Annotated in this window: 51 protein-coding genes (1 of these 51 cut by a window edge); 26 read left to right on the forward strand and 25 right to left on the reverse strand. The window is 73.8% G+C overall.

The genetic code is table 11. The features are described from left to right. From Q6347_RS08720 to secA, 7 genes are all read left to right on the forward strand, one after another. On the forward strand, positions 1-685 hold a 685-nt coding region (locus tag Q6347_RS08720; protein ID WP_304607164.1), incomplete at its 5' end, for a HAMP domain-containing sensor histidine kinase. After that, complete coding sequence (locus Q6347_RS08725) at positions 682-2418, forward strand: LpqB family beta-propeller domain-containing protein (protein WP_304607165.1); 1737 nt, start codon at positions 682-684, stop codon at positions 2416-2418. The genes Q6347_RS08720 and Q6347_RS08725, both read left to right, overlap by 4 nt. A gap of 81 nt (positions 2419-2499) precedes the next feature. Beyond that, positions 2500-3282: a ComF family protein gene (locus Q6347_RS08730; protein ID WP_304607166.1), complete on the forward strand. Its 783-nt coding sequence runs from the start codon at positions 2500-2502 to the stop codon at positions 3280-3282. A 182-nt stretch (positions 3283-3464) separates the two neighbouring features. Next, complete coding sequence (hpf, locus tag Q6347_RS08735; RefSeq protein WP_171247416.1) at positions 3465-4124, forward strand: ribosome hibernation-promoting factor, HPF/YfiA family; 660 nt, start codon at positions 3465-3467, stop codon at positions 4122-4124. A 240-nt stretch (positions 4125-4364) separates the two neighbouring features. Continuing rightward, complete coding sequence (locus Q6347_RS08740) at positions 4365-5591, forward strand: winged helix-turn-helix domain-containing protein (protein ID WP_304603349.1); 1227 nt, start codon at positions 4365-4367, stop codon at positions 5589-5591. A gap of 57 nt (positions 5592-5648) precedes the next feature. Next, complete coding sequence (locus Q6347_RS08745; protein WP_304603350.1) at positions 5649-7232, forward strand: cation:proton antiporter family protein; 1584 nt, start codon at positions 5649-5651, stop codon at positions 7230-7232. Between the two features lie 175 nt (positions 7233-7407). Continuing rightward, the gene (gene secA, locus Q6347_RS08750; RefSeq protein ID WP_304603351.1) at positions 7408-10356 is read left to right on the forward strand and encodes a preprotein translocase subunit SecA; all 2949 of its coding nucleotides are present in this window, start codon (positions 7408-7410) and stop codon (positions 10354-10356) included. A gap of 24 nt (positions 10357-10380) precedes the next feature. On the opposite strand, the gene Q6347_RS08755 is transcribed toward secA, so the two are convergent. Next, positions 10381-10938 (reverse strand): Rv3235 family protein, encoded by a 558-nt coding sequence (locus tag Q6347_RS08755; RefSeq protein ID WP_304603352.1) that lies wholly within the window; start codon positions 10936-10938, stop codon positions 10381-10383. A 50-nt stretch (positions 10939-10988) separates the two neighbouring features. After that, positions 10989-11789, reverse strand: coding sequence for a LysM peptidoglycan-binding domain-containing protein (locus Q6347_RS08760; protein WP_304603353.1), 801 nt, complete (start codon positions 11787-11789; stop codon positions 10989-10991). 132 nt (positions 11790-11921) lie between these two features. On the opposite strand from Q6347_RS08760, the gene Q6347_RS08765 reads away from it, so the two are divergent. Beyond that, a complete protein-coding gene (locus Q6347_RS08765) occupies positions 11922-12467 on the forward strand; it encodes a hypothetical protein (protein ID WP_304603354.1) in 546 nt (181 codons plus the stop codon). Here Q6347_RS08765 and Q6347_RS08770 read toward each other — a convergent pair whose 3' ends face one another. Then, the gene (locus Q6347_RS08770; protein ID WP_171247363.1) at positions 12468-12677 is read right to left on the reverse strand and encodes a helix-turn-helix domain-containing protein; all 210 of its coding nucleotides are present in this window, start codon (positions 12675-12677) and stop codon (positions 12468-12470) included. Between the two features lie 196 nt (positions 12678-12873). On the opposite strand from Q6347_RS08770, the gene Q6347_RS08775 reads away from it, so the two are divergent. The 3 genes from Q6347_RS08775 to Q6347_RS08785 are packed head-to-tail and all read left to right on the forward strand — an operon-like array spanning position 12874 to position 15340. Further along, positions 12874-13524: a hypothetical protein gene (locus Q6347_RS08775; RefSeq protein WP_304603355.1), complete on the forward strand. Its 651-nt coding sequence runs from the start codon at positions 12874-12876 to the stop codon at positions 13522-13524. Further along, on the forward strand, positions 13524-14819 hold the full coding sequence (locus tag Q6347_RS08780) for a hypothetical protein (RefSeq protein WP_304607167.1): 1296 nt from the start codon (positions 13524-13526) through the stop codon (positions 14817-14819). The genes Q6347_RS08775 and Q6347_RS08780 overlap by 1 nt, the downstream gene beginning before the upstream one ends. A gap of 23 nt (positions 14820-14842) precedes the next feature. Beyond that, positions 14843-15340, forward strand: coding sequence for a hypothetical protein (locus Q6347_RS08785; RefSeq protein WP_304607168.1), 498 nt, complete (start codon positions 14843-14845; stop codon positions 15338-15340). An 83-nt stretch (positions 15341-15423) separates the two neighbouring features. Here Q6347_RS08785 and hisN read toward each other — a convergent pair whose 3' ends face one another. The 4 genes from hisN to Q6347_RS08805 form a co-directional block, all read right to left on the reverse strand. Continuing rightward, on the reverse strand, positions 15424-16245 hold the full coding sequence (hisN, locus tag Q6347_RS08790; protein ID WP_304603358.1) for a histidinol-phosphatase: 822 nt from the start codon (positions 16243-16245) through the stop codon (positions 15424-15426). A 181-nt stretch (positions 16246-16426) separates the two neighbouring features. Then, entirely contained in the window at positions 16427-17479 is a 1053-nt protein-coding gene (gene rsgA / locus Q6347_RS08795; protein WP_304603360.1) for a ribosome small subunit-dependent GTPase A, read from the reverse strand. Further along, complete coding sequence (gene aroA, locus Q6347_RS08800) at positions 17479-18816, reverse strand: 3-phosphoshikimate 1-carboxyvinyltransferase (RefSeq protein WP_304603361.1); 1338 nt, start codon at positions 18814-18816, stop codon at positions 17479-17481. Before aroA ends, rsgA begins: the two co-directional genes overlap by 1 nt. A 49-nt stretch (positions 18817-18865) precedes the next feature. Next, complete coding sequence (locus Q6347_RS08805; RefSeq protein ID WP_304603362.1) at positions 18866-19564, reverse strand: DoxX family membrane protein; 699 nt, start codon at positions 19562-19564, stop codon at positions 18866-18868. 80 nt (positions 19565-19644) lie between these two features. On the opposite strand from Q6347_RS08805, the gene Q6347_RS08810 reads away from it, so the two are divergent. Beyond that, positions 19645-20025, forward strand: a complete 381-nt coding sequence (locus Q6347_RS08810) for a hypothetical protein (protein WP_304607169.1) — start codon at positions 19645-19647, stop codon at positions 20023-20025. Positions 20026-20042: 17 nt separating this feature from the next. Here the strand turns inward: Q6347_RS08810 and Q6347_RS08815 are convergent, their stop codons facing one another. After that, entirely contained in the window at positions 20043-20189 is a 147-nt protein-coding gene (locus tag Q6347_RS08815; protein WP_171247355.1) for a hypothetical protein, read from the reverse strand. A gap of 93 nt (positions 20190-20282) precedes the next feature. Here Q6347_RS08815 and Q6347_RS08820 point away from each other — a divergent pair, with 93 nt between their 5' ends. Genes Q6347_RS08820 through rsrA form a run of 3 tightly spaced genes read left to right on the forward strand, consistent with a single transcriptional unit; the run spans position 20283 to position 22418 of the window. Next, complete coding sequence (locus tag Q6347_RS08820) at positions 20283-21248, forward strand: helix-turn-helix domain-containing protein (RefSeq protein ID WP_304607170.1); 966 nt, start codon at positions 20283-20285, stop codon at positions 21246-21248. Positions 21249-21291: 43 nt separating this feature from the next. After that, positions 21292-22137: a sigma-70 family RNA polymerase sigma factor gene (locus Q6347_RS08825; protein ID WP_369810840.1), complete on the forward strand. Its 846-nt coding sequence runs from the start codon at positions 21292-21294 to the stop codon at positions 22135-22137. After that, on the forward strand, positions 22137-22418 hold the full coding sequence (rsrA, locus tag Q6347_RS08830; RefSeq protein ID WP_171247352.1) for a mycothiol system anti-sigma-R factor: 282 nt from the start codon (positions 22137-22139) through the stop codon (positions 22416-22418). Before Q6347_RS08825 ends, rsrA begins: the two co-directional genes overlap by 1 nt. 99 nt (positions 22419-22517) lie before the next feature. Here rsrA and Q6347_RS15065 read toward each other — a convergent pair whose 3' ends face one another. Next, positions 22518-22592 (reverse strand): 50S ribosomal protein bL37, encoded by a 75-nt coding sequence (locus Q6347_RS15065; RefSeq protein ID WP_369810841.1) that lies wholly within the window; start codon positions 22590-22592, stop codon positions 22518-22520. 87 nt (positions 22593-22679) lie between these two features. Here Q6347_RS15065 and Q6347_RS08835 point away from each other — a divergent pair, with 87 nt between their 5' ends. After that, positions 22680-23480: a DUF4097 family beta strand repeat-containing protein gene (locus Q6347_RS08835; protein WP_304603366.1), complete on the forward strand. Its 801-nt coding sequence runs from the start codon at positions 22680-22682 to the stop codon at positions 23478-23480. Between the two features lie 15 nt (positions 23481-23495). On the opposite strand, the gene Q6347_RS08840 is transcribed toward Q6347_RS08835, so the two are convergent. Together Q6347_RS08840 and Q6347_RS08845 are read right to left on the reverse strand one after the other, a co-directional pair. After that, the gene (locus Q6347_RS08840; protein ID WP_304603367.1) at positions 23496-24101 is read right to left on the reverse strand and encodes a GDSL-type esterase/lipase family protein; all 606 of its coding nucleotides are present in this window, start codon (positions 24099-24101) and stop codon (positions 23496-23498) included. Positions 24102-24270: 169 nt separating this feature from the next. After that, positions 24271-25206 (reverse strand): aldose 1-epimerase family protein, encoded by a 936-nt coding sequence (locus Q6347_RS08845; RefSeq protein WP_304607171.1) that lies wholly within the window; start codon positions 25204-25206, stop codon positions 24271-24273. Positions 25207-25286: 80 nt separating this feature from the next. Between Q6347_RS08845 and Q6347_RS08850 the strand changes: the two genes are divergently transcribed. Next, positions 25287-26279, forward strand: coding sequence for an aldo/keto reductase (locus Q6347_RS08850; protein WP_171247349.1), 993 nt, complete (start codon positions 25287-25289; stop codon positions 26277-26279). 83 nt (positions 26280-26362) lie between these two features. Here the strand turns inward: Q6347_RS08850 and Q6347_RS08855 are convergent, their stop codons facing one another. The 3 genes from Q6347_RS08855 to Q6347_RS08865 form a co-directional block, all read right to left on the reverse strand. After that, on the reverse strand, positions 26363-30202 hold the full coding sequence (locus tag Q6347_RS08855) for a multifunctional oxoglutarate decarboxylase/oxoglutarate dehydrogenase thiamine pyrophosphate-binding subunit/dihydrolipoyllysine-residue succinyltransferase subunit (protein ID WP_304603369.1): 3840 nt from the start codon (positions 30200-30202) through the stop codon (positions 26363-26365). Between the two features lie 267 nt (positions 30203-30469). Next, positions 30470-31564 carry a cell wall metabolism sensor histidine kinase WalK gene (locus tag Q6347_RS08860; protein ID WP_304603370.1) on the reverse strand — a complete coding sequence of 365 codons (1095 nt, stop codon included), beginning with the start codon at positions 31562-31564 and terminating at the stop codon, positions 30470-30472. Between the two features lie 2 nt (positions 31565-31566). Continuing rightward, positions 31567-32295: a response regulator transcription factor gene (locus Q6347_RS08865; protein ID WP_171247347.1), complete on the reverse strand. Its 729-nt coding sequence runs from the start codon at positions 32293-32295 to the stop codon at positions 31567-31569. Positions 32296-32432: 137 nt separating this feature from the next. Here Q6347_RS08865 and Q6347_RS08870 point away from each other — a divergent pair, with 137 nt between their 5' ends. From Q6347_RS08870 to Q6347_RS08885, 4 genes are all read left to right on the forward strand, one after another. Next, the gene (locus Q6347_RS08870; RefSeq protein WP_304603371.1) at positions 32433-33773 is read left to right on the forward strand and encodes a hemolysin family protein; all 1341 of its coding nucleotides are present in this window, start codon (positions 32433-32435) and stop codon (positions 33771-33773) included. Then, positions 33770-34822: a hemolysin family protein gene (locus Q6347_RS08875; protein WP_304603372.1), complete on the forward strand. Its 1053-nt coding sequence runs from the start codon at positions 33770-33772 to the stop codon at positions 34820-34822. The genes Q6347_RS08870 and Q6347_RS08875 overlap by 4 nt, the downstream gene beginning before the upstream one ends. Before the next feature lie 165 nt (positions 34823-34987). Beyond that, positions 34988-35845 carry a D-alanyl-D-alanine carboxypeptidase family protein gene (locus tag Q6347_RS08880; protein ID WP_304603373.1) on the forward strand — a complete coding sequence of 286 codons (858 nt, stop codon included), beginning with the start codon at positions 34988-34990 and terminating at the stop codon, positions 35843-35845. A gap of 28 nt (positions 35846-35873) precedes the next feature. Continuing rightward, on the forward strand, positions 35874-36503 hold the full coding sequence (locus Q6347_RS08885; RefSeq protein ID WP_304603374.1) for a CYTH domain-containing protein: 630 nt from the start codon (positions 35874-35876) through the stop codon (positions 36501-36503). 17 nt (positions 36504-36520) lie between these two features. Here Q6347_RS08885 and Q6347_RS08890 read toward each other — a convergent pair whose 3' ends face one another. Together Q6347_RS08890 and Q6347_RS08895 are read right to left on the reverse strand one after the other, a co-directional pair. After that, the gene (locus Q6347_RS08890) at positions 36521-38050 is read right to left on the reverse strand and encodes an aminopeptidase P family protein (protein ID WP_304603375.1); all 1530 of its coding nucleotides are present in this window, start codon (positions 38048-38050) and stop codon (positions 36521-36523) included. A 55-nt stretch (positions 38051-38105) separates the two neighbouring features. After that, complete coding sequence (locus tag Q6347_RS08895; RefSeq protein WP_304603376.1) at positions 38106-38864, reverse strand: alpha/beta fold hydrolase; 759 nt, start codon at positions 38862-38864, stop codon at positions 38106-38108. 82 nt (positions 38865-38946) lie between these two features. Between Q6347_RS08895 and Q6347_RS08900 the strand changes: the two genes are divergently transcribed. Further along, the gene (locus Q6347_RS08900) at positions 38947-39807 is read left to right on the forward strand and encodes a PHP domain-containing protein (RefSeq protein ID WP_304603377.1); all 861 of its coding nucleotides are present in this window, start codon (positions 38947-38949) and stop codon (positions 39805-39807) included. Continuing rightward, positions 39795-40430, forward strand: a complete 636-nt coding sequence (locus Q6347_RS08905; protein ID WP_369810827.1) for a MarC family protein — start codon at positions 39795-39797, stop codon at positions 40428-40430. Before Q6347_RS08900 ends, Q6347_RS08905 begins: the two co-directional genes overlap by 13 nt. Positions 40431-40441: 11 nt before the next feature. On the opposite strand, the gene Q6347_RS08910 is transcribed toward Q6347_RS08905, so the two are convergent. From Q6347_RS08910 to Q6347_RS08945, 8 genes are all read right to left on the reverse strand, one after another. After that, a complete protein-coding gene (locus Q6347_RS08910; RefSeq protein WP_304607172.1) occupies positions 40442-40741 on the reverse strand; it encodes a DUF1905 domain-containing protein in 300 nt (99 codons plus the stop codon). A gap of 33 nt (positions 40742-40774) precedes the next feature. Continuing rightward, positions 40775-41647, reverse strand: a complete 873-nt coding sequence (locus Q6347_RS08915) for a MurR/RpiR family transcriptional regulator (RefSeq protein WP_171247338.1) — start codon at positions 41645-41647, stop codon at positions 40775-40777. Positions 41648-41733: 86 nt separating this feature from the next. Continuing rightward, positions 41734-43008 (reverse strand): cyanophycinase, encoded by a 1275-nt coding sequence (locus Q6347_RS08920; protein ID WP_304607173.1) that lies wholly within the window; start codon positions 43006-43008, stop codon positions 41734-41736. Then, positions 43005-44252, reverse strand: a complete 1248-nt coding sequence (locus Q6347_RS08925) for a M20/M25/M40 family metallo-hydrolase (RefSeq protein ID WP_304607174.1) — start codon at positions 44250-44252, stop codon at positions 43005-43007. Before Q6347_RS08925 ends, Q6347_RS08920 begins: the two co-directional genes overlap by 4 nt. Beyond that, on the reverse strand, positions 44249-45055 hold the full coding sequence (locus Q6347_RS08930; protein WP_304603381.1) for an amino acid ABC transporter ATP-binding protein: 807 nt from the start codon (positions 45053-45055) through the stop codon (positions 44249-44251). The genes Q6347_RS08925 and Q6347_RS08930 overlap by 4 nt, the downstream gene beginning before the upstream one ends. Then, positions 45052-45978, reverse strand: coding sequence for an amino acid ABC transporter permease (locus tag Q6347_RS08935; RefSeq protein ID WP_304607175.1), 927 nt, complete (start codon positions 45976-45978; stop codon positions 45052-45054). Before Q6347_RS08935 ends, Q6347_RS08930 begins: the two co-directional genes overlap by 4 nt. A 1-nt stretch (position 45979) precedes the next feature. Continuing rightward, complete coding sequence (locus tag Q6347_RS08940; protein WP_304607176.1) at positions 45980-46945, reverse strand: ABC transporter substrate-binding protein; 966 nt, start codon at positions 46943-46945, stop codon at positions 45980-45982. Positions 46946-47128: 183 nt separating this feature from the next. Beyond that, entirely contained in the window at positions 47129-48769 is a 1641-nt protein-coding gene (locus tag Q6347_RS08945; RefSeq protein ID WP_369810828.1) for a DEAD/DEAH box helicase, read from the reverse strand. 217 nt (positions 48770-48986) lie between these two features. Between Q6347_RS08945 and Q6347_RS08950 the strand changes: the two genes are divergently transcribed. Further along, the gene (locus tag Q6347_RS08950) at positions 48987-49691 is read left to right on the forward strand and encodes a ferritin-like fold-containing protein (protein ID WP_304603383.1); all 705 of its coding nucleotides are present in this window, start codon (positions 48987-48989) and stop codon (positions 49689-49691) included. Positions 49692-49789: 98 nt separating this feature from the next. On the opposite strand, the gene Q6347_RS08955 is transcribed toward Q6347_RS08950, so the two are convergent. Continuing rightward, positions 49790-50014, reverse strand: coding sequence for a DUF3107 domain-containing protein (locus Q6347_RS08955; RefSeq protein WP_304603384.1), 225 nt, complete (start codon positions 50012-50014; stop codon positions 49790-49792). 148 nt (positions 50015-50162) lie between these two features. Between Q6347_RS08955 and Q6347_RS08960 the strand changes: the two genes are divergently transcribed. Both Q6347_RS08960 and Q6347_RS08965 read left to right on the forward strand, forming a co-directional pair. Further along, entirely contained in the window at positions 50163-53456 is a 3294-nt protein-coding gene (locus Q6347_RS08960; RefSeq protein ID WP_304607177.1) for an ATP-dependent DNA helicase, read from the forward strand. Beyond that, a protein-coding gene (locus Q6347_RS08965) for an ATP-dependent helicase (RefSeq protein WP_369810829.1) crosses the window boundary here: on the forward strand, positions 53453-56408 show its 5' portion. The gene runs 578 nt beyond the window's last position; the window shows 2956 of its 3534 coding nt (coding positions 1-2956); it begins with the start codon at positions 53453-53455; its stop codon lies beyond the right edge, outside the window. The genes Q6347_RS08960 and Q6347_RS08965 overlap by 4 nt, the downstream gene beginning before the upstream one ends.

The raw sequence follows: 56408 nt of genomic DNA on the forward strand, positions 1-56408 counted from the left end.
CCGGTTCGAGGAGTTGCTCACCGACCTGCTGGAGATCAGCCGGTTCGACGCCGGCGCGGCGGTGCTGGACGTCGAGCACCGGGACCTGCGCGACGTCGTGACCGCCGTCGTCGACACCGCGGCCCCGCTGGCCGAGAGCAAGGGTGTGTTCCTGTCGGTGGACATGCCGGGGGAGCCGGTCCGCGCCGACATCGACCCGCGCCGCGTCGAGCGCATCCTGCGCAACCTGGTGGTGAACGCCGTCGAGCACGCCGAGGGCAACCCCGTCGAGGTCACGGTGGGCGGCGACGACGAGGCGGTCGCCGTGGTGGTCCGCGACCACGGGATCGGACTGACCCCCGACGAGCTCAACCGGGTCTTCGACCGGTTCTGGCGCGCGGACCCCGCCCGCGCGCGCACCACGGGCGGGACGGGGCTGGGCCTGGCCATCTCGCAGGAGGACGCCCGGCTGCACGCCGGCCGGTTGCAGGCCTGGGGCAGCCCCGGCGCGGGGGCCAGCTTCCGCCTCACGCTGCCGCGCCGGGCCGGCATCCGGCTGACCGGGTCGCCGCTGCCCCTCGAGGGACCCGACCGCTCGGGCGAGCGGCCGCTGGAGACGGGGCAGGTCCCGGTGGTCAACCCGCCGACCGGACCGACGCCGACGGCGATCCCCGACCTCTCGGCGAGCCACGAGGAGACCCCATGACCGTGCACCGGACACCACGAAGGGCCGCGGCCGCACTGGCGGGCCTCGTCGCGACGGCGCTCGCCCTCGTCGGCTGCGCGTCGATGCCGACCTCGGGCGACGTCATGCAGGGCGAGGTCCGGGTCGACACCCCGGTCGACGTCGGTTTCAACGTGCAGGGGCCGTCACCGGGCGCGGACCCGCAGCAGATCGTCCAGGACTTCGTCTCCGTGGCGCAGTTCGGCCCGGCCTCGGCCAACACGTTCGCCGTCGCGCGGGAGTACCTGACGCCCGTCGCCTGGTCGCAGTGGAACCACAGCGCACCGGTGCTGGTGCTCACGGAGTACCCCGACTGGACCGTCGAGGAGTACGACGACGCCTCGGCGACGACCTCGGTCCACGGCGAGGCGCTGGTCGCCGCCAGCATCGACGAGACCGGCGCGTACACCGAGCTGCCCGAACCGAGCGCTGTCGACCTCTCCTACGACCTGTCCCGCGGCACCGACGGCGAGTGGCGCATCACCGGGCTCGAGGACGGCCTGCTGGTGCTGGCCAACTTCCTCGCGGAGGCGTTCCACCGCACGACCCTGTACTACCCGACGCCGGACCGCCGCTGGTGGGTGCCGGACGTGCGCTGGTACCCCGAGCAGTCCTGGCGCACGGCCGCGACCCAGGAGATCCTCGCCGGTCCTCCCGAACCGCTGCAGCAGTCCGTGGTGTCCGTGGTGCCGGAGGGCACGACGCTGGCGATCGACTCGGTGAGCGTCGACGACCGGGGCGTCATCGACGTGTCGGTCACCTCGGCGATCTCCGCCGCGCCCGCCGAGGACCGGTCGTTGCTCGTGGCCCAGCTGGAGGAGACCCTGCGGGAGGGCGACGGGCGCAGCGTCGAGCTCTCGGACGGCAACAACCCGCTCGCCGTCCAGGCGAGCGACGCCCCGTCCCGGCCCGTCACGATCGGCGACGCCCTCGCCGTCGTCGACCGGGGCGACGAGGGACCACAGCTGCGCAGGGTGTCCGGCACCGAGCTGGTCGAGCTCACCGAGCCGCCGGTCACCGCCGGCCTCGACCTGACGGCGGTCGGCGCGGGCCCAGGGGACCTCCCCGTCGTCGTGCGGGACGGCGACGACCGTCTCCTGCGGGTGGCCGCCGACGCCGAGCCCGTCCAGCTGCTGCGCGGCGAGGGCGTCCTGCCACCGTCCGTCGACCGTTTCGGGACCGTGTGGACGGCCGTCGACGGCGAGCTGTGGGTGGTGTGGGAGGCCGGTGCCTCATCCCGCCTGGACGTCGAGTGGCTGGTGGACCGCCGGGTGCGCTCCGTGCGGGTCTCGCCCGAGGGCGCACGTGTCGTGCTGGTCGTCCAGGGGCCGGAGGGCCGGGAGGTGTGGGCCGCGGCGATCCAGCGCGACGCCGAGGACGTCCCGACGGGGCTGTCCACGCCGTGGCGGATCGGCGCACCCGTGCCCTCGGTCTCCGCGGCGGACTGGTCCGACGAGACCACCGTCGTGCTGCTCGGACGTGCCCCGGACGGGAGCCAGGTGCTCTCGCTCGCCGGCATCGGGGGACTCGCGGGCACCGCCGACGCCGGGGCACGCGAGCTGGTGACCCCGGGCGAACCCGTCCACGTGGCCTCCGCGGTCGGGGCCAGCCCGATGCTGGTCCTCGATACCGGCGGTGTGCTGCAGACGCGTCAGAGCTCGGCGCTGTGGCCCTCGGTGTCCGGCGACGTGGTCGCGGTCGCGTACCCGGGCTGAGGCCGCCCTCCGGTCACCCCCAGGAGCCGGGAGTCCGCGGGGGCGCCGCTGCGCGCCCCGACGCCGCGTGGCGGGGCCGTCGTGGGTGGCATCGTCCGCCGGGTGCTCACCGCCCTCGCCCGCCTGGTCGTCCCCGTCGCCTGCCCCGGCTGCGGCAGACAGGACGTGCGCTGGTGCGACCCGTGCGCCCGCACGGCCGTGGGGGGCGCTCCGTGGCGCGCCGAGGGCGGAGCTCCCCGGCTCGACCGGTGTGACGGCCGCGCTCCGCTGCCGGTCTGGGCGCTCGCGGACGGCACCGACGACGTCCGGGCGATCGTGGTGGCGTGGAAGGACCACGGCCGGGCCGATCTCGACGGGCTGTTCCGGCCGGCCCTGACGCGGGCGGCCGCGCGCACCGCCCCGCGGCTCGCCGCCGTCGCCACGGGTGCTCCCCTCGCCGTGGTGCCGGTGCCCTCGTCGCCAGGGGCTCGGTGGCGTCGGGGACGGGAACCGGTGCGGTCCCTCGCCGCGGCGGTCGCCCGGGGGCTGACCGTCGGCGGTGTGCGTGCGGTGCCGGTCGCCGCGCTGCGTCGCCGCCCGTCCCGCGACCAGGTCGGACTCGGCGCGCGGGAGCGCGGGCGGAACCTCGCGTCCGCCCTGGTGCTGCGCGAGCGGCCCTCACGAGCGATCCGGCGGTGCGTCCTCGTGGACGACGTGCTCACCACGGGCGCGACGCTCGCCGCGGCCGAGGAGGTTCTCGAGCGGGCCGGCCGGGCCGTCGTCGGCGCGTTCGTGCTGGCGGCGACACCGCCGCCCGGAAGCTCCGACCGACGTGCGACGACGGATCCTCGCCAGCAGTTCACCCTCGGGTCACCTTGGGGTTAATGTGAGAACCCGACGACGCCCCACCGCACCAGCGGGACGGACGTCGCATCGCACGAGCGGACCGGGCAGCGGCCCGGCACCCGGGAGGTGGTGCCCACCCGGCACCGGCAACGGTGCCCAGACAGCCCGATCCGGCCGGCCGTGCGAGGCGCGGCGGCCATCTGATGAAGTGGAGCGACACGATGGAGATCGCCGTCGTCGGCAGGCACACGGACGTGACGGACAAGTTCCGGGAGCACGTCCAGGACAAGCTCACCAAGGTCACCCAGCTCTCGCCGAACACGCGCCGTGTGGACGTCGAGGTCACGCACGAGAACAACCCCCGGCTGTCGGACGTCAGCGAACGGGTCGAGCTCACGGTGCGGTCGAAGGGGCCCATCATCCGCGCGGAGGCGGCGGCGGACGACAGGTTCGCCGCCCTGGACCTCGCGATGGAGAAGCTCAGTGAGCGTCTGCGGCGTTCTCGCGACCGGCACAAGAAGGACCACCGCCGCCGCGGCGCGGAGGACGCGCGGCCGTTCGCCGACCCGAGCACCGTCGACGAGGTGCTGGCCGAGCGCTCCGAGCCCGAGCCCGCCGTCCTGGAGACGCCCGGTGACTCCGTCGAGCACCAGCTGGGCGACTCGCCGGTCGTGATCCGTCAGAAGCTGCACCACGGGGAGCCGATGACGGTGGACGACGCCGTCGAGCGGATGGAGCTCGTCGGCCACGACTTCTTCCTCTTCATCGACAAGGAGTCCGCGCGGCCCGCGGCGGTCTACCGGCGCCGGGGGTGGTCGTACGGCGTGATCGAGCTGGACACCACCTGCGCGGCGGCCGCACCGGTCACCCAGCTCACCTGAGGTACCGGTCGGGACCGACGGGGCCCCGGGCACGAGGACGATCGTGCCCGGGGCCCCGTCGCGTCCCCGCATCTCGACGGGTCCCGCGGCGCGGGACGCTCCGCGGCGGGTCACCGCCGCTTCTCGCGGGTCTGGTCGAGTCAGGACGGATTCCCCCGGGTCAGGATGGATCCTGGCGGGTCGGCACGGCGCGGCGTGTGCCTGTCGGGGTCGACGGGCAGGATGACGACCGTGGAGACGATGTCCAACGCACAGGCGCGCCGGGTCGCGTTGCGCGCCCAGGCGCTGGACCGGCCGCGCCGGGACGCGCCGGTGACCATGCGCCGGCTGACCGCCACCGTCGACCGGCTCAACCTGCTCCAGATCGACTCGGTGAACGTGCTCGCCCGCGCACACCTGATGCCGCTGTACTCCCGGCTCGGGCCGTACGACACCGGCCTGCTCGACCGGGCGAGCGGACGCTCACCGCGGCGGCTGGTCGAGACCTGGGCCCACGAGGCGTCGTACGTCCCGGTCGGCACGTATCCGTTGCTGGCGTGGCGGCGCCGGGCGGCGCAGCAGGAGGCCTGGGGCGTCATCGCCGCGACCGCGCACGCCCACCCGGTCGAGCTCGACCTGGTGCGGTCGCTCGTCACCCAGCTCGGGCCCGTCACCGCGGGTCGGATCCACGCCGAGCTCGAGTCCGCCGGACGGGCGGGGTCCCGGCCCCGGGAGGACTGGGGCTGGAACTGGTCCGTGGCGAAGCGCTGCCTGGAGTACATGTTCTTCACCGGTGAGGTGCTCTCGGCCCGGCGCACCGAGTCCTTCGAACGCTGCTACGACCTGGCCGAGCGGGTGCTCCCGCCGGCGGTGCGGAACGCCCCGCCCGTCCCCGACGACGTCGCCGTGCGTCGCCTGCTGGAGCTGGGCGCGCGGGCGCACGGTGTCGGCACCGCCCGGTGCTTCCGCGACTACTTCCGGCTGCGGGGACCGGCCGCCGCCCGGGCGCTGACGGAGCTGGTCGACGACGGGACCCTCGTGCCCGTCGACGTGCAGGGTTGGAGCGAGCCCACCTACCGCCACCGTGACGCCGTCGTCCCGCGCCGCGCCGACGGTGCGGCGCTGCTGAGCCCGTTCGACCCGCTGGTCTGGGAGCGGCGTCGCCTGCAGTCCCTCTTCGACGTCTTCTACCGGATCGAGATCTACACCCCGGCGCACCGACGACGACTGGGCTACTACGTCCTGCCGTTCCTCGAGGGAGACCGGATCTCGGCGATGGTGGACCTCAAGGCCGACCGGGGCGGGCGGGTGCTGCGCGTGGCGGCCAGCCACCGCACGGGCGGCACGGGAGCCGACACCCCTGGCCGGCTCGCCGACGAGCTGTGGACGCTCGCCGGGTGGTCGGGTCTCGACGACGTCGTCGTCGAGCCGCCCGGCGACCTGTCCGACGCGCTGCGGGCGACGATCCGGGGCGCGACGCCGGACTGACGACCCACGGGGCCGCCACGGACCGTAGGATCGGCGGCTACAGGGGAGGAGGTGCCCGTGGAGACGCTCGCTCTCTACCTCGGCGTGGCGTTCGTGGGTGGTGTCGTCGCCACCCTCGTGCGGCTGCCTCCCCTGGTCGGCTTCCTCGCGGCCGGCTTCGCCCTCGGCGCGGCAGGTGCCCCGGAGCTGCCCGGTCTCGGCACGATCGCCGAGGTCGGTGTGGCGTTGCTGCTGTTCACCATCGGTCTGAAGCTGGACGTGCGCTCGCTGGTCCGCCCGGAGATCTGGCTGACCACGGTCAGCCACATGGTGTTCTCGGTGGCCCTCGGCATCGGGTTCCTGGGTGTGCTCGCCGCGGCGGGGATGGCGCTCGTCGCCGGCGACGGGTTCGGCACGATCGCGCTCATCGGGCTCGCACTGTCCTTCAGCTCGACGGTCTTCGTGGTCAAGGTGCTCGAGGACCGGTCGGACGCGACGAGCCTGTACGGACGGATCGCCGTGGGCATCCTGGTCATCCAGGACGTCGTCGCCGTGACGTTCCTGGCCATCGCCGAGGGGCGCCCGCCCAGCCCGTGGGCGGTGGCCCTGCTGCTGTTCATCCCCGGGCGCCGGGTGCTGCACGCGGTGTGGTCGCGTGTCGGCCACGGCGAGCTCCAGGCCATCTTCGGCGTCGCGGTGGCGCTGGGGCCGGGGTTCTACCTCTTCGAGCACCTCGGGCTGTCCGGGGACGTCGGCGCGCTGGTGATGGGGGCGCTCCTCGCCTCCCACCCGAGCGCCGGCGAGATGTCACGGTCGCTGATGACGTTCAAGGACGTCATGCTCGTCGCGTTCTTCCTCGAGATCGGGCTGCACGGGACGCCGGAGCCGCAGCACGTCGGCCTGGCGCTCCTGCTGCTGCTGATGCTGCCGCTGCAGGCCGCCGGGTACGCCGTGCTGCTGTGGATGGCGCGGCTCCGTCGTCGCACGTCGTTCCTGACCGGCCTCGTGCTCGGGAACTACTCCGAGTTCGGCATCATCGTGGTCGCCGTCGGCGTCGAGGTGGGCATGGTCGACGACGACTGGCTCGTCGTCATCTCGTTGGCGGTCGCCGCGAGCTTCGCGCTCTCCGCGGCGGTGAACCGCCGGGGCGTCGAGATCGCCTCCTGGCTCACCCGGTTCCTGCCGCCGAAGGACCCGTCCCGGCTGCACATGGACGACCGCGTCGTGGACATCGGCGACGTCGACGCCCTCGTCATGGGGCTGGGCCGCGTCGGCTCGACCACCTGCGCCCGCCTGCGGGACGAGTACGGCCTGCGCGTCGTCGGGGTCGAGCACGACCTCAAACGCGTCACGGCGCTGCAGGGCGACGGTTTCGAGGTGGTCCGCGCCGATGCCACCGACGTCGAGTTCTGGGCCCGTGTCAAACGGGCCGGGCACGTCCGCCTCGCCGTGCTGGCCATGCCGTTCCACAACGCCAACCTCATCGCCCTCTCGCGGCTGCAGGAGGCCGGTTTCGAGGGGTACGTCGCCGCGATCGCCCGGTACGACGACGACGTCGCGGAGCTGCGGCGCCACGGGGCGCACGCGGTGTTCCACATCTACGGGGCCGCCGGTGCCGAGCTCGCCGACCGGGCGGCCGAGGTGCTCTCGACGGGACGCTGAGGCCTCCGGCGCCGGGGCGGGTCGTTCGTCGGTCGCGAACCCGGCCCACCGGGGCCGTCAGACCGAATAGGATGGCAGGCGGTGCGACGGGCGACGAGGGCGACGCCAGCAGATCCCGTCGGCACCACCGAACGGGCTCGGGGCCACCCGGGCACCACCGACCCGGGAGTACTGCGTGCCTGCGATCCTCGAGAAGATCCTCCGCTTCGGCGAGGGGCGGACCCTCAAGAAGCTGACCGGCCTCGCCGAGCAGGTGAACCGGCTCGAGTCCAGCTTCGTCGAGCTGAGCGACACCGAGCTGCAGGAGGAGACGCAGCGGTTCAAGGACCGCCTGGAGCACGGCGCCACGCTCGACGAGCTGCTCCCGGAGGCGTTCGCCACGGTCCGTGAGGCCGCGCGCAGGACCCTCGGCCAGCGCCACTTCGACGTGCAGCTCATCGGTGGTGCTGCCCTGCACGAGGGCAACATCGCCGAGATGAAGACCGGTGAGGGCAAGACGCTGGTCGCCACCACCGCCGCGTACCTCAACGCCCTGACGGGCAAGGGCGTGCACGTCATCACCACCAACGACTTCCTGGCGAAGTACCAGGGCGAGCTGATGGGCCGTGTCTACCGGTTCCTCGGCATGACCACGGGCATCATCGTCTCCGGCCAGAACCCGGACGAGCGCCGGCGCCAGTACGCCGCGGACATCACCTACGGCACGAACAACGAGTTCGGCTTCGACTACCTGCGCGACAACATGGCCTGGTCGCCGGACGACCTGGTCCAGCGCGGTCACCACTTCGCGATCGTCGACGAGGTCGACTCCATCCTCATCGACGAGGCGCGGACCCCGCTGATCATCTCCGGTCCCTCGTCCGGCGACGCGAACCGCTGGTACGTCGAGTTCGCGAAGGTCGTCAAGCGACTGACGCGCGAGACCGACTACGAGGTCGACGAGAAGAAGCGCACGGTCGGCATCCTCGAGCCGGGGATCGAGAAGATCGAGGACTACCTCGGCATCGACAACCTGTACGAGTCGCTGAACACCCCGCTGATCGGTTTCGTCAACAACGCCATCAAGGCGAAGGAGCTGTTCAAGCGCGACAAGGACTACGTCGTGCTCAACGGCGAGGTGATGATCGTCGACGAGCACACCGGCCGCATCCTCGCGGGTCGCCGGTACAACGAGGGCATGCACCAGGCCATCGAGGCCAAGGAGGGCGTGCAGATCAAGGCGGAGAACCAGACGCTCGCCACGATCACCCTGCAGAACTACTTCCGGCAGTACGAGAAGGTCGCCGGCATGACCGGTACGGCCGAGACGGAGGCCGCCGAGTTCCAGGGCACCTACCAGCTCGGCGTCGTCCCGATCCCGACGAACAAGCCGATGATCCGCATCGACCAGCCCGACCTCGTGTACAAGGCCGAGGAGGGCAAGTTCAACGCGGTCGTGGACGACATCGTCGAGCGGCACGCCAAGGGCCAGCCGGTGCTGGTCGGCACGACGAGCGTCGAGAAGTCCGAGCTGCTCTCGACGCTCCTGCAGCGCGCCGGCGTCCCGCACGCCGTGCTGAACGCGAAGGAGCACGACCGCGAGGCCGCCGTCGTCGCCCAGGCCGGGCGCAAGGGCGCCGTCACGGTGGCGACGAACATGGCCGGTCGAGGCACCGACATCATGCTCGGCGGCAACGCCGAGTTCATCGCGGTGGCCGAGATGGCCGAGCGCGGTTTCGACGCCGCCGAGGACCCCGAGGCCTACGAGGCCGCGTGGCCCGAGGTGCTCGCCAAGGCCGAGGAGTCGGTGGCCTCGGAGCACAACGAGGTCGTCGAGCTCGGCGGGCTGTACGTGCTCGGGACCGAGCGCCACGAGTCGCGACGGATCGACAACCAGCTGCGCGGTCGTTCCGGCCGTCAGGGCGACCCCGGCGAGTCGCGGTTCTACCTGTCGATGCAGGACGACCTGATGCGGCTGTTCAACTCCGGTCTCGCCGAGTCGATGATGGGCCGGGCCGGCTTCCCGGACGACATGCCGCTCGAGTCGAAGATGGTCACCCGCGGGATCCAGAGCGCCCAGTCGCAGGTCGAGTCCCGCAACTTCGAGATCCGCAAGAACGTCCTCAAGTACGACGACGTCCTGGCCCGCCAGCGCACCGTGATCTACGACGAGCGCCGCCGCGTCCTGGAGGGGGAGGACCTGCACGAGCAGGTCCAGCACTTCCTCACCGACGTCGTGACGGCCTACGTCGAGGGTGCCGCCGACGACGGCAACGCCGAGGGCTGGGACCTGGACTCGCTGTGGACCGCCCTGAAGTCCGTCTTCCCGGTGTCGATCACCGTGGAGGACGTCGTCGCCGAGGCGGGCGGGCGCGACCGTCTGACCAAGGAGATGCTGCTCGAGGAGCTGCTGTCCGACGCCCGTGTCGCCTACGCGGCGCGCGAGGAGTCCCTGGGCTCGCCCGCGATGCGCCAGCTCGAGCGTCGGGTCGTGCTGTCGGTGCTGGACCGCAAGTGGCGTGAGCACCTCTACGAGATGGACTACCTCAAGGAGGGCATCGGGCTGCGCGCGATGGCCCAGCGCGACCCCCTCATCGAGTACCAGCGCGAGGGCTACCAGCTCTTCCAGGCCATGACCGAGGCCATCAAGGAGGAGTCGGTCGGCTACCTGTTCAACCTCGAGGTGCAGGTGAAGCAGCCCGGCGAGGACGCGCCCGCCGGTGCGGGGCCGCAGGTCTCGGTCCAGTCCGCGGCGGCCACGGCCGGTTCCTCGGCCGCTCAGGGCCTGGCGGCCGGCGCGGCCTCGGTCGCGGGTGCCGACGCCGTCGAGGACGCCCCGACGGAGGAGGACGCCGCTCCCACGGAGCAGGAGATCCCGGCGGCCTTCGGCGGTTCCGAGGAGCCGACCCTCGTGGCGAAGGGTCTCGAGACCCCGCAGCGGCCGCAGAACCTGCAGTACTCGGCGCCCAGCGAGGACGGGTCCACCACCCGGACCGGGGACACCCGGGCCGCCCGTCGCGCGCTGCACGGCGAGGCGACCGCGGCGAACGCCGACGGGCGCACCTTCCCGGGGACCCCGCGCAACGCCCAGTGCCCGTGCGGGTCCGGCAAGAAGTACAAGGTGTGCCACGGCGCCAACGAGTGATCGGGCGTCCGTTCCCGGACGTCCTCACCCCAGCTCGAGCACGGTGACCCGCCAGGTTCCTCGGTGCACCTCGAGCCGGGCCGCCGCGGCGCGGACGCGCCCGGAGTCCTCGAGCACGACGGTGGCCTCCGCCGTCCCGGGGCCGAGCCGGACGGTGCGCACCCGACGGACGGTGACGGGGCGGGCCGGGCGGGCGGTCGCTGCCGCCCGCAGCAGCCGTGCCCGGTGCGCCAGCTGATCGTGGACCTGGGGCGTGACCCATCGCGCCACCTGGGCGGCGGGCCGTTCACCTCGCAGCACCTCGACCGCCGCCCGGACCACGGAGCAGCACAGGGCCGTGGGGTCGCTGGGGTGCGGTCCGTCCACCTGCCCGGACGACGCCTCGGCCAGGGGGCGCCCGGGGACCGGTGTCACCGGTGCGTCCCGGCCGACCCGGACCCGGCGCACGGGCGCGCGCCGTGCCGGTGCCTGCGGTGGCCGGGCGGGTGGCCGGGCGCCAGGGGTCGCCGCGACGCGGAGCCGACGAGCTGACGTGTCGTCCTGCGGGTCGGCGGGACCGGACGTGATGCGCGGAAGGGTCATGAAGGGCTCCGTACGGACGAGGCGGGGTGGGCGGCGTCGAGCAGGGGTTCTCAGGGCGAGCGCAGGACCTGCCCGGGCAGGATCTCGTCGGGGTCGTCACCGATGACGTCACGGTTGGCCGCGTGCCACCGGACGACCTCCGCCAGGACGTCGCCGTCCGAGGCCGCGTCCGGGAGTCCGCGGGACGCGATGTCCCACAGCGTGTCCCCTCGTACGACCACCACCTCGTCGCGGTCGGGCGGTCCGGGCCGCGCCTCGGCGCGGCCGGCGCTGTCGGCGGACCCCGCGGGGACGTCGGTGTCGAGCGGGCTGCTGGTGAGCTCGGCGGTGTGCGTCGTCGCCGGCGCGACCGGGTGTGCCGACGCCGCGGGGTCCGGGGGCGCCGGGTCGGTCGTGGACCGCCAGCCGACGTCGAGCACGACGGGTGCGTCAGCGCCGGGAGCCTCGTCGGCCAGAGCGCCCACCGGCGTGAGAGCCAGACCGGCGCCGACCCCGACGCCGACGGCGCCACGCGCGAGCCGGTGCACGAGCCGCGGGACCCAGGGGCCCAGCGCCGTGTCCAGGACGTGTCGGCCGTCCCGGCGGGCACGAGCGATGCAGGCCAGCGCGATGGCGGCTCCGACGGCCAGCCGGCTCGCGGCGATGGCGCCGACGAGCAGGACGCCGAGCTCGACCCATCGCTCGATGTCGGTGCGGGCGGCCTCCGCCACCCCGCGCGGGACGATCGACTCGGCACGCAGGCCGAGCAGCGCCAGGACGGCGGCACCCCCGAGGGCGCACGCGAGGAGGCCTGCGAGGGAGAGGCCGGGTCGCGGCGCCGGCCGAGGGTGCTGGGTGATCTCGTCTGTCATCTGATCCACTCTGATCATGACGCTTGATGTCTTTTGGTGTCTTCTGGTGGCACTGATCTCACCAGAGTTCGATCGCCGTGTCCAGAGCGGGCATGCTGGTGCGGTCCATCGGACGTGGGAAGGGGGAGGGTGATGACGTCGTCCGACAGGTCTCGCTGGGCGCTGCTCTTCGCGGACCTCGAGGCGCAGCTCGCCGCGGGGGAGGCGGCCGAGCGGGAGGGCGCCGTCGCCGAGCTCACCCGCGCTGAGCAGGCCGCCGTCCGCTGGACCGACCGGTTGCGGGCGACGCGCGGTCCGGTGCGCGTGGAGCTGTCCGACGGAGAGGTCCTCGAGGGGCGGGTCGCCCACCTCGCCGACACCTGGATGCAGCTCGACGCCGGAGGGCCCCGCGGACGCGTGCAGCACGTCGTGCCCGTCGCCGCGGTGGCAGGGATCGTGGGCCTGGGCTCCCAGGCGCTGGCGTCGCAGGCGAGGACGGACCGGCTCGGTCTCGGCACGGCGCTGCGCGCGCTGCAGCGCGACCGCGCCCGGGTGCAGGTGCGGACGACGTCCGGTCAGGTCGTCGGCCGGATCGCCCGGGTGGGCGCGGACCACCTCGACGTCGTGGAGGTCGACCGGGCGCGGCCGGTCGACCGGGTCGTCCCGTTCTCCGCCCTGCTGCGCGTCAGCGAGGCGTGATCACATCTCGCCGGAGGCGATGCGCTCGCGGGTGCGGGTGTACTGCTGCTCGATGTACTCCTCGAGCTTGACCGCCTCGACGCGCCACACCTTCTTCGGGCCGACCTGGATCGCGGGCAGCTCGCCCGAGCGGACGAGCGAGTACGCCTGGGCGGCGGAGATGCTCAGCATCTCCTGGACCTCGGCGAGGGAGAGGAAGCGACCAGCCATGCAGCCATGGTCGCACGGCGCCGTCGGTTGATCTCGCTTGTCCACAGGCGATGGTGGATGGTGGCGCGGTGGCGTCTTCGTCCCGGATGATGGATCTCACCGCATCGTCGCTGGTCGCAGCGCTAGGGTGACGACCGACCGACGGCCCCGCCCGCCGGACGCGACGACGCGACCGGCCGAACCGAAGGACCGATCCGTGAGCAACGACGCCCTGCCCTCTCCCGTCGCGCCCCGCCTGCGCCGGCCCACCTGGCGCGACCCCCGTCTCGTCGTCGGGCTGCTCCTCGTGGCGCTCGCCGTCGCGCTGGGGGCCTGGGTGGTCTCGGGCGCCGACCGCACGGTGCCGGTCTACGTCGCCGCCGGCACGCTCACCCCGGGAGAGCCCGTGGCGGCGGAGGACCTGCGTGTCGTCGACGTCAACCTCGGCGCGGAGACGGCGCGGTACCTGCGGGCGGACGTCGGGCCCCCGACGGACCAGGTCGCCCTGCGCGTCGTCGAGGACGGCGAGCTGGTCGCCGCGGGGGCGCTCGGCCCGGCCGAGCGCGTCGACGTCCGGGCGGTGGCGGTCCCGGTCAGCGCGGGACTGTCCGAGCGGATCCGGGCCGGAGCGCTCGTCGACCTGTGGTTCGTGCCGGACGTCGCGCCGGGGTCGAAGGGCGGCGCCCCGGAGCCGGAGCCGCTGGTGACCGGCGTCGTCGTCGAGCAGGTCGACGTCTCGGACAGCGGTCTCGTCGTGGCCGACGGCGGCACGGTGCACGTGCTCGTCGGCAGCGAGCGCCTGCCGGCCGTGCTGTCGGCCCTCGGCGCCGACGGGTCGATCGCGGTCGTCCCCGTGGCGGGCGCCTGATGGCGGCGCCGATCACCGTGCTGTGCGCGGTGGAGGGGCCGGAGGAACCCGAGGTCGTGGTCGCGCTCGGCGCTCCCGGAGCGGGCACCACGGTGACCCGCCGCTGCGGTGACGTGACCGAGCTGCTCGCCGCGGCCGCGGCCGGAGCCGGGACGGTGGCCGTCGTGACCGCCGACCTCCCGGGCCTCGACCGGGAGGCCGTCGGTCGTCTGCACGCGGCCGGGACCCGCGTCGTCGCCCTCGCGGACGTCGGCGGGGCCGACCGGGCCGAGGCGCTCGGCGTCGACGCCGTCCGCACCGGCCCGCACGACCCGGGTTTCCTCGACGCCGTGCGCGACACCGCACCGATCGACGACCCGCTGGCCACCGGGGAGCTCGACCTGGCGTCGGTCCTCGACGCCGAGGGAAGCTCGCCGGAGCCGGGGCGTCGTGGTGACGTCGTGGCGGTATGGGGTCCGGTCGGCGCCCCCGGTCGCTCGACGACGGCCGTCGAGGTCGCGGCCGAGCTGGCCGGGATCGGCGGGACCCGCGGACGTCGACGGCGGGGCCGGGCCGGTCGCCCCGCCCCTGCGGCGCCCGGGGAGACGACGCTGCTGGTCGACGCCGACACCTACGGCTCGTGCCTCGCCGCCCGGCTGGGCCTGCTCGACGACGCCCCCGGGCTCGCGGCCGCCGCGCGCGCCGCCTCCCGGGGCGGCCTGGGCCTGACGACGCTCGCCCGCCACGCACCCGTGGTCAAGGGACGGCTCCGCGTCCTGACGGGCATCACGCGGGCCTCCCGGTGGCCCGAGCTGCCGGCCAGCGCCCTCGAGGTCGTCCTCGACCGGGCGCGCGACCTGGCGCGCTGGACCGTCGTCGACTGCGGGCCGCTCGTGGAGGCCGACGAGCTGCTCATGTACGACACCCACGCCCCGCAGCGCAACGGCGCGACCCTCGCCGCCCTGGAGGCGGCTGACGTCGTGGTCGTCGTCGGTGCCGCCGACCCCGTCGGCATCCACCGTCTGGTGCGTGCCCTGGAGGACCTGGCCGACGTCCCGGTCCCGGTGGCCGGTCGACGGCTCGTGGTCGCGAACCGCGTGCGCTCGACGGCGGTGGGCCCTGACCCGGCCGGGGCCGTGGCGGCGGCGCTGGCCCGCTACGCCGGGGTGGACGACGTGCACCCGGTGCCCGACGACGCTGCTGCGTGCGACGCCGCAGTGCTCGCCGGCCGTAGCCTGGCCGAGCACGCACCCTCGTCGTCCGCCCGGGACGGCTTCGCGGAGCTGGCGGGCCGGGTCCGCGCGCTGGTGGCGTGAGCGGCGTCGGGCAGACTGTCCCCATGCGCATCTACGTGCCCGCGACCCTGGACGAGCTGGACACCGCCGTGGTCGGGAGCGTGACCCGCTGGCCCGTCGGGCCGCGCGGTGCGCACGCCGTCACGCGGGCGCTCGCCGGTGAGCTCTCCGACGCCGACGACGAGGGGCGCGAGTACGCGGCGTTCCTCGCAGCCGCCGACGACTCCCTGTCGCTCGTCGCGGGCCGTCCTGGCGTGCCGCCCGTGCGGGTCGTGGTCTCGGTGGACGTCGAGCAGGACGTCGTGGGCGTCGACCCCGAGGGCGCCTCGGCCTCGTCGGTGCAGCTGCTGCGCGACGTCCCGGACGTCCCGCTGGCCGCCGTGCACGTCGACGAACCCACCGCGGCCGACGACGTCCGGGCCGTGCTGACGGCGATCGACGCCGACGACGACGAGGCGCTCGCCGAGGCGGTCCAGCGCGTCACCGACCGGGACCTGCTCTGGTACGACCCGAGCGAGATCGGCCAGATCCCGCGTCCCTGAGACCGCACCGTCCGCTGTGGGCATGAAATCTGCAGCCCTCGGGTACCCAGGGGCTGCAGATTTCATGCCCACAGCACGGGAGGTCAGCCGAGGTAGACGAGCGCCTTGTCGTGCAGCAGCCCGTTGGTGGCCAGCGCGTTGCCGCCCCAGGGGCCGTCCGACCCGTCCAGCGAGGTGAACCGCCCGCCGGCCTCGACGACGATCGGGACCAGCGCCGCCATGTCGTACAGCTCGAGCTCCGGCTCGGCGGCGATGTCCGCCGCGCCCTCCGCGACGAGCATGTACGACCAGAAGTCGCCGTACCCACGGGTTCGCCAGCACTCGCGGGTCAGGTCGAGGAACCCGTTGAGCTTGTCGCGCTCCTCCCAGCCGTCCAGGGAGGAGTAGGCGAACGAGGCGTCGTCCAGCGACGAGACGCCGGACACGCGCATGCGGGTGGCGGCGGCGATCGACTTGCCGGTCCAGGCGCCGGAACCCTTGGCGGCCCACCAGCGGCGGCCGAGCGCCGGGGCGGAGACGAGGCCCATGACGACCTCGTCGCCCTCGGCCAGCGCGATGAGCGTCGCCCACACAGGCACACCCCGGACGAAGTTCTTGGTGCCGTCGATGGGGTCGATGATCCACCGGCGGGACCCGCTGCCGGCCTCTTCGCCGAACTCCTCGCCGACGATGGCGTCACGCGTGCGCGCGCGGGCCAGCTGGGCGCGGATGAACTCCTCCGCGCCGCGGTCCGCGTCGGACACCGGGGTCTGGTCCGGCTTGGTCTCGACGTGCAGATCGACCGCGCGGAACCGGGACATCGTCATCGAGTCGACCTGGTCGGCGATCACGTGGGCCAGGCGCAGGTCGTCCTCGTACGTGCGCCCGTGCCCCCGGGGACTGGGTGTCTGCTGGAAGGTGGCCACCCTCACACGGTAGCGGTCCGGGAGGTCGGCAGACGGCGGAACGACGCCAGGCGAGATGCGCGTGTCGCCGATCCCGGGGGCTCCGGAGCGCCCGCGCGCCGCACCGTGGGTGTGTGGCACTCGATGCTCCGGGCGGCCGTCGAGTTCCGCGGGCCCCGAAGGGCGGTGCCGACGAGGACTCCTAGCCGGCGTCGGTCCGGGAGGTCAGCAGGCGGCGGAACGACGCCAGGCGGGCAGCACGTGCCGCCCGCCCGTCGCCGTCCTCGGCGGCCTCGACCCACTCGTCGAGCGCGCAGTCGGGGGCATCGGCGAGGTGCGTGCACCCGCGCGGGCACTCCTCGGCCGCGGCATCCAGGTCCTCGAAGGCGCGCAGCAGGTGCTCGGGCTCCACGTGGGCGAGGCCGAAGGACCGCACGCCCGGGGTGTCGATGACCCAGCCGTCGTGCCCCTCGCCGTCCACCGAGGAGCCCGGACCCACCGGCAGGCGCAGCGCCACCGCCGACGTCGAGGTGTGCCGCCCTCGACCCGTCACGTCGTTGACGACGCCGGTCGCCCGCAGGGCGTCGGGCACCAGGGCGTTGATGAGTGTCGACTTGCCGACGCCGGAGTGGCCCACCAGCACCGACGTCCGGCCCAGCAGGCGCTCGCGGACCGTCTCGACGGACTCCGCGTCGTCCCGCCTGGTCACCACCACGTCCACGCCGATCGGCTCGTACAGGTCGCGCAGCTCGTCGGGGGAGGCGAGGTCGGCCTTGGTCAGGCACAGCAGCACGTCCATGCCGGCGTCGTAGGCGGCTACGACGCAGCGGTCGATCATGCCGGTGCGCGGCTCGGGCTGGGCGAGCGCGGTGACGACGACGAGCTGGTCGGCGTTGGCGACCACGATCCGCTCGTACGGGTCGGTGTCGTCGGCCGTGCGGCGCAGCGTCGAGGTGCGGTCGGTGATGCGCACGATCCGGGCGAGCGTGCCCTCGCGGCCGGAGGTGTCCCCGACGACGTCCACCCGGTCGCCGACCACGGTGCGGGTCCGCCCGAGCTCGCGGGCCTTCATGGCGAGGATCTCGCGCTCGTCCGGGCCGCCGTCGTCGACCACGAGGGTGTAGCGGCCCCGGTCGATCCCGGTGACCATCGCCGGGACGGCGTTCGCGTGCTCGGGACGCTGCTTGGACCGTGGGCGCGACCCGTGCTTGGAGGGACGCGAGAACCGGTCGTGCTCGTCACGGGCCCGCGCCATCAGGCCAGGTCCCCCGTGCCGAGATCGAGCATCCGTGCCCAGATCCGGTCGAACCCGGGCAGGGTCTTGGCGGTGGTGGCGACGTCCTCGACCTGGATGCCCGGCACGCGCAGGCCGAGCAGCGCCGCCGAGGTGGCCATGCGGTGGTCGGCGTAGGTGCGGAACGTTCCGCCGTGCAGCGGGCGCGGGGTGATGACGAGCCCGTCGCGGGTCTCCTCGCACCGGCCGCCCAGCCGGGTGATCTCCGTGGCCAACGCCGCCAGCCGGTCCGTCTCGTGGCCGCGCAGGTGGGCGATGCCGCGCAGGCGGGTGGGGGAGTCGGCCAGCGCCGCGAGCACGGCGAACGTCGGGGCGAGCTCGCCGCCGGCCTGCAGGTCGACGTCGATGCCGTGGATCTCGCCCGTGCCGGTCACGCTCAGCACGCCGTCGGCGAGCGACGCCGTGCCGCCCATCCGTTCCAGCAGCCCGGGGACCATGGCACCCGGCTGGGTGGTCGACGACGGCCACCCCGGCACCCGCACGGTGCCTCCGGCGACCAGCGCGGCGGCCAGGAAGGGTGCCGCGTTGGACAGGTCCGGCTCGACGCGCACGTCCCGGGCGGCGATCGGACCGGGGGTGACCTGCCAGATGCCGTCCCGGGAGTCGTCGACGGCGACACCGACCTCGCGCAGGGTCGCGACGGTCATCTCGATGTGGGGCAGACTCGGCAGCGTGGTGCCGATGTGCCGCAGCATCAGCGGCCGGTCGAACCGGGCGGCGGCCAGCAGCAGCGCCGAGACGAACTGGGAGGAGGCCGAGGCGTCGATGTCGACGGCGCCGCCGGCGACGTGGCCCCGTCCGTGCACGGTGAAGGGCAGGTGGGCCGGGAGCGTGTCGCCGGCCTCGGCGCCCTCGCCGGTGACGCGGACGCCGAGGCCGTGCAGCCCGGCGAGCACCGGCTGCATCGGCCGCACCCGCGCCTCCGGGTCGCCGTCGAACCGGACGGCGCCGTCGGCCAGCGCGGCCACGGGGGGCAGGAACCGCATCACGGTGCCGGCCAGCCCGCAGTCGACGGCGGTGTTGCCGGTGACCGGCCCGGGCGTGACGTGCAGCGTGCTGGCGGTCTCACCCTCGGTGATGGTGGCGCCGAGCGACCGCAGCGCGGCGATCATGAGGTCGGCGTCGCGCGAGCGCAGCGCACCGCGCAGGGTGCCCGGCCCGTCGGCCAGTGCTGCGAGGACGAGCAGCCGGTTCGTCAGCGACTTGCTGCCCGGGACCTCGACCGTGCTGTCCAGGGGGCCGTCGGCGACCGGGGCGTCCCAGAGCGGCAGATCGGTCGGTGCCGGCGCAGTCGTCATGTCCCCGAGGGTAGTTGACGGCCTGTCGGCGCGGTGTCGTGTCCGGAGGTCAGGACACCTTCGCCGCGGCCTTCTCGGCGGCGGCCCGTGCGCTCTTCGCGCCGGCCCGTGCGCTCTTCGCGGTGGAGCGCAGGTCCCGCTCGACCTGCTTGCGCGCGCGTCGGGCCGACGTCGAGGCGGACTTCTGCGCGGTCGTCGCGGACCGCTTGGCGTTCTGGACCGCGTACCGACCGGTCCGCTCCGCGTTGCGGACCGCGTACTTCCCGGTCTTCTCCGCGCTCTCGACGGCGTGCTGCGCGGACTTCGACGCCGACGAAGTCTTCTGCGCGATGCGGTAGCTCATGCCGGGACGGCCCTCGAGGTCGATCCCGGCGATCACCGTGGCGCCGATCGCGCCGAGGTTCTTGACGAACTTGAGGGTCTTCGCCTTCCGCTCGTCGCCCTTGCTGGTGAAGGGCTGGTTGACGACGGCCAGGGGCGTCGTCAACGCGGCGAGCGCCAGGGCGGCGGTCCGCGGGGTCCGGCCGACGGCGAGCAGCAGGCCGGCGAACGCGGTCACGGCGCCGTGCGCGCGGACCAGCAACGCGACCTGGGTGTCGTCGAGACGGTCGACACCCAGGGTGTCGGTGACCGTGTCGGCGCCCTCGCGGGCGGCGTCGGTGTGCTCGGCCGGTCGCAGCGCGGTGGACACGCCGTCGTAGATGAACGGGACGGCCAGCAGGGGTCGGGCGAGACGTCGCAGCAGCATGGCCCTACTGTGGCAGAGCCGCAGCTGACATGCCCACCGATAGACGTGGCGGTTGACGCCGCGAGCAGGGGTGCGGTCCGATGACCGTCGTGACCTCGGCCCTCCGCCGCAGCGCGGCGCCCGCTGCCCTGCTCGCCGCCGCCGTCGCCCTGTCCGGGTGTGCCGGCACCGTGCTCGCGCCTGACGAGCCGTCCGACGTGCGGGGCGTGGTGGCCGACGGCGGCTCCGTCGACGACGACGCCCGCGCGGGGCAGCCGGTCGTCGTGCAGGCTTCTGACCCCTACTACGAGGGGATGGCGCTCCTCACCGACGGCACCGAGGTGCTGGCGGCCGACGGCGACGCCGCGGACCCGGACATTCTCGTGGCCGGGGTCCTGGTCGAGGTGTGGGTCGACGAGGTCTGCCAGGAGTCCTACCCCGTGCAGTGCGACGTCGAGGTCGTGCAGCTCCTCGAGCCCTAGTCGCTCCGCGGCCGACGTCAGCGCAGCTCGACGCCCTCCCACCAGTCGGGGTGGGAACGGGGCGGACGGCGGTGCCCGAGCCCGTCACGACGGACGGCCCGGGCGGAGGCCGCGAGCGCGGCGACGGTCAGCAGGAGCAGCAGGAGCAGGATGATCGTGGTCATGGCAGCAATCATGCGATCGTCAAGATAGCGCCACCAGTGGCAGAGGTGACACTACCCATCGACATTCTGCCAATGTCCTGGGACGATGGGCGGATGATCCAGAAGGTGGCCGCGGTCGTCGTCCCGGGCGTCGCCCCGTTCGAGATGGGGATCGCCTGCGAGGTCTTCGGCATCGACCGCCGGGACACCGGGGGGCCGGCCTTCGACTTCACGCTGTGCACCCCCGACCCCGGTGCGGTGCCGACCCGGGGCGGGTTCGCCGTCCAGGTGGACGCCGGGCTCGAGGCGACCGAGGACGCCGACGTCGTCGTCGCCGTGGCCTACGACGTCATGGACGACGACCACCCTGTCGAGCTCTCGCCCGCGTACCTCGACGCGATCCGCCGGGCCCACGACCGCGGCGCCTGGGTCGTGTCGCTGTGCTCGGGCGCGTTCGCGCTCGCGGCCGCCGGCCTCCTCGACGGTCGGCGCTGCACGACCCACTGGTTGTTCGCGGCCCGTCTCGCCGCCGCCGCACCACGTGCCGACGTCGACCCCGACGTGCTCTACGTCGCCGACGGCCGGGTGCTGACCAGCGCCGGCACGGCCGCCGGGATCGACGCCTGCCTGCACCTGCTCCGCACCGAGCTCGGCGGCGAGGTGGCCCGTGCCGTCGCCCGCCGCATGGTCGTCCCGCCGCAGCGCGACGGCGGGCAGGCCCAGTTCGTGGTCGATCCCGTCCCCGAGTCGGGCGAGTCGCTCGCCGGTCTCCTCGCGTGGATGCGCGAGCACCTCGAGCAGGACCACAGCGTGCCCGCGCTGGCGCGTCGCGCCACGCTGTCGGAGCGGACGTTCGCCCGCCGGTTCCGCGCGGAGACCGGGACCACCCCCGGCGCCTGGCTCACCCGGCAGCGCGTCGCGCGGGCCCAGGAGCTCCTGGAGCACCCCGACGTGCCGGTGGAGGAGGTCGCCCGGCTCGTCGGCTTCGGCAGCGCCGCGGTGCTGCGACACCACTTCGCACGGGTGCTCGGCACCAGCCCCACGGCGTACCGCCGCCGGTTCGCCGACGTCGCGTCCTGACCCGCGGCGTCGGCGGCGCGACGACGGCGCTCATCCGGTGGGAATGCACGCCCGCCGCCGACGGTTGCACCGCAGTGTGGAAGCCTGCATGACCCGAGGAGCCCCCGCACCGGCCGGGGCGCGCGACGTGACCCTGTTCTCCGTCCCCTCCGACCTCGGCGGGGCGGCGGCGTCGACGTCGGACGGACGCCGCACCGCCTGGCCGCGAGAGCTAGGCTCGAGAGCGATGAGCACCCATGACGACGCGGAGACGACCTCGCCGGCCGAGGACGAGGTCGGCGAGGACACCGAACGCGCTCCTGACGAGGAGTCGGCCACCGACCGGGTCGCGCGGTTCGAGCGCGACGCGCTGGAGTACGTCGACCAGCTGTACTCCGCGGCGCTGCGCATGACCCGGAACCCGGCCGACGCCGAGGACCTGGTCCAGGAGACGTTCGCCAAGGCGTTCGCCGCCTTCCACCAGTACAAGCCGGGGACGAACCTCAAGGCCTGGCTGTACCGGATCCTGACCAACACCTTCATCAACAACTACCGCAAGAAGCAGCGGCAGCCGCAGCAGGCGCAGACCGACGACATCGAGGACTGGCAGATCGCCCGGGCGGCGACCCACACCTCGCAGGGCCTGCGGTCGGCCGAGGTCGAGGCCCTCGACCGGCTCCCGGACTCCGACGTGAAGCGGGCGCTGGCCGAGCTGCCGGAGGACCGCCGCATGGTCGTCTACTACGCCGACGTCGAGGGGTTCCCCTACAAGGAGATCGCGGAGATCATGGGTACACCGATCGGGACCGTGATGTCCCGGCTGCACCGTGGACGACGGCAGCTGCGCGACCTGTTGTCGGACTACGCGGCTGACCGAGGACTCGCCGGAGCACGCGGAGGAGAATCATGATGAGCGGGGACGTGACGCCCATCCCGCACGAGCCCGCCGAGGGCGAGAGCGAGTGCGAGCACGCACTGCACCACCTGTACGAGTACCTCGACTCGGAGATGACCGAGGCCGACGAGGACCGCATGCGCGCGCACGTCGCGCACTGCTCGCCCTGTCTGGCCGAGCTCAGCGTCGAGGAGCTCGTCAAGAAGCTCGTGAAGCGGTCCTGCGCCGAGCAGGCGCCGGCGACGCTGCGGCTGCGCATCCACGAGCAGCTCACCGTGATGCGCACCTCCGGCTGAGCGCACGGAGCACCACCGGGTCCGTGCCGAGGCACGGGCCGGGGACGACGACGGGCCGGCACCCTGGAGGGTGCCGGCCCGTCGTGCGTGGTGACGTCCTCAGGCGTTGGGACGCTTGCCGTGGTTGGCGTTCTTGCCCTTGCGGGCACGACGCTTGTTGCCGCGCTTGCTCATGATTTCTCCTCACGAGAAGGTGTTCGGGGGTCACACCATGATCCCACAACCGCACGTCGACCCGCGTCACCGGCCAACGGAGGCAGCATGAGCACCGAGTCCTGGGCGATCGCCGCCCCGCAGACCGTCGAGATCACCGGGGTGGGCGGCCTGTCCGTCCGGCTCCAGGACGGTCGGGTCGACGTCGTGGTCGACCCCGACGCGGAGCACGTCACGCTGGAGGTCGCGGAGGTCGGCGAGAAGCCGCTCCAGGTCGACCGTGACGGCGACCGCCTGCGGATCGGCTACGAACGCTCGATGGTGGAGGCCTTCGTGGCCCGGGTGCGGTCGCTGGGCAGCTCCGAGCGGGCGGTCGTCCGCCTCACGGTCCCGCCCGGGGTCCGGGTCGACGTCGGCACGATCGAGGCCGACGCCGACGTCAGCGGCACCGCCGGGACCGTGGTCAAGACCGTCACGGGGGCGGTGCGCACGGCGGGGACGTCGGGGTCGCTGTACCTGAAGTCCGTCTCCGGCGACGTGGCCGCCTCGGGACACACCGGCGACGTGTCCGCCCAGGTCGTCTCCGGTGCCCTGGCGCTCGAGGGGGCTCTCGGCAGGGTCTCCACGAGCAGCGTGTCGGGTGCGGTGGCGGTCACCGCGGCCGGCACCGTGCCGATGGTGTCGGCGAAGTCGGTCTCCGGCGACGTGGCGATCCGGCTCGACGAGGGCACCCCCCTCAGCCTCAAGGTCCGCGGTGCCGCGGGCCAGGCCGTGGTCGACGGCGAGGTGCTGCCCTCGACCACGCGCACCCTGTCCGTCGACCGCAGCGAGACCCCGACCGACGGGCGCAGCATCGCCTACGTCACCGCCGCCGTGACGAGCGCTCGGGTGATCGTCTCCCGCGGCTGAGCCGCGGCCGGGTCGCTACTCCGTGTCGTGCGGCAGCCCGAGCCAGGCGTGCCACCCGGTGTGCAGCACGAGCCAGGCCATCAGGCCGTAGCCGGCCTGGCCGGGGTAGGTCGACCCGGTGGTCGCCAGGTCGGCGAGCCACTGCTCGTGCTGGGCCAGCGGCGTGTACGTGTCCACGTAGGGCACCCGGCGGCGGCTGGCGACGTCGGAGAACGCGGCCGAGAGCTCGGCGATCCGGTCCCCGTCCTCCGGCCGGCCGGGCGGGGGACCGACGACGAAGGTCGACAGCCGACGGTTGTCGGCGACGTCGAGGATGTTGGCCAGGTTCAGCCGGGAGCGCGCCACCGACAGGCCCGAGTCGACGTCGTGGCGACCCAGGGCCACCACGAGCCGGTTGTCATGGGTCGCGTCCGGGCCGAACCGCGGCTCCGTCTCCGCCTCCCAGCGAGCTCCGAGGGTCGACGTCGTCTCGCCCGGCACCGCCAGGGTGAACGTCATCGCCGGGCGGTCGAACCGGGTCCGCGCCAGCACCCGGCCGGTCCAACCGAGCGCGCGACCGTCGCCGACGCCCACGGCGAGCTCGTCGCCCACCACGCAGATCCGCACCTCGCGGTCCGTCACGAGCTGTCACCGTCCCCTGCCGTGTCCCAGTCTTGCGCCGCCATTGTTCCGTGACCTGGCACGGCACGGCATGATCCCACGCCGTGGCGTGCGGTCACCCGCTGGCAGGGAGGCGTCCCCGCCGGGTTCGTGACGTCATGCCGGGGACCGGCGGTCAGGGCGTGGTCCGTCACAGCAGGGTGGCACCCCAGCGCACCTCGTGCTCCTCGCCCGGGGCCAGACGCACGAGCCGGTCGCCGGTGTTGAACGCGTCCGCGTAGCAGCTCATCGGCTCCGCGGCCAGGCCGAGACGCTCGTGCCCGGTGATGTGGTTGGCCGAGCAGACCTGCCAGCAGTCCATCGACGAGTCCGCCCAGACGGCGGCGGTCCGGCCGTCCGGGCAGCCGAGCCGGCACCAGGACAGGCCCCGCTCGTCACGGGTCGCGCCGACCCAGGCGTCGTCGAGGTCGAGCCCCGCCAACGAGCGCGTCGTGCGCAGGTCGTGGTCGCCCGCGACCGGCTCGACGCCGGTGGGCAGCAGCCGGTCGTCGACCGTCACGTGCTCGGTCGCGTCCAGGCGGACGGTGCAGTCGTCGAGGTCGGCCCCGCCCGCGGAGAGCCAGGGGTGGAACCCGACCCCGTACGGCGCGGTGCCGGTGCCGACGTTGCGGGTGGTCACGCGGACCTCGAGGCCCTGCTCGGCGTCCAGGGCGTAGCGCACCCGGGTGGTGAGCTGGAACGGCCAGCCCTTCTGCGCGGGCAGCGCCAGCTCGAGCGTCACCGCGTGGTCGGCGACCTCGACGGCGGACCAGCGGTACCAGCAGCCCAGGCCGTGCAGCGCCGTGCCCCGGTCGGGTTCGCTCAGCGGGAGCTGGTGGGTCTCCCCGTCGTCCGTCGTGTAGCGGCCGTCGCGCAGCCGGTTCGGCCAGGGCACCAGGACGGCGGCGTTGAAGACCGGCGCCGGCTCGTGCTCGTCGAAGGGGACGAAGACGTCACGCCCGTCCACCGAGTACTCCCGCACCATGGCACCGACCTCGGTGATCGTGGCGCGGTGGGTGCCGGCGGACAGGCGGTACTGGGTGCCGGACGGCGCGGGCGCCGTCGCGGGGATCTGGCTCGTGTTCACGGTCACACCGTAGTCGCCGAGCCCGATCGGTGCGTGCCGCGTACCGTGGGAAGGTCGACCCCACGGACTTGGAGAAACAGATGGAGAAGCGGGTACTCGGCCGGACCGGCCGGATGGTGTCGGTCGTCGGCCTGGGCACCTGGCAGCTCGGCGGGGACTGGGGCGAGGTGAGCGACGCCGAGTCGCGCGCCGTGCTCGAGGCGTCGCTCGAGGCCGGCGTGACCTTCTACGACACCGCCGACGTCTACGGTGACGGCCGCAGCGAGCAGGCGGTGGGCGCCTTCCTGGCGGACCACCGTGACGAGGGTCTCACCGTGGCCACGAAGATGGGACGCCGGGCGGACCAGGTGCCGGAGAACTACGTCCTGGAGAACTTCCGCTCCTGGACGGACCGGTCCCGGGCCAACCTCGGGGTCGACACGCTCGACCTGGTGCAGCTCCACTGCCCGCCCACGCCGGTGTACTCCCGCGACGAGGTGTACGACGCGTTGGACACCCTCGTCGACGAGGGCGTGACGGCCGCCTACGGCGTCTCGGTGGAGACCGTGGACGAGGCGCTGACCGCCATCGCACGGCCCGGTGTCGCGACCGTCCAGATCATCCTCAACGCGTTCCGGCACAAGCCGCTGGAGAAGGTCCTGCCCGCGGCGTCCGAGGCGGGCGTCGGGATCATCGCCCGCGTCCCCCTGGCCTCCGGCCTGCTGTCGGGCCGCTACACGAAGGACACCACGTTCGCCGAGGACGACCACCGCACGTTCAACCGCGGGGGAGAGGCCTTCGACGTCGGCGAGACGTTCTCCGGCGTCCCGTTCGAGGTCGGCGTCGAGGCCGCGGCGTCCTTCACCGAGCTGGCCGAGGGGCTCGAGCAGGACCTCACCCCGGCCCAGGCCGCGCTCGCGTGGGTCTGGCAGAGCCCGGGCGTCTCCACCGTGATCCCCGGTGCCCGCACCCCGGAGCAGGCGCGGCTCAACGCCGCCGCGGGCGGGGCGCACAGCCTCGGTCCGCTGTTCGCCTCCCGCGTGCGCGAGCTCTACGACGGGTCGATCCGCGAGCACGTCCACGACAAGTGGTGAGTCGATAGCGCAGGACGCACGAGAAGGGCCCGGGAGCGGATGCTCCCGGGCCCTTCTCGTGCTCGTGCTGCCCGACCGGACCGTCAGCGGGTGAAGACCTGGTCGAGCAGGATCTCCTGCTCCTCCTTGTGCCGCTTCGCGGTGCCGGCGGCCGTGGACGCCGACGCCGGTCGGGAGATGACCTGGACCCGGGGCAGGTCCTCCGGCATCGCCAGGTGCAGGTAGGACCACGCGCCCTGGTTCTGCGGCTCGTCCTGGACCCACACGACCTCGGCGTCCGGGTACGTGGCGATCTGCTCGCGCACCTGCTCCTCGGGGAACGGGTACAGCTCCTCGAGGCGCACCAGCGCCGTGCTGGTGTCCCCCCGCTTGCTGCGCTCGGCGGCCAGGTCGTAGTAGACGCGACCCGTGCAGAGCACCAGACGACGGACGTCGGCGGGGTCGACGTCCCCGCGGGCCACCGCGGGGTCCCCGAGCACCGGCTCGAAGGTGCCGGTGGTGAAGTCCTCCACGCTGGAGGCGGCGGCCTTGAGGCGCAGCAGCTGCTTCGGGGTCAGCACCACGAGCGGGCGTCGCGGACGGGCGTAGGCCTGGCGGCGCAGCAGGTGCGCGTACGAGGCCGGCGTGGACGGCTGCGCCACGCTGATGTTGTTCTCCGCGGCGAGCTGGAGGAACCGCTCGGGCCGGGCCGAGGAGTGGTCCGGACCCTGTCCCTCGTACCCGTGCGGGAGCAGCATGACGACCGAGGAGTTCTGGCCCCACTTCTGCTCGGCGGAGGAGATGAACTCGTCGATGACGGTCTGCGCGCCGTTGACGAAGTCGCCGAACTGCGCCTCCCAGAGCACCAGGGCGTCCGGGCGCTCGACCGAGTAGCCGTACTCGAAGCCGAGGGCCGCGTACTCGCTCAGCGAGGAGTCGTACACCCAGAACTTCGCCTGGTCGCCCGACAGGTACAGCAGCGGGGTCCACTCCGCACCCGTGTGCCGGTCGTGCAGGACGGCGTGTCGCTGCGTGAACGTGCCGCGGCGCGAGTCCTGCCCCGCGAGCCGCACCGGCGTGCCCTCGATGAGCAGCGACCCGAAGGCCACGAGCTCGCCGAAGCCCCAGTCGATGTCGCCCTCCTTGGCCATGAGCTGGCGCTTCTCGAGCAGCTTGCCGAGCTTGGGGTGGACCGTGAAGCCCTCGGGCGGCTGGACCTGGACGTCACCGACGCGCTCCAGGACGGCGTGCGGGATCGCCGTCTTCCAGCCGACCATCGTGCCGGCGTCCTCACGCTGCGACTCCGGACGCTCCAGCCCGGCGATCTCCTCCGTGCCGGAGGAACGGTCGGACGAGGACGAGCCCTTGGTCTCGGTGAAGACCCGCTCGAGCTGTGCCTGGTAGTCCTTGAGCGCCTGCTCGGCCTCCTCGACGGTGATGTCGCCGCGGGCCACGAGGTTCTTCGTGTAGAGCTTGCGCACCGACTGCTTGGCCTCGATGAGGTTGTACATCAGCGGCTGCGTCATCGAGGGGTCGTCGCCCTCGTTGTGCCCGCGCCGGCGGTAGCAGACCATGTCGATGATGACGTCCCGGTCGAACTGCTCGCGGTAGGCGAAGGCGAGCTCGGCCACGCGGACGCAGGCCTCCGGGTCGTCACCGTTCACGTGGAAGACGGGGACCTGGTAGCCCTTGGCCACGTCGGTGGAGTACGTCGTCGAACGCGACGAGGACGGGCCCGTGGTGAAGCCGACCTGGTTGTTGATGACGACGTGGATCGTGCCGCCGGTGCGGTAGCCGCGCAGCTGGGCGAGGTTGAGCACCTCCGGCACGACACCCTGGCCCGCGAAGGCCGCGTCGCCGTGGATGAGCAGCGGCAGCACGGAGAACCCGTCGCCGCCGAGGTCGATCCGGTCCTGCTTGGCCCGCACGATGCCCTCGAGGACGGGGTCCACGGCCTCCAGGTGGGACGGGTTGGCCGCCAGGTAGACCTTCGTCGTGGCACCGGACTCGGCGGTGAAGGTCCCCTCGGTGCCGAGGTGGTACTTGACGTCGCCGGAGCCCTGGACCGACTTCGGGTCGATCTGGCCCTCGAACTCCTTGAAGATCTGGCCGTAGCTCTTGCCGGCGATGTTGGCCAGCACGTTGAGGCGACCGCGGTGCGCCATGCCGACGCCGACCTCGTCGAGCCCGTTCTCGGCGGCCTTGGACAGGATCGCGTCGAGCAGCGGGATGACGGCCTCGCCGCCCTCGAGGGAGAACCGCTTCTGGCCGACGTACTTCGTCTGCAGGAACGTCTCGAAGGCCTCGGCCGAGTTCAGCCGGCGCAGGATCCGCAGCTGGTCCTCGCGCGGGGTGCGGGCGTAGCCGTGCTCGAGCCGGTCCTGCAGCCACTTGCGCTGGGTCGGGTCGGACAGGTGCATGTACTCGATGCCGATCGAGCGGCAGTAGGAGTCGCGCAGCAGGCCGAGCGTGTCGCGCAGCGTCGCCTTCGGCGTACCGCCGAAGCCGCCGGTCGGGAACGACCGGTCCAGGTCCCACAGCGTCAGCCCGTGGTTCTGGATGTCGAGGTCGGGGTGCTTGCGCTGGCGGTAGGCGAGCGGGTCGGTGTCCGCCATGAGGTGGCCGCGCGAGCGGTAGGAGTGGATGAGCTCGGCGATCTTGGCGGGCTTGGCCGCCTCGACGTCGGCGTCGACCGTGTTGTCGCGGACCCAGCGCACCGGCTCGTAGGGGATCCGCAGCGCCGCGAAGACGCGGTCGTAGAAGCCGTCCAGGCCGAGCAGCTTGCCCGCCAGGATCTTGAGGAACTCGCCGGACTGCGCACCCTGGATGATGCGGTGGTCGTAGGTCGACGTGACCGTCATGACCTTCGAGACGCCCATCCGGGCGAGCTGCTCCTCGGAGGCGCCGGCGAACTCCGCCGGGTAGTCCATGGCGCCGACGCCGATGATGGTGCCCTGCCCCTGCATGAGGCGGGGGACCGAGTGCACGGTGCCGATGCCGCCGGGGTTGGTCAGCGAGATCGTGGTGCCGGCGAAGTCGTCCATGCCGAGCTTGCCCCCGCGCGCCTTGCGCACGAGCTCCTCGTAGGCGGCCCAGAAGCCCGCGAAGTCGAGCTCCTCGGCCTTCTTGATGCTCGGCACGAGCAGCTGGCGCGAGCCGTCCGGCTTGGCCAGGTCGATGGCGAGGCCGAACCCGACGTGCGCGGGGTGGACCACGTGCGGCTTGCCGTCGGTGTGCTCGTAGTGCGCGTTCATGACCGGCATGTCGGCCAGCGCCTCGACGAGTGCGAAGCCGATGAGGTGCGTGAACGAGATCTTGCCGCCGCGGCCGCGCTTGAGGTGGTTGTTGATGACGATGCGGTTGTCGACCATCAGCTTGGCGGGGACCGCGCGCACCGACGTCGCGGTCGGCACCTCGAGCGAGGCCTCCATGTTCGTCACCACGCGCGCCGCGGGACCACGCAGCTTCTGCACGTCGTCCGTGGCCTCGTCCTCGTCGGACGCCGGCTCGGTGCGGGCGACCTCGGCGTAGGGAGCCGTGGCGGGCAGCGCCTCGGCGACCGGTGCGTCGGCCGCGGAGATCTCCGGGTCGGCCGGTACGGGGGCGGGCGCGGACGCCTGGGAGACCTCCGCCGCGGCGGTCCCGTCCGCGGCCGAGGAGGTCCCCTGCTCAGCACGCGAGGGCTCCTCGGTCTCGGTCTCCCCCTCGGCCGGGGCGGACGCGGCCGAGGCCGCCGTCGTCTCGGTCGGCGCTGGGGAGCCGTTCGACGGCGCCTCGTCCGACTCGCCCGGGGTGTAGTCCTCGAAGAAGTCCCACCACGCGGGGTCGACCGCGTTCTTGTCCTTCAGGTACTGCTCGTAGAGCTCGTCGACGAGCCACTCGTTGGCTCCGAACGACGCGCTCTCGGCGCTGATCGACTCTGACCCTGCCTTGGGGGACACCACGCCCGGATCGCCCACTTCCCAGATTGCATGCTTGGTACTGCCGTCCGATGGTCGGACCCCACCAGCGTAAGCCGTCCTGCCGGTTCTGCAGCGCCCGGGGTCGGCGCCTTGGCGCGGTGGACAAGGTCTTGCCCACCCGTGCGTGACGGGTGGGTAATCGGTCGTCAAAGGTGCGGGTGTCGTTGTCTCGTCCGGCGTCATGACCGGCTCACGGCCGCGGGTCGGACGGCGGCCCGTGTGACCGATCTCACGATCGGCGGGGTGCTCCTACTCGGTGGTCACGCCCGGAGCGGGGCGCGCCTCGGCCGGCAGGGTCACCCGCATCGTCGCGCCGGACTCGGTGTCGGCGACCGCGACGTGACCGCCGTGGAGGTCCACGGCCCACCGCACGATCGCCAGACCGATGCCGGTGCCGCCGCTCGTGCTCGCCACCGACCGGACGCTCGGGGCGCCGCTGGCGAACCGTTCGAAGACGCGCTCGCGGTCCTCGGGCGCGATGCCGGGCCCCTCGTCGCTCACCTCGATGACGACGTCGTCCTGCTCCGGGTAGGCGTCCAGGCGCACCGTGCCGCCGTGCGGCGAGTGCCGGATCGCGTTCTGCAGCAGGTTGGTCACCACCTGCCGGATCCGTTCGACGTCGGCCTCCAGCACGAGGTCCTCGGGGGTGACGTCCACGACGTAGGCCAACCCCTTGGCGGCGTCCACCATCGACATGGATTCCGCGCACTCCTCGAGGAAGTCGCCCACCGAGAACTGCGTCAGCGTCAGCGCCGACGCGCCGGCCTCGACGCGCGACAGGTCCAGCAGGTAGGTGACGAGCCGCGTGAGCCGCTCGGTCTGCTGCAGCGACAGCTCGAGCGTCGCCGGGGTGGGTTCGGAGACCCCGTCGACGAGGTTCTCGAGCTGTGCCTGCAGGGCGGCGACGGGCGTGCGCAGCTCGTGCGAGACGTTCGCGATCAGGTCACGGCGGATCCGGTCGGACGACTCCAGGTCGCCCGCCATCGTGTTGAACGCCTCGGCGAGCTGACCGACCTCGTCGCGGCTGGTCGAGCGCACCCGGATCGAGTAGTCGCCGTCCGCCATGGCCCGTGCCGCGGCCGTCATCTCGCGCAGGGGGGACGTCATGCCCCGGGCCAGGAGCTGGGTGAGCACCAGCGAGACGATGATCGCCAGCGGGAACGTGCGGCTGGGGCCGAGGTCGTTGCGCAGACCCACCCAGGTGATGAGCACCCCGACGGTGACGCTGGCGACCACCAGCAGCCCCAGCTTGGCCTTGAGCGAGTGGATCGGGTCGAGGGGGCGGACGTCCCGGAGGCGGTGCTCGCGCCGTCGGTCACCGCCGTCGTCGTGAGCGGCTCCCACGCTCAGTCCGCCGGGGGCTCGAACGCGTAGCCGACCCCGTGCACCGTGCGGATGAGCTCCGAACCGAGCTTGCGACGCAGCGCCTTGATGTGGGAGTCGACGGTGCGGGTGCCGCTGGCGTCGGCCCAGTCCCAGACCTCCGCGAGCAGCTTCTCCCGGGTCTGGACCGTCTTGGGCGCGCTGGCCAGCATGACCAGCAGCTCGAACTCCGTCGGCGTCAGGTGCACCTCCTCGCCCTCACGGTGCACCCGCCGCTGGGCGCGGTCGATCGTCACGTCGCCGGCGACGAGCGGAGGCTCGGCCGGTGCCGACGCCGCGGCCTGCGCGGCACGCTCCACGCGGCGCAGCAGGGCCTTGACCCGGGCGACCAGCTCGCGCATCGAGAAGGGCTTGGTCATGTAGTCGTCCGCGCCCACGCCGAGGCCGATGATCATGTCGGTCTCGTCGTCCCGGGCGGTGAGCATGAGGATCGGCGTCGGGTGCTCGGCCTGGATCCGGCGGCAGACCTCCAGCCCGTCGAGCCCCGGCAGCATCACGTCCAGCACGACGGCGTCCGGGTGCAGGCGGGCGGCGGCGTCCACGCCGGCGAGCCCGTCGCGGGCGACCTCGACCCGCCATCCCTCGGCGGAGAGGCGCTGCGCGATGGCCGTCGCGATGGCCGGCTCGTCCTCCACGACGAGGACGGTGGCGTTCTGCTGGCCCTGGCCGGGCCCGCTCGCAGTGGTGGTCATGACCCCTATCTTGCACGCACAACCTCAGGTTTCGCTGGGCAGAGGCGGGCGTGGCGGGCGCTGCCGCGGAGCCGATACGATCTGGTCACGATGGACGACAGTCGATATACCGGTCCGCCGAGCAGCTGGAGTCTGCCGTGCTGACCGACGTGCTCATGCTCGGTGTCGGTGTGCTGCTCACCGCCGGTACCGCGATCTTCGTGGCCAGCGAGTTCTCCCTGGTGACCCTCGACCCCGCGGTCGTGGGGGCCGACGACGAGGAGGGCGACAGTCCCCCGCCCGGCCGGAGAGGCCCCGATCGTCGGGACCGCATCGTCCGAGCCGGGCTGAAGCACCTGTCGACGGAGCTGAGCTCCGCGCAGGTCGGGATCACCGCCACCACCATCCTGCTGGGCTACACCGCCCAGCCGGCGCTGCTGTCGCTGTTCGGGGCGTCCTTCGCCGGGACGCCGTTGGGCGAGGGCGTGTCCGCCGTGCTGGCCTTCACCCTCGCGCTCGTCGTGGTCAACGGGTTCTCGATGCTCTTCGGCGAGCTCATCCCGAAGAACTTCGCCCTCTCGGCGCCGCACGGCACCGCGCGGGCGGTGGTGCCGCTGCAGCGTGCCTTCACGATCGCCGCGGGGCCGCTCATCCGCGTCCTCAACGGGTCCGCCAACGCGATCCTGCGCCGGATGGGCGTCGAGCCGCGCGAGGAGCTCTCCGGTGCGCGCTCGGCGACCGAGCTCGTCTCGCTGGTCCGACGGTCGGCCCAGGAGGGGACGCTCGAGAAGGGCACCGCGACGCTGCTGGCGAACCTGCTCGAGCTCGACGAGCTGGTCGCCCGGGACGTCATGACCGATCGCACCCGCATGGTGGTGGTCAACCGTGACACCAGCGCGACGGAGGTCGTCTCGCTCGCCCACCGCACCGGCCACTCCCGGTTCCCGGTGATCGGCGACGACCGGGACGACGTCGTGGGCCTCGTGCACCTGCGCCGTGCGGTCTCCGTGCCCTTCGAGCGCCGCGACGAGGTGCCGGCCGGTGCGCTGATGGTCGAGGCCCCGCGGGTGCCCGAGACCGTCAGCCTCGGCCCGCTGCTCGTCGAGCTGCGGGGGCTGGGCCTGCAGATGGCCGTCGTGGTCGACGAGTACGGCGGCACCTCCGGCGTCGTGACGCTGGAGGACGTCGTCGAGGAGCTCGTCGGCGACGTCACCGACGAGCACGACCGCCGCCGTGGCGGGGTCGCCGGCCTGGCCGACGGCGCCTGGTCCGTCCCCGGCGTCCTGCGCCCCGACGAGCTGGAGGAGGCCACCGGCCTCTGCGTCCCGGAGGCGCCCTCCTACGAGACGCTCGGCGGTCTGGTGATGGCGCACCTGGGACGGCTCCCGGAGATCGGGGACGAGGTCCAGGTCGACGACGTCGTGCTCCGTGTCGACCTGATCGACGGACGACGCATCGAACGGCTGCGCGCGCGGTCGCGGCAGGAGGGATCCGCATGAGCACCGGGAGCGCCCTGCTGATCGGTCTGCTGCTGCTGGTGGGCAACGCCTTCTTCGTGGGGGCGGAGTTCGCCGTGCTGTCCGTGCGGCGCAGCACCATCGAACCCCGGGCCGAGGCGGGGGAGAAGCGCGCCAAGGTCGTGCTGTGGGCGATGGAGAACGTGTCCCTGATGCTGGCCTGCGCCCAGCTGGGCATCACGGTGTGCTCCACGGGGCTCGGCATCATCGCCGAGCCCGCCCTGGCGCACCTGCTGGAGGGTCCCTTCGAGACGATGGGGATCCCCGAGCAGCTCGTGCACCCCGTGGCGCTGGTCATCGCGCTCGGCATCGTCGTCTACCTGCACGTCGTGCTCGGCGAGATGGTGCCGAAGAACCTCGCGGTGACCGGTCCGGAGCGTGCCGCCCTGTGGTTCGCGCCGCCGCTGGTCCTCATCGCGCGGTTCGTGCGCCCCGTCATCGTGGCGCTCAACTGGATCGCGAACCACGTGATCCGCCTGCTGGGCGTCGAGCCCAAGGACGAGGTGGCCTCCGCGTTCACCGTCGAGGAGGTGCAGTCGATCGTCGAGGCCTCGCGCGCCGAGGGCGTGCTCGAGGACGACGAGGGACTGCTCACGGGAGCCATCGAGTTCTCCTCGCGTACGGCGCGGGACGTGATGGTGCCTGTCGACGCCCTGGTGACCGTGTCACCCGGAGCCACGCCCGACGACGTCGAGCACGAGGTGTCCCGCACCGGCTACAGCCGCTTCCCCATGGCCGCACCGGACGACGCCGAGGGTGCGCGGAGCCTGCTGGGCTACCTGCACCTCAAGGACGTCCTGTACGCCACCAACGGCAACCGTTCCCGGCCGGTCCCGACGTGGCGCGTCCGCGCCATGGCGACGGTCGCCCCGACCGACGAGGTCGAGGACACGCTGCGGGCGATGCAGCGCTCCGGTGCGCACCTCGCCCGGGTCGACGACGGCGGACGCACGGTCGGCGTGGTCTTCCTGGAGGACATCCTCGAGGAGCTCGTCGGCGAGGTTCGTGACGCGATGCAGCGCCGGCGTTGAGGCATGAACAAGGTGTGAACAAGGGGGGACTTGGACGGGGGGCGGGCCACCGCTAGGGTGCGGTCACAGACCGACACCGGCGGTTCGCGGAAGCGACGTCGTCGCAGGTCGACCGGGAGATGCACGACATGGCCACGCAGAGCGCGGCCGGACGCAGGAGGTGGAGTGGACGCGACGCCGCAGGGTGACGACGCGACCCCGCGCTCCCGCCGAGAGATCCGTGAGGCCGAGCAGGGCCGGTCGGGCCGGACGGCCCGCACCCGTCGGCCCGCGGGGGGCCGGGCACGGTCCCGCGGGGCCCACGCCGCCCCGGCGGGGCACACCTGGATCACCCGGGCGACCGTGCTCGGCTCCCTGGCCGCCGCGACCATCGCGGGGCCGCTGACCGCGGGTGCGCAGGGTGACGAGCGGTCGCCCTTCGACCTGGACGACCCGACCTCGTCGGGTCCCTCCACGCTCGCGCTGCTCCAGTCCGGCGCGTCGACGCCGCCCACCGCGTCCTCCATCGCCGCGGTCCCGCGCGAGCGCAACACCGTCGACGTCGCGAGCCGCGCCTCGGCCGACCGTGAGCCGCTGCCCGACTGCGACCCCTCGGCCCCGGTCGACGGCGGCAACGGGCAGCTCGCCGACCACTCGCTGTGCGACCTCTGGCAGCCCGGCGAACAGCTGCGGCCCGACGCCGCCGTCGCCCTGAGCGCCCTCAACGAGGCGTTCAACGCGCGGTTCGGCCGCAACCTCTGCCTGGTCGACAGCTACCGGTCCCTGTCCTCCCAGTACGCCGTGAAGGCCAGCCGCGGCTACCTCGCGGCGACGCCGGGCACCTCGATGCACGGCTGGGGACTCGCGATCGACCTGTGCTCGAAGGAGACGGGGAGCTCGGAGGTCTACGGCTGGCTCTGGGACAACGCGCCGGCCTACGGGTGGGAGAACCCGCCGTGGGCCCAGCGGGGCGGGTCCGGCAAGTACGAGCCGTGGCACTTCGAGTTCCGTGCCGGCGTCGAGGAAGTCTCCTACTGGCACTGAGCCGAGCACGGCGGCGTAGTCTCGACCCATGGCCACGGACTACTCCGACTTCGAGTTCGAGCGGCGCTTCCTGGTGCGCGACCTGCCCGACGTCCTGCGCGACGCGCCGTCGCTGATCGTCCAGTCCTACTACCTGTCCGACGGCGGCTACGCCCTGCGCGTCCGTGCCCAGGCCGGCGGAGTGGACGCGGCCCTCGACGCGACGAGCGACGCCCGCGACGTCCTCGCCCGGTGGCGTGACCGGGTCGACTTCGCCGCGATGACGGTCAAGGGGCCCTCCGCCGGCGGCACGCGCTACGAGGCGGAGCGGGAGCTCGACACCCTCGTCGCGGTCGAGCTCGTGCGCCGGGGCGGCGCGCGCGTCGTCAAGACGCGCTACGCCGCCTGGCTCGGCGCGGACGGCTGGTCGATCGACGTCTTCGGCGGCGCGAACCACCCGCTGGTCGTGGCCGAGTGCGAACGGTCCGGCCCGGTGACCGAGCTGCAGATCCCCGACTTCTGCGTCACCGAGATCACCGACGACCGCCGCTTCTCCAACGAGTCCCTGGCCGTGCGGCCCTACGGGGAGTGGGCGGCCGCCTACGCCGAGGAGCTGGCCGCGCACGGGCCCGCGTTCCGGGAGGACTTCGGTCCGAACCAGGAGCTCGGCGGCCTGTAGCGCGGCCGGCCCTCCGGTCAGCCGCGCAGCCGGGCCATCCAGGCCTCGACGTCCTCCGGCCGCCGGGGGAGCGCCGCCGAGAGGTTCTCGTTGCCGTCGGCGGTGACCAGGACGTCGTCCTCGATGCGCACGCCGATGCCGCGGTACTCCTCGGGCACGGCCAGGTCGTCCGCCTTGAAGTACAGGCCGGGCTCGATCGTGAACACCATCCCGGGCTCGAGGACGCCGTCGAGGTACATCTCGCGGCGGGCCTGCGCGCAGTCGTGCACGTCGAGGCCGAGGTGGTGCGAGGTGCCGTGCACCATCCAGCGGCGGTGCTGCTGACCCTCCGGCGACAGGGACTCCTCGGCGGATACGGGCAGCAGGCCCCACTCCTCGAGCCGGGCGGCGATGACCTCCATCGCGGCGGCGTGGATGTCGCGGAACCGCGCCCCCGGCTTCGCCACGGCGAACGCGGCGTCGGCGGCGTCGAGCACCGCGGTGTAGATCCGGCGCTGGACCTCGGTGTACTCGCCGTCCACGGGCAGGGTGCGGGTGACGTCGGCGGTGTAGAGCTCGTCGATCTCGACGCCCGCGTCCAGCAGCACCATCTCGCCACGGCGGACCACGCCGTCGTTCGTGATCCAGTGCAGCGTCGTGGCGTGATCGCCGGCGGCGGCGATGGTCTCGTAGCCGACCGTGTTGCCCTCGAGCCGGGCGTGGGCGTCGAACGCCGTCTCGATGACGCGCTCCCCCCGGCGGTGCTCCACCGCCCGCGGCAGGGAGCGGACGACCTCCTCGAACCCCTCGATCGTGCGCGCGACGGCGTCACGCATGAGCTCGACCTCGAGCTCGTCCTTGACCAGGCGCAGCTCGGAGGCGGCCTCGGCGAGGGCGTCGTCCTGCGCCTGCTCCTGGGTGCCGGCCTCGGTGCGGATCGCCTCGATCACCGCCGTGATCTCCTCGTCGGCCTCGGCGATCACCAGCACCTGCACGCCGTCGGTGCCGACGTCCTTGGCCAGCGCCTCCCGCAGCTCGTCGACGTGGCGGGCCTCGATGCCGGTCGCGGTGGTGACGTCGTCCAGCGTCGGACGGGCGCCGACCCAGAACTCGCCGTAGCGGGAGTCCGCGTAGAACTCCTCGGTGTCGCGCGGTGCGAGGGGACGCACGTACAGCACGGCGTGGTGCTGGGAGCCGCCGTCGCCCTCGCCCTCGGCGGTCGGGTGCAGGACCAGCACGGCGTCGGGCTCCTGGTCGGTGCCGAAACCGGTGAGGTGAGCGAACGCCGAGTGCGGTCGGAACCGGTAGTCGGTGTCGTTCGAGCGCTGCTTCAGCGGCCCCGCGGGGATCACCAGGCGGGTGCCGGCGAAGCGCGCCGAGAGCCGGGCCCGCCGGGCCGCGGTGAACGGGACGGCCCGGCCCGGCGTGATGCCGAGGTCCTGCCGGGGCGCCCACCGGGAGGTGATGAACTGCTTGAACGCGTCCGAGGTCGGGCGCTGCGAACGGTTGCTGCCGCGCTCGGTGATCGTCTCGTCGCTGGGTCGGTCGACCGGGGTGGTGTCGCTCATGGGCCCAGTCTCGCACCTCGGGAGGGCCGGGTGAGGCTTCCCGGACCGGCGGGGGTCAGTCGCGGGCGAAGTCCGCCAGCGCGCGGCTCAGCACGCGGTTGTAGTCGTCCGGTGCGTCCAGGTGGACGTCGTGGCCGATCCCGGGGACGACGACGAGCGCACCCCGGTCCGCGGTCCGGGCGAAGCGCTGCTCCTGCCAGCGCAGGTGGCAGCGTGCCCCGTTGACCAGCCACACCGGGACGTCGACCGCCTCGAGGTCCGCCAGCGCCGACCAGCCGGACAGCTCGCCCAGCGCGTCGGTGACGAGGTCCCAGCCCGGCCGGTCGTCCCGGTCGTTCCCGGCTCCGGGAGCCAGGCGGCGCATGACGGAGCTCCCGGCGCGGACCAGCCCGTCGGCCACGTCCCGGTACAGGCGGACGGGCTTGCCCCGCGGCTCGGTGCTGCACCCGGAGGCGACGACGCCGAGCAGCGGTCGGTCCTCGTCCGGCGTCGTCCGCTGGGCGGCCCAGCCGAGGGAGACGTAGCCGCCGAGCGACTGGCCGACCATCATCACCGGGGTGTCGCGGGGGAACGAGGCGACGGCGTCGTCGAGGTGGTCCCAGGCCCGACGGAACGAGAAGCGCTCGGACATCCGCCGTCCGTGACCGGGCAGGTCGACGGCGACGGCCGAGTGCCCCAGCGCCTCCAGGTGGTCCACCTGCCGCGCCCAGGCCGAGCCGTCCTGGCGCATGCCGTGCACGAGCACGACACCGACCTGTCGGGTCGGTGTCGTCGGGGCGTGGGATTCGAGCAGGGCGGCACTCACGATCTCCATCCTCCTCCTCCGGTGCGCCCGCCCGTCGGGGGGCGCGTGGAGAGCGTGTGAGGGCATGGCGGCGCTTCCCTACACTTGGCGCGTGATCGACCTCCATACCCACTCCCGTGCCTCGGACGGCACGGACACCCCACGCGGCGTCCTCGAGGCCGCGGCGTCGGCCGGCGTGACCGTCGTGGCGCTGACCGACCACGACTCCACCGCCGGGTGGGACGAGGCGGCGGCAGCCGTGGCGGACACCGGCGTGGCGCTGGTGCGCGGCATCGAGATCTCGACGCGGGCGCGCACGCCCGAGGGCGGGATCAGCGTGCACCTGCTCGGCTACCTGCACGACCGGGAGCACCCCGCGCTGCTGGCGGAGCTGCAGCGCACCCGGGACGACCGCGTGCAGCGGGCCCGGCGCATGACCGAGCGCCTCGCCGAGGACTACCCGGTGACGTGGGAGGACGTCGTGGCCCAGACGCACGGCGGCGCCACGGTCGGCCGGCCGCACCTGGCGGACGCCCTGGTGGCGGCCGGGGTGGTCGCGCACCGTGACGAGGCGTTCGCGACGATGCTGCACCCGGGAGCCCCGTACTACGTACCGCACTACGCCCCGGACACCGCGGACGCCGTGCGGGCAGTGCTGGCCGCGGGCGGTGTGCCCGTCATGGCGCACCCGCGGGCGGGCCGGCGCGGGCGCGTGGTCACGGAGGAGACGATCGCCGAGCTGGCCGAGGTCGGCCTGGCCGGGCTCGAGGCCGACCACCGGGACCACTCCGCCGACGACCGTGACAGGATGCGGGGGCTCGCGCGCGAGCTGGGGCTGCTCGTCACCGGTGCGAGCGACTACCACGGGGTCGGCAAGCAGAATCGCCTGGGCGAGCACACCACCGACCCGGACGTGCTGGCGGAGATCGAGGAGAGGGGAACGCTGGAGGTGCTGCGGCCGTGGACACGATGATCGACCTGACCCTGTTCACCCAGGTCTTCGTGACGCTGTGGGTGATCATGGACCCGCCCGGGACGATCCCGGTGTTTCTCGCGCTGACCTCCACGATGGGGGCCAAGCAGCGCAGCCGTGCGGCCCTGCAGGCGGTGACGGTCGCGTTCTGCGTGATCGTGGTCTTCGCGCTCTTCGGTCAGCAGCTGCTGTCGTACATGGGGATCTCGCTCGCCGCGCTGCAGGCGTCGGGGGGTCTGCTGCTGCTCATCGTGGCGATGCAGCTGCTCATCGGCCACTTCGACACCGGCGAGGCGACGGCGGCGACACCGGGGGCGAACGTGGCCCTGGTCCCGCTGGGTACCCCCCTGCTGGCAGGACCGGGCGCGATCGTGGCCACGATGGTGTTCGTGCAGCAGGCCGACATCGAGGGGGACTGGGTGCCCCCGGTGGCGGCCATCGCGCTCGCCATCGTGCTGGTGCACGTCTCGCTGTACCTGGCGATGCGCTTCGCCGAGGTGCTGCACCGAGTGCTCAAGGACTCCGGCGTCACGCTCATCACCCGGATCGCCGGCATCCTGCTCGCCGCGATCGCCGTGCAGCAGATCGCCGACGGCGTCATGGAGTTCATCGCGACGGCGTGAGGGTCCTGGGGTCAGGCGTCGAGCGGGGAGAGGGTGACCTCGACCGCGGCGCCCGGCTCCAGGCCCTCGGCCTGTCGCACGGCCTTCTTCATCGGCAGCACGTAGCCGTCCTGGTCCTGGGACGGGAACACGGACGTCTGCCACGTCGTCGACCCGACGCGGACCCGGACGCGGATCGACCCGAAGCCGCGGGGCGGCAGCGGGACGTCGGCGAGCAGGTCGGACTCGTCCGGCGGCACGGTGACGAACCACCAGGAGTCGTCCTGCCGTGCGTCCCACCGCCACAGCGGTGCGGTGAACGTGAGCTCCACGGGCACACGGTACGTCAGGCCCCCGACGGCGGCTCAGAAGACGTCCAGCGCCGCTCCGACCGACTCGATGCGTTCCATGCGCCGGTGCGCGACGTCGCCGAGCTCGGCGAGGACGGCCGACACGACCGCTTCCACCAGCGCCATCGCCGGCGCCATCGCGTCGTAGGCCGAGGCGGTCCCGGTGTCGCTCGGCAGGACCGCGTCCGCCAGGGAGGCCACGGGGGAGAGCCACACGTCGGTGAAGAGCACCACGGACGCCTTGCGGTCGACGGCGAACTGCGCCAGGCGGGCGGAGTCCTTCTCGTAGCGTCGGTAGTCGAAGACGACGAGGACGTCACGATGCCCCAGGTCGGCCAGGGCGTGGGTGCGTCCCTCGGGGCGGTCCGTGACGTACTCGACGTCCGGCCGCATCTGCTGCAGGTGCTGGACGAGGTACAGCCCGACCAGCCGGCTGAACCGGCCCCCGACCACGAGCACGCGCCGTGCGTCGCGGGCGAGCAGGTCCACGGCGCGGGAGAAGTCGCTCGGCGGCAGGTCGGCGAAGGTCCGCCGGACGGCTTCCTCGGCGGCCGGCGCGTAGCGTGCCAGCGCCTCGTCGGCGCCGGTCGCGTCGGCGACGTCGCGGGACCGGTAGAGCGACAGCGGGGACGCGCTGCGGTCGTCGAGGTCGGCGCGCAGCGCGGCCTGGAAGGCCGGGAAGCCGGAGAAGCCGAGCCGCGAGACGAACCGCACCACCGTCGGACCGCTGACCCCCGCCCGTGCCGCGAGGACGGCGACGGTCTCGAACCCGGCCGACGGGTAGGCGGACAGCAGCACGCGCCCGACCTTGCGCTCGGCCGGCGTGCAGTCCCCGAGGCGGCGACGGATCTGGTCGGCCAGGCCCGACGGCTGGGTGCTCGTGGTCACGGCACCTCCTGTCTGTGCTGGTGCCGGGCAGCGTAGCAAGCGGCGGTCACCGTGCTCGCCACGCCGCCCGGCGCGGGTCACGATGCTCAGGGACGGGGCCGGAGGGACACCGTGAGGTCCTCGAACGACGTCGCCCGGGCGCCGTCGGTCGACCGTGCCCGGAAGCCCGCCCCCTCGAGCAGGCGGACCTCGTAGGTCGGGTCGTCCTCGACCGTCGTCCCGGTGGTCGTGCGGTCGCGCGACGACGCGAGGTCGAGCGCGAGGTCGGTGAGCACGAACTCGGTGCCGTCCCCGTTCAGGGAGGAGAACACGTCCGTGCTCCGGGACTCGACGCCGTGCGTGTCCGGGCGCAGCACGGTCGAGCCCTCGGCGGCCACCGGGGTCCACGTCGTGGCGTCGTAGCCGTCACCCGCGCTCAGCCACGACCAGCGGACCGCCGAGATCGCCCATCCGTCGGCGGTGGTCCGGTGGTGCGCCTCGCGCAGGTCGAGCACGTTGACGCCGTTCGCGCCGAGCACCGTCAGACGTTCGTGGTCGGTGCCGGCCGCGTCCACGACGAGCGCGGTGTCGGGGTCGACGCCGAAGACACGGTCCTGGCCGGTGTCGGCGGCGAGGCGGATCGCACGGCCCTGCCGTCCCCAGGCCCCGAAGTGGGTGTCGAGCAGGCCCGAGGTGAAGAAGCCGAACCCGCCCTCGGGCAGGTACCCCAGCTCGGTCGGGTCGGCGAAGTAGCCGGGGGCGCTGCCGTCGACCAGGGCCTCCCAGCTCTCGCCGCCGGTCACCATGTCCTGCCCGGCCATGATCTGCATGCCGGCCGAGGTGCCGGCCACGACCGCGCCGGCCTCGAACCGGTCGCGGATCGCCGCCAGCAGGGGGGTGTCGGCCTGCGCCTCGCCCTCCGTCATCAGGGTGACGTAGCGGTACTGGTCGCCGCCCCCGAAGAAGAATCCGGTCATGTCCGCGACCTGGGCGGCGACGTCGGGGTCGGACGCCACCTCGGGGTGGTCGAGGTCGAGCGGGATCCACGTCGTCTCGCCGGCGCCGAAGCCCTCGAGGATGTCGGCGTAGTAGGTGCCGTTGAACTCCGCGTTGTTGGCCCACTGCGTCCCGGCGTCGGGGTCCTGGGAGGCCGGGATCGCCGCTGCGGTGACGATGCCGATGTGGGCGTCCGCGCCGCCCGCCCGGTCGACGATCTCGCCGTAGACCTCCTCGTTGTCGTCGTCGAGGGAACCGCCGACCAGCACGAGCTGGCCGCCGTCGGGGTCAGGTGCTGCCTGGGCGGCGGTGGCCGCCGTGAGCGGTACCGCGAGGGCGGTGCCCAGCAGGATCGCGATCGTCCGGGAGTGCCGAGCTGACGTCATCGGTCGTCCTTTCGTGCGGGTCGGTCGTGCGGGGTGGTGGTGGAACGGCCGACGTCGAGGACGAGGCCGGCGAGCAGGGCGACGCGTGCGGGGACCGAGGACAGGTCGAGCCACTCGGCGTCGCTGTGGTCGCCGCCGCCGACCGGACCGAGGCCGTCCAGCGCCGGCGTGCCCGTGGCGGCGGCGAAGTTGGTGTCGCCGACCCCGCCCGTGGCGGCGCCGGCGACCGTGAGTCCCAGGTCCTGCCCCCGGCGGACCGCGCGACGCAGGAGCTCGGTGGAGGCGGGCGTCGGCTCGAACGGAGGGCAGTGACCGGACCGTGCCGTCGTGCCGTTCACGCCCGCCGCGGCCAGGTCGTCCACGAGCGCGTCGACGGTGCCGAGCATCTCGTCGAGGGCGACGGCGGTCGTCGCGCGGACCTCGAGCCGGAGCTCGGCGACGTCGGCCACGACGTTCGGGCGGGACCCGGCCCGCACGACCCCCACGTTGAGGGAGACGCCGTCGCGGGTGCGGGCCGCCTCGTGCAGCGCGACGACGAGCCGGGCCGCGGCGAGCGCCGCGTCCGCGCCGCGCTCGGGTTCGATCCCCGCGTGGGCCGACCGGCCGTGCAACGTGATGTCGACGTCGCACACGCCCTTGCGCGCCCGGACGAGGTCGCCGTTCTCGCGTGCGCACTCCAGGCCGAGCACGACGTCGGCCGTCCTGGCCAGGGACGTCAGGAGCCCCACGCTGCGGGGGGAACCGACCTCCTCGTCGGGACTGACGAGCAGGACCACCTCGCCGCGACGGGGGCCGGGCAGGTCCGCGAGGAGCTCCATGGCGTGGATCCCGGCGAGCACCCCGCCCTTGTCGTCGCTGACGCCCGGCCCGAGGACCCGTCGCCCGGCACGGCGGGTGCGGCGCCGCGCCGCGGTGCCGTCCGGGTAGACCGTGTCCGCGTGGCCGACGAGCAGGACCTGGGCGTCGGTCGGCACCGCCAGACGCGCGACCAGGGCGGGTCCGACGGCGGGACCGTCACCGTCCAGCTCCACGATCCGGGTCCGTGCACCGAGCGCCTCGACCCGGGCGGCGCACCAGGCGACCACGCGACGGGTGCCCGCGGCGTTCCAGGTGCCCGAGTCGAACGACGTCAGCTCCGTGAGCTCCTCGGCGTACCGCGCGAGCGAGCTGGTGGCCCGGCGCAGCAGGACGGAGCTCTCGGCCGAGGGGCCGGCGGTGGCCGTCGCCTGCTCGACGCCCGTCACAGGACCCTCGCGAGGAAGGACCGGGTGCGCTCGTGGCGGGGGTCGCCCAGGACCTGTCGGGGGTCGCCGGACTCGACGATGACGCCGTCGGCCATGAACGCGGCGACGTCGGCGACCTCGCGGGCGAAGCCGACCTCGTGCGTGACGACGAGCATGGTCATGCCGTCGGCCGCGAGGTCCCGCATGACGTCGAGCACCTCGCCGACGAGCTCCGGGTCGAGCGCGGACGTGGGCTCGTCGAAGAGGAGGAGCCGTGGGTCCATCGCCAGCGCCCGCGCGATGGCGACGCGTTGCTGCTGGCCGCCCGAGAGCTGCGACGGGTACGACGAGGCCTTGTCGGCCAGCCCCACGCGGTCGAGCAGCTCGCGGCCCCGGTCGGCGGCCTCGGTGCGGGCCCGGCGGCGCACGACCACCGGCCCTTCCATGACGTTCTCCAGGGCGGTGCGGTGCGGGAACAGGTTGAAGCGCTGGAAGACCATGCCGATGTCGGCCCGGCGACGCGCGATCCGGCGTTCGGACAGCTCGTAGAGCTTGCCGCGGCGCTTCTCGTACCCGACGTCGTGGCCGTTGACGAGCAGGCGGCCGCCGTCGATCCGTTCGAGATGGTTGACGCAGCGCAGGAACGTGGACTTGCCCGAGCCGGAGGGGCCGAGCAGGCAGACCACCTGTCCGGGCTGGACGGCGAGGTCGATGCCCTGCAGTACCTGGGTGCTGCCGAAGGACTTGACGACACCGCGGGCGTCGACCAGCGGGTCCTCGGGCCCGGCGTGGGCGAGCGGCGCATCGGTGGCGGGAGCGGTCATCGGGTCCTCCTCGGCATCAGGGCCCGCGACAGCGGGCGACGGGTGGCGCCGGGGTCGACGCCGCGGCCGAAGCGCTGCTCGAGCCATCGCTGGGGGACGGTCAGCAGCGTCGTCAGCACCAGGAACCAGATGCTCGCCACGATCAGCAGGGGGATCACCTTGAAGTTCTGCGCGTACACGGCCTGCAGGTTGGACATCAGGTCCTGGCCGGCGATGACCGAGACCAGCGCCGTCGTCTTGAGCATCGTGAGGGTCTCGTTGCCCATCGGCGGCACGATGACGCGCATCGCCTGCGGCAGCACCACCCGGCGCAGCGTCTGGGCGGGCGTGAGGCCGAGCGACTTGGCGGCCTCCGTCTGGCCCTTGTCGATGGACTGGATGCCGGCCCGGACGATCTCCGCGGCGTAGGCCACCTCGTTGAGGCCCAGGGCGAGCAGGGCCGCGACGGTGGCCGGCACGAGCTGGGACGTGGGGGCGGAGAACAGCACGACGTCGGTGAACGGCACCGTCAACGAGATGGTGGGGATGAACGCGCCGAGGAACCCCCAGAAGATGATCTGGATGAGGATCGGCGTTCCCCGGAACGCCCAGATGTACACGCCGGCGACGACGCGCAGGACCGGGTTCGACGACAGCCGCATGACGGCGACGACGGTGCCGCCGACGATGCCCATGACCATGCCGGCGAACGTCAGCCAGACGGTGACGAACAGCCCGCGGAAGGTCAGGGGGGCGAAGAGGTACTCGCCGACCGTGGGCCAGTCGAGGTTCGGGTTGCGGCCCACGGCGAGCAGGAACCAGACGGAGACCGCCAGCACCAGGGCGCCGACGGTGAACCGTCCCCAGTGCCGCAGGGGGACGACGGGGAGCTGGGCGTCGGTGGGGGTGGTGGCGGGCTCGTGCGGGGCGACGGTGGTCGGCATGTCAGGACGTCGCACCGTTGATGGTGGCCTCGTCGATGGCGATGCCCGTCAGGCCGTACTCGTCGAGGATCGTGGTGTAGGTGCCGTCGTCCATCAGGGACTGCAGCGCGGCCTGGATCGCCTCGGGCAGCCCGGTGGCGGAGTTGGCGATCCCGATGCCGTTGAGCGTGGCGTCGTAGCCGTTCGGGGCGGCGGGGTCGTCGATGCTGTCGAAGGCCGCCCCGTCGTCGGCGGTCTTGGCGACGTAGCCCGCGGAGGGCTTGGTGAGGACCGAGGCCACGACGGCGCCGCTGCGGATCGCCAGCTGAGCGTCGGAGTCCTTGGGGTACGTCTTGAGCTCCACCGGCTCGGCGCCGGACTCCTCGCACTCGGCGGCCCAGTCCTGCACCAGCTCGACCTGCTTGGACCCGGCCTGCGCGGCGACGGGTCGGCCGCACAGGTCCGTGTAGGTCGTGATGCCCTCCGGGTTGCCGTCGGCGACGAGCATGCCGGTGCCGGACGCGGAGTAGTCGACGAAGGTCAGGGCCTCCTGCCGTTCGACGGTGTCCGTCATGGCCGAGATCGTGACGTCGTACTTGCCCGCCTGGATCGCCGGGATGATGCCGTCGAACTTCTGGGCGGCGAAGGTGAAGTCGACGCCCAGCACGGCGCCGATCGCCTGGCCGAGGTCGTGGTCGAGGCCCGTGATCTCGTCGGACCCCTCCTCGACGTACATCTCGAAGGGCGGGTAGGGGACGTCGGTCGCGACGCGGACGACGCCGGCGTCGAGGTACTGCTGCGGCAGGAGCGCCCGGATGTCGGGGTCGACGGCGATGTCGACACCGGCCACCTCCGTGGTGGCGCCCGGGGTGGTCCCGGCGGACGACCCGGCCTCGTCCGCCTCCGAGGGCGAGCAGGCGGCGAGAGCGAGGACGGCGAGGGCGGCCACCGGGGCGGCCAGCGGTCGTGCGATCGGCGAGCGGTGCATCGTGTCAGCTCCTGTCGGTCGGTGTGATGTAACAAACATTCCAGACCGAGCAGAAGGGTGTCTAGATGTAACGCGTGTTGTTGACCATTTCGTGACCTTGGGCCACGAGAAAGGGCTCGGACCGTGACGGTCCGAGCCCTTTCCGGTCGTGCGCGAGGGGAGCTGCCCTCGCCGACGACGATGTCAGTCGGTGCCGGCCGACGGCGTGCCGCCGCCCTGGCCCTCGGCGGAACCGCTGCGGCGGCGACGCCGACGCCGGCGGCGCTGGCCGCCCTCGCCGTTCGCGTCCTGGCCCTGGGCAGGTCCCCCGGCGGGCTGCTCGGCACGCGGGCCGGCGTCGGAGCGGCGCTCCTGGCCGCCCGCGCGCTGCCCCTGGCCGCCGCGTCCGCCGCGGGAGCGACCGCCGCCACGGCTCTGGCCGCCCTGGCCGCCGCGGTCCTGGCCACCGGTGCGCTTGCCGGTCTCGCCCAGGTCCTCGAGCTCCTCGGCCTCCAGGCCGCCGAGCTTCTGGGCGCCCTTGGGCAGACGGCCCTTGGTGCCCTCGGGGATCCCGAGGTCCGTGAACAGGTGGGGCGAGGAGGAGTACGTCTCGACCGGCTCCGGGAAGCCGAGGTCGAGCGCCTTGTTGATGAGCTGCCAGCGCGGCACGTCGTCCCAGTCGACGAACGTGATCGCGGTGCCCTTGTTGCCGGCGCGGCCGGTGCGGCCGATGCGGTGCAGGTAGGTCCGCTCGTCCTCGGGGCACTGGTAGTTGATCACGTGCGTGACGTCCGTGACGTCGATGCCGCGGGCGGCGACGTCGGTGGCCACGAGGACGTCGATGTTGCCGTGACGCAGCGCGCGCAGGGCCTGCTCGCGGGCGCCCTGGCCGAGGTCGCCGTGGATGGCACCCGCGGCGAACCCGCGCGAGCGCAGCTCGTCGGAGACCTTCGCGGCGGTGCGCTTCGTCCGCGTGAAGACGATCGTGCGGCCCCGGCCCTCGGCCTGCAGGATCCGGGCCAGCACCTCGACCTTGTCGAGCGCGTGGGCCCGGTAGACGACCTGGCGCGTGTTCTTGACGGTGGCGCCCTCGTCGTCCGGGTCGGCGGCCCGGATGTGCGTCGGCTGCTTCATGTACCGGCGGGCCATGGAGACCACGGGGCCGGGCATCGTGGCCGAGAACAGCATCGTGTGCCGCACCGCCGGCGTGCGCGCCAGGATCTTCTCGACGTCGGGCAGGAAGCCGAGGTCGAGCATCTCGTCGGCCTCGTCGAGCACGACCGTCGCGGCGCGGGACAGGTTGAGGTGGCCCTGGTTCATCAGGTCGACGATGCGGCCCGGGGTGCCCACGACGACCTCGACGCCGTTGTTCAGCGTCTCGATCTGCGGCTCGTAGGCGCGGCCGCCGTAGATCTGCACGATGCGGACGTCGCGGCCCCTGGACGCGGCCTCGAGGTCCTTGGCGACCTGGACGGCGAGCTCGCGCGTCGGGGCGACGACGATCGCCTGCGGCTTGCCCGGGGCGGGCAGCTCGTCGTACTCGGGCTCGCCCGGGGCGGCGACCCGGTGCAGCAGCGGCACGCCGAAGCCCAGGGTCTTGCCCGTGCCGGTCTTGGCCTGGCCGATGATGTCGTGCGCCTGCAGCGCGACCGGAAGGGTCATCGCCTGGATGGGGAACGGGTGGGTGATCCCGGCGTCGCGCAGGGCTGCGACGATCTCCTCGCGGACGCCGAAGTCGGCGAAGCTCACGTCCTGGGCCTGGATCGCGGCCGCGGTCGAGTAGTCGGGTTCTTCACTGGTGCCGGTCGCCGCGACGGCGTCCCCGGCGGTGGTGTCTGTGGTCACTGGTGCCTTCACATGTCGTCGGCGCGGCGGACCACACGGTCTGGCCGCGGATCGCACGCTGCGCCGGAGTGGTCGGCAGCCGATCGCGGAAGTACGTCGCGCGGTGTGCGCATCAGGTCAGCATCGAGACGACCGGGCAACCGAGGTACCCGGCCATGGTATCGGACACGTCGTGCCGCCGGGTGAGGCGTTCGACACGGGCACCTATCCTGGTCCGGTGAGCAGCCAGCGCCCTTCCGCCGTGCCCGCGTCCGTCGTCGACCTCGTGGGCTTCGCGGCCTACTCCGAGCTGGCCGAGTTCGGCCTGCTCGCCACCCGGTCCGTGGACGCCCCCGACCTGGACACCCGCCAGGCCCTGGCCGACGGGGCCGAGCGCGCGCTCGAGCGTGAACGGGCGATGCTCGCCGTCGTCGGCGGACCCCGTGCCGCGGTGATGGCGCCGTTCGCGGACACGCTGACCGAGTTCGACGCCCGCACGCGGACCGACGACTGGGCCGAGGGCCTGCTCAAGGGCGTCGTCGGTCACGGCGTCGCGCAGGACTTCTGCCGCACCCTGGCGGCGTCGATCGAGGATCCCGTCGGGCGCCGGCTGCGCGAGGTGCTGGACCGGCCGGTTCCCGGACCCGCCGCCGTGGCCGAGGCGGGCGCCGACGCCGAGGCGATCGAGGTGCTCGGCCGCCTCGGCGCCGCCGACGAGGTCCTGGCGTCCCGGCTGGCCCTGTGGGGTCGTCGGGTGGTCGGCGAGGCGCTGAACCTCGTGACCGTGCTCCTCGCGACGCACCCCGGCCTGGACGACCTCGCGAGCCGGGCGCCCGCAGCGCTCGGGGCCGACGTCGGCGACGGCGGGTCCCGCGCCTGGATCGTCGCGCGGCTCACCGCCGAGCACACGCGGCGCATGGACCGCCTGCAGCTCGCCGCCTAGCCGACGGGCGCACCCGGCGGGTCCGCGCGACGGCGGTGCGTGCCCGCGCCCGTCCCCCGCGCCGACCCGTCACGGCCGCGGGGGAGCGGCCCGGTGGCTCAGAGCGAGCCGAAGCCCACCGGACGCTGCTCGCCGGTGCCGATCTCGACGTAGCCGAGCACCGCGGCCGGCACGAGGATCTGACGGCCCTTGGTGTCCTTGACCTCGAAGGGCTTGCCGCCCTCGAGCGCGGCGCGCACGGCCTCGGCGATCTCCTCGGGCTTCTGGTCGGTCTCCACCACCAGCTCGCGGTTCAGGTTCTGCACACCGATCGTGATCTCCACGTTGTCTCCTTCGCGATCGGCGTCGCGCCTGCGACGCCGGGTGGTTCTGGCTGACCTGATCCTATGCACGGCAGGGCCCTCGCGGTGGTGGCGTCCGCGCAGGGTGAACGGGGCCGGGGCTGTCGGTGGCGCGTGGTCGAATCGCCCCGTGACAGCCACCGCACCCGTCCGCACCCCGGTCCGCCTGGTCCCGCCGGCCCCCGCGCAGTCCGCCGGGGCCGGTGTCGTGCTGGACGAGACCCAGGAGGCGGCGGTCGCGGAGGCTCTCGCGGCGCCCGTCACTCTCGTCGTCGGCGCACCGGGCACGGGCAGGACGACCGTGGCGCGGGAGGTGGCGGTCCGCGCGATCCGCGGCGGTCTGGACCCGGCGCGGGTGCTGGTGCTCGCCGCGACCCGACGCTCCGCGGCCCGGCTCCGCGACGACGTCGCCGCCGGCGCGGGCCGCACGATCGGTGCGCCGATGGTGCGCACGGCGGCGTCGGCCGCCTTCTCCGTGCTGCGCACCCGCGCGGGTGCGCTCGGCGAGCCGCCTCCCACGCTCGTGTCGGGACCGGAGCAGGACCTCGTGCTCGCCGAGCTCCTGGAGGGCCGGCTCGCCGGTGACGGGGCTCCGCTGACGCTGCCCGACGGCCTCCCCGAGGAGTCGTTGGGGCTGCGCGGACTGCGGCAGGAGCTGCGTGACCTGCTGATGCGCGCGGCCGAGCGCGGGCTGACCCCCGCCGACCTCGCCGACCTCGGGCGCCGGCACGAGCGGCCCGAGTGGGAGCTGGGTGCGCGGCTGTACGAGGAGTACCTGGACGTCATGGCGCTGCGGCTCGGCACGCCCGACGCGGGCGAGCGCTACGACCCCGCCGTCGTCGTCGACGAGGCCGCGCACGCGCTGTCCACCTGGACCGACGAGGTCCCGGGCACCCCGGTGCCCCGCTGGGACCTGGTCGTCGTCGACGACTACCAGGAGGCCACGGTGGCCACGGCGCGCCTGCTCGGGGTGCTGCACGGCGCCGGGGCCCGGCTCGTGCTCCTCGCCGACCCCGACACCGCCGTGCAGGGGTTCCGCGGGGCCGTCCCCGGCCTGGTCGGCCGGGCGGGTGCGCGGCCCGGCGAGGTCGGGGCGTTCGACGCCCGCACCGTCGTGCTCGGGACGGCGTGGCGTCAGCCCGCACGGCTGCGCGAGGTCACCCGCACGGTGACGTCCCGGGTGGCGACGGTCTCCGGGGCGCTGCACCGCGGCGCGGAACCCGGGCCGGACGCCGAGGACGACGCCGCCCGGGTCGACGTCGCCGTGCTCGCCGGCGCCGCCCAGGAGGCCGCGTACGTCGCCCGCGAGCTGCGCGCGGAGCACCTTTTGCACGGGACCCCCTGGGAGCGCATGGCGGTCGTGGCCCGCAGCGGCGACCGGCTCGCCTCGTTGCGGCGGGACCTGGTGGCCGCCTCGGTGCCGGTGGCCCTGCTCGGTTCCGACGTCCCGCTGCGTGACGAGCCCGCCGTGGTCCCGCTGCTCGCCGTCCTGCGGGCGTGCGCCGGCCCCGACGCCCTGGACCGCATGCTGGCCGAGGGTGCGGACGGACCGCCGCCGGTGCTCGACGCGGAGACCGCCGCGCTGCTGCTGACCTCGCCCGTCGGCGGCCTCGACGTGGTCTCCCTGCGGCGGCTCCGGCGCGCGCTGCGGGCCGAGGAGCTGTCCGGTGGCGGGGGACGGACCTCGGACACGTTGCTGGTCGAGGTGCTCGGCGACCCGGACCGGGCCGCCACGCTGCCGACCGGCGTCCGGCGCGGTGCGGTGGCCGTGGCCCGCGTGCTCGCCGCCGGCCGGGAGGCCGCCGCCGTCGAGGGCGCGACCGCGCAGACGGTGCTCTGGGCCGTGTGGGCCGCCACCGGACTCGCCGAGCGGTGGCGGGACCTGGCGCTCGCGGGCGGTCCCGCGGGCGTGCGCGCCGACCGGGACCTGGACGCCGTGCTGGCGCTGTTCCGCGCCGCCGAGACCTACGTCGAGCGGATGCCGGGGGCCCCCGTCGGCGCGTTCGTGGACTACCTCGCCTCCCAGGACCTGCCCGCCGACTCCCTCGCCGCCGCCGCCACGGGCACCCGGTCGGTCGAGGCGCTGACCCCCGCCGGTGCCGCCGGACGGGAGTGGGACGTCGTCGTGGTCGCCGGTGTCCAGGACGGGGTGTGGCCGGACCTGCGGCTGCGCGACTCCCTGCTGGGGTCGCAGGCGCTGGTGGAGCTGCTCGCGGGCCGGGCCGTCGACGGCCACGGCGTCGGCAAGGAGGCGAGGTCGCAGGTGCTCGCCGACGAGCTGCGGGCCTTCGCCGTGGCCACGTCGCGCGCGCGGCGTCGGCTCCTCGTCACGGCCGTCGAGGACGCCGAGGACAGCCCGTCGGTCTTCTGCGACCTCGTCTCGCCGCGGGGGGACGACGGCGAGGGTCCGGACCCCCGCCGCGTGGCCGTCGGCCCGCCGCTCGACCTGCGCGGGATCGTCGCGGCCGCTCGCGCCGAGCTCGTCCGCGCGGTCACGGGCCGGCTCGCCGCCGACGGGGATCAGGACGTCGCCGACGATGTCGACGACGCGGCCGACGCGGCCGCCGCGCTGCTGGCCCGGTTGGCCGAGGCAGGGATCGCGGAGGCCGACCCGCGCACGTGGTACGGCGTCGCCCGGGCCTCCAGCGACGCCGCCCTGTGGGGACCGGAGGACGAGGTGACGGTGTCGCCGTCCAAGGTGGACACGGTCGACGCGTGCGCGCTGCGCTGGGCGTTCGAGTCCGCCGGCGGCACGGCCCCCGACGCCACGCACCAGAGCCTGGGCACGCTCGTGCACAGCATCGCCGAGGAGCACCCCGCGGCACCCCTGACGACGCTGCGCGCCGAGCTCGACCGTCGCTGGCCCGAGCTGGCGCTGCCCGAGGGGTGGCCGGCGCGGCAGCTGCGGCAGCGCGCCGAGGAGATGGTCGAACGTCTCGCGGCGTACACCGCCGAGCACGGTGCGCCGCTCCTGGTCGAGCCCGCGTTCGACTTCACGGTCGGCCGCGCCCGTCTGCGGGGCAAGATCGACCGGGTCGAACCCGGCGACGGCGACGGGGTCGTCGTCGCCGACCTCAAGACGGGCCGCTCCGTGCCGCCGCAGGCGAAGGCCGCCGAGAACCCCCAGCTCGGCGCCTACCAGCTCGCCGTCGACGCCGGCGCGCTGGACCTGCCGGAGGGCACCCGCAGCGCGGGGGCGCGGCTCGTCCACGTCGCCACCGGCGCCCGTGGCGCCACCCTGCGCACCCAACCGGCGCTGGACGTGGGGGACGACGGCTCGAGCTGGGCACGGGCTCTCGTCGAGCAGGCGGCCGACACCATGGCGGCCTCGGCGTTCACCGCTCGTGAGAACGACCTGTGCACCGTGTGCCCGGTGCGCCGCAGCTGCCCCGTGCAGGCCGAGGGACGGAGCGTGATCTCGTGACGACGCCGGACGCCGGGCGGTCCCGGCGCGACGAGGAGACGCTGCTCGACGACGGCGCCTGGGCGGCGCTCGGCGGGTCCCACCGCAGCGCGGAGCTCGGGTACCCCGCGCTGGAGACCCCGGACGAACCCGTCGACGAGGAGGCCCGGCCGCGGCTGTCCGCGCGGGACATCGCCGAGCTCCTGGGACGTCCCGTCCCGACCGACGAGCAGGTGGCCGTCATCGAGGCGCCCCTGGAACCCGTGCTGGTCGTCGCCGGCGCCGGGTCCGGCAAGACGGAGACGATGGCCGCCCGGGTCGTGTGGCTCCTGGCGAACGAGCTCGTCGAGCCCGAGGAGGTCCTCGGCCTGACCTTCACCCGCAAGGCCGCCGGGGAGCTGGCGGCGCGCGTGCAGTCGCGGCTGGCCCAGCTCGCCCGGGCCCGGGACCGCGGCGCGTCGGACCTGGACCTGCTGGCCCGGCCGACCGTCGCCACCTACAACGCCTATGCGGCCTCCCTGGTCGGCGACCACGGCTTGCGGCTCGGCGTCGAGCCCGGCTCGCGGCTGCTCGGCGAGGCGAACCAGTGGCAGCTCGCGGCCGAGGTCGTCGAGTCCTGGGACGCCGACCTGGGCACCGACAAGGCCGTCAGCACCGTCGTCGGTGCCGTGCTGTCCCTCTCGGGGGCGCTCGGCGAGCACCTGCGGGGCGTCGACGAGGCCCGCGCGGCGCTGGAGGACATCGTCGAGCGGCTGGAGAACCTGCCGCTGGGGCCGAAGCAGAAGCAGCGGACCCGTGAGGTGGAGAAGCTGATCGGCTCGGTGGCCGAGCGGGCCCGCCTGCTCGACCTCGTGGCCGAGTACCGGCGTCGCAAGCGGAACACCGACTCCCTCGACTTCGGCGACCAGGTGGCCTTCGCCGCCGAGCTCGCCCGCACGGTGCCGGCCGTGGGCGCGGCCGAACGGGCCCGCTACCGCGTCGTGCTGCTCGACGAGTACCAGGACACCTCGCACGCGCAGGTCGAGCTGCTCGCGGGCCTCTTCGGCGGCGGGCACGCGGTCACCGCGGTCGGCGACCCGCACCAGTCCATCTACGGCTGGCGCGGGGCCTCGGCCTCGGGTCTGGCGCGGTTCCCCGACCGCTTCCGTCACGCCGACGGCGGCGCGGCGGCGGTGCGTTACCTCAGCACCTCCTGGCGCAACGACGACGCCGTCCTGCAGGCCGCCAACGTGGCGTCCCGCCCGCTGCGCGCCGACACCGGCGCAGCGGTCCGGGTGCCCCCGCTGGACCTGCGACCCGGCGCCGGCCCGGGTGCCGTCAGCGCGCACGTGGCCGCCACCCTGGAGGACGAGGCCGAGGCGGTCGCGGACTTCGTCGGTGCCCGGTGGCGCCGGGCGACGCGTCCCGTCGCGTCGGACCGTGTGACCGCCGCCGTGCTGTGCCGGGCGCGGTCGCAGTTCCCCGCCCTGGAGACGGCACTGCGTCGACGGGGGCTGCCGGTCGAGGTGGTCGGCCTGGGCGGGCTGCTCAGCACGCCCGAGGTCGTCGACGTCGTCGCGCTGCTCGAAGCGGTCCACGACCCCTCGCGGGGCGACTCCCTGCTGCGGCTGCTCACCGGTCCCCGCGTCAACCTCGGGGCCGCCGACCTGCACGCCCTGGGGTCCTGGGCGGCGGACCTCGCGCGCCGTGACGCCCCGCGCACCCACCGGGCCGGCCCCGACGACGGGGACGATCCGGCGGTCGTGGAGGGCGACGTCGTCGACCACCGCTCGATCGTGGACGCGCTCGACGACCTGCCCGACGTCGGCCGGGCCGCCCGTGACGGTCGTGTCCTCACCCCGGAGGGTCATGCCCGCCTGGCCGCGCTGTCCCGGCTGCTGCGGGAGCTGCGGTCGCTGACCTACCTCTCGCTGCCCGAGCTCGTCGTGGTCGCCGAACGCGCCCTCGGGCTGGACGTGGAGGTCGCGACCGCGGAGGTCGTCGTCGACCGCCTCGTCGCCGCCGGCGGGGCGACCGCCGCCGAGGGGGTCAGCCGCCGCGGGCGCGAGCACCTGGACGCCTTCCGCGACGTCGCCGCCGGGTTCTCCCAGTCCGCCGACGTCGCGACGCTCGGGGCCTTCCTGGCCTGGCTCGGCGTGGCCGGCACGCAGGAGCGCGGCCTGGACATGCCGGTGCGCGAACCCGACCCGGACGCCGTCCAGATCATCACCGCGCACGCCGCCAAGGGGCTCGAGTGGGACGTGGTGGCCGTGCCCGGACTGGTCGACGGTGTCTTCCCCACCACGGCCGAGAGCGCCAAGGGCCGCACCGACTCCGGCTGGCTGACCGGTCTCGGTGAGCTGCCGTACCCGCTGCGCGGTGACGCCGCAGACCTGCCGGAGCTGCCCCTGCACGAGGTCACCGACACCAAGGACCTGATCGCGCGCCGCGACGCGTTCGCGCTCGACTGCGGTGCCCACCAGCTCCGTGAGGAACGGCGGCTGGCCTACGTGGCCTTCACGCGGGCCCGGCACGAGCTCTTCTGCGCCGCCCACTGGTGGGGGACCGGGGCCCGGCCGCGCCGGATCTCCCCGTTCCTGGCCGAGCTGGCCGAGTCGGGGCTCGTCGACCCCACCGGCTGGGAGGCGTTGCCGGGCGTGACCGACCACAACCCGCGTGACGACGCCGAACGGACGGGTGTGTGGCCCGCGCCCGACGCGTCCGGCGGGTCCGCGCCGCCCGACGGGCACGACGCCGCGGCCGGCGACGGGGCCGCCCGGCAGCCCGCGCCCCGCGACGTGCTGCGCGCGACGGCGGCGCGGGTCGCCGACGCCTCCCGGCAGGGCGCCACGCCCCGGGACGGCGCGCTGCGCGACGCCACGGGCCACGACCTCGTCGAGCTCTCGCGGATCCTGCTCGCCGAGCGGTCCGAGCGCGACGGGCCCACGGTCGAGATGCCCGCGCACGTCTCCGCCTCGGGCCTGGTGCGGTTGT

Source organism: Isoptericola sp. b408 (assembly GCF_030588085.1).
Taxonomy (GTDB): domain Bacteria; phylum Actinomycetota; class Actinomycetes; order Actinomycetales; family Cellulomonadaceae; genus Isoptericola; species Isoptericola sediminis.

What these genes read in the sequence shown, in the direction of transcription:
- Q6347_RS08935 (WP_304607175.1), bottom strand. Translation starts at nt 45,978, where the DNA reads ATGCCGACCACCGTCGCCCCGCACGAGCCCGCCACCACCCCCACCGAC.
- Q6347_RS08890 (WP_304603375.1), bottom strand. Translation starts at nt 38,050, where the DNA reads ATGAGCGACACCACCCCGGTCGACCGACCCAGCGACGAGACGATCACC.
- Q6347_RS08920 (WP_304607173.1), bottom strand. Translation starts at nt 43,008, where the DNA reads ATGACGTCAGCTCGGCACTCCCGGACGATCGCGATCCTGCTGGGCACC.
- Q6347_RS08810 (WP_304607169.1), top strand. Translation starts at nt 19,645, where the DNA reads ATGACCGTCGTGACCTCGGCCCTCCGCCGCAGCGCGGCGCCCGCTGCC.
- Q6347_RS08850 (WP_171247349.1), top strand. Translation starts at nt 25,287, where the DNA reads ATGGAGAAGCGGGTACTCGGCCGGACCGGCCGGATGGTGTCGGTCGTC.
- Q6347_RS08780 (WP_304607167.1), top strand. Translation starts at nt 13,524, where the DNA reads ATGGCGGCGCCGATCACCGTGCTGTGCGCGGTGGAGGGGCCGGAGGAA.
- Q6347_RS08820 (WP_304607170.1), top strand. Translation starts at nt 20,283, where the DNA reads ATGATCCAGAAGGTGGCCGCGGTCGTCGTCCCGGGCGTCGCCCCGTTC.
- Q6347_RS08865 (WP_171247347.1), bottom strand. Translation starts at nt 32,295, where the DNA reads ATGACCACCACTGCGAGCGGGCCCGGCCAGGGCCAGCAGAACGCCACC.
- Q6347_RS08815 (WP_171247355.1), bottom strand. Translation starts at nt 20,189, where the DNA reads ATGACCACGATCATCCTGCTCCTGCTGCTCCTGCTGACCGTCGCCGCG.
- Q6347_RS08885 (WP_304603374.1), top strand. Translation starts at nt 35,874, where the DNA reads ATGGCCACGGACTACTCCGACTTCGAGTTCGAGCGGCGCTTCCTGGTG.
- Q6347_RS08725 (WP_304607165.1), top strand. Translation starts at nt 682, where the DNA reads ATGACCGTGCACCGGACACCACGAAGGGCCGCGGCCGCACTGGCGGGC.
- Q6347_RS08940 (WP_304607176.1), bottom strand. Translation starts at nt 46,945, where the DNA reads ATGCACCGCTCGCCGATCGCACGACCGCTGGCCGCCCCGGTGGCCGCC.
- Q6347_RS08875 (WP_304603372.1), top strand. Translation starts at nt 33,770, where the DNA reads ATGAGCACCGGGAGCGCCCTGCTGATCGGTCTGCTGCTGCTGGTGGGC.
- Q6347_RS08765 (WP_304603354.1), top strand. Translation starts at nt 11,922, where the DNA reads ATGACGTCGTCCGACAGGTCTCGCTGGGCGCTGCTCTTCGCGGACCTC.
- rsgA (WP_304603360.1), bottom strand. Translation starts at nt 17,479, where the DNA reads ATGGCGCGGGCCCGTGACGAGCACGACCGGTTCTCGCGTCCCTCCAAG.
- Q6347_RS08805 (WP_304603362.1), bottom strand. Translation starts at nt 19,564, where the DNA reads ATGCTGCTGCGACGTCTCGCCCGACCCCTGCTGGCCGTCCCGTTCATC.
- Q6347_RS08825 (WP_369810840.1), top strand. Translation starts at nt 21,292, where the DNA reads ATGCACGCCCGCCGCCGACGGTTGCACCGCAGTGTGGAAGCCTGCATG.
- Q6347_RS08930 (WP_304603381.1), bottom strand. Translation starts at nt 45,055, where the DNA reads ATGACCGCTCCCGCCACCGATGCGCCGCTCGCCCACGCCGGGCCCGAG.
- rsrA (WP_171247352.1), top strand. Translation starts at nt 22,137, where the DNA reads ATGAGCGGGGACGTGACGCCCATCCCGCACGAGCCCGCCGAGGGCGAG.
- hpf (WP_171247416.1), top strand. Translation starts at nt 3,465, where the DNA reads ATGGAGATCGCCGTCGTCGGCAGGCACACGGACGTGACGGACAAGTTC.
- Q6347_RS08760 (WP_304603353.1), bottom strand. Translation starts at nt 11,789, where the DNA reads ATGACAGACGAGATCACCCAGCACCCTCGGCCGGCGCCGCGACCCGGC.
- Q6347_RS08755 (WP_304603352.1), bottom strand. Translation starts at nt 10,938, where the DNA reads ATGACCCTTCCGCGCATCACGTCCGGTCCCGCCGACCCGCAGGACGAC.
- Q6347_RS08835 (WP_304603366.1), top strand. Translation starts at nt 22,680, where the DNA reads ATGAGCACCGAGTCCTGGGCGATCGCCGCCCCGCAGACCGTCGAGATC.
- Q6347_RS08740 (WP_304603349.1), top strand. Translation starts at nt 4,365, where the DNA reads ATGTCCAACGCACAGGCGCGCCGGGTCGCGTTGCGCGCCCAGGCGCTG.
- Q6347_RS08770 (WP_171247363.1), bottom strand. Translation starts at nt 12,677, where the DNA reads ATGGCTGGTCGCTTCCTCTCCCTCGCCGAGGTCCAGGAGATGCTGAGC.
- aroA (WP_304603361.1), bottom strand. Translation starts at nt 18,816, where the DNA reads ATGACGACTGCGCCGGCACCGACCGATCTGCCGCTCTGGGACGCCCCG.
- Q6347_RS08785 (WP_304607168.1), top strand. Translation starts at nt 14,843, where the DNA reads ATGCGCATCTACGTGCCCGCGACCCTGGACGAGCTGGACACCGCCGTG.
- Q6347_RS08895 (WP_304603376.1), bottom strand. Translation starts at nt 38,864, where the DNA reads ATGGAGATCGTGAGTGCCGCCCTGCTCGAATCCCACGCCCCGACGACA.